At 58.4% G+C, this 57,671-nt stretch carries 50 protein-coding genes (2 of these 50 running past the window's edge); 43 read left to right on the forward strand and 7 right to left on the reverse strand.

The window, feature by feature from the left end:
• The 5 genes from cysQ to ACZ415_RS08750 form a co-directional block, all read left to right on the forward strand.
• Window positions 1-711 carry the 3' portion of a 3'(2'),5'-bisphosphate nucleotidase CysQ gene (gene cysQ, locus ACZ415_RS08730; RefSeq protein WP_344701923.1) on the forward strand. It extends 63 nt beyond the left edge of the window, so only the last 711 of its 774 coding nucleotides appear in the window; its start codon lies off the left edge, out of view; it ends in the stop codon at window positions 709-711.
• Window positions 712-835: 124 nt separating this feature from the next.
• Window positions 836-2,590 (forward strand): type I secretion system permease/ATPase, encoded by a 1,755-nt coding sequence (locus ACZ415_RS08735; RefSeq protein WP_344701925.1) that lies wholly within the window; start codon window positions 836-838, stop codon window positions 2,588-2,590.
• Between the two features lies 1 nt (window position 2,591).
• Window positions 2,592-3,992, forward strand: a complete 1,401-nt coding sequence (locus ACZ415_RS08740) for an HlyD family type I secretion periplasmic adaptor subunit (protein ID WP_344701927.1) — start codon at window positions 2,592-2,594, stop codon at window positions 3,990-3,992.
• On the forward strand, window positions 3,992-5,569 hold the full coding sequence (locus ACZ415_RS08745) for a TolC family outer membrane protein (RefSeq protein ID WP_344701929.1): 1,578 nt from the start codon (window positions 3,992-3,994) through the stop codon (window positions 5,567-5,569). The genes ACZ415_RS08740 and ACZ415_RS08745 overlap by 1 nt, the downstream gene beginning before the upstream one ends.
• Window positions 5,570-5,572: 3 nt before the next feature.
• Window positions 5,573-6,952 (forward strand): undecaprenyl-phosphate glucose phosphotransferase, encoded by a 1,380-nt coding sequence (locus ACZ415_RS08750; protein ID WP_344701931.1) that lies wholly within the window; start codon window positions 5,573-5,575, stop codon window positions 6,950-6,952.
• A gap of 20 nt (window positions 6,953-6,972) precedes the next feature.
• Here ACZ415_RS08750 and ACZ415_RS08755 read toward each other — a convergent pair whose 3' ends face one another.
• The gene (locus ACZ415_RS08755; protein ID WP_344701933.1) at window positions 6,973-7,863 is read right to left on the reverse strand and encodes a glycosyltransferase family 2 protein; all 891 of its coding nucleotides are present in this window, start codon (window positions 7,861-7,863) and stop codon (window positions 6,973-6,975) included.
• A gap of 310 nt (window positions 7,864-8,173) precedes the next feature.
• On the opposite strand from ACZ415_RS08755, the gene ACZ415_RS08760 reads away from it, so the two are divergent.
• The 18 genes from ACZ415_RS08760 (at window position 8,174) to ACZ415_RS08845 (ending at window position 32,481) form a co-directional block, all read left to right on the forward strand.
• Window positions 8,174-9,877, forward strand: a complete 1,704-nt coding sequence (locus tag ACZ415_RS08760; RefSeq protein ID WP_344701935.1) for a hypothetical protein — start codon at window positions 8,174-8,176, stop codon at window positions 9,875-9,877.
• Entirely contained in the window at window positions 9,877-10,704 is an 828-nt protein-coding gene (locus ACZ415_RS08765; RefSeq protein WP_344701937.1) for an ABC transporter permease, read from the forward strand. Before ACZ415_RS08760 ends, ACZ415_RS08765 begins: the two co-directional genes overlap by 1 nt.
• Complete coding sequence (locus ACZ415_RS08770; RefSeq protein WP_344701953.1) at window positions 10,694-12,139, forward strand: ABC transporter ATP-binding protein; 1,446 nt, start codon at window positions 10,694-10,696, stop codon at window positions 12,137-12,139. Before ACZ415_RS08765 ends, ACZ415_RS08770 begins: the two co-directional genes overlap by 11 nt.
• The gene (locus ACZ415_RS08775; protein ID WP_344701939.1) at window positions 12,136-13,011 is read left to right on the forward strand and encodes a class I SAM-dependent methyltransferase; all 876 of its coding nucleotides are present in this window, start codon (window positions 12,136-12,138) and stop codon (window positions 13,009-13,011) included. The genes ACZ415_RS08770 and ACZ415_RS08775 overlap by 4 nt, the downstream gene beginning before the upstream one ends.
• Window positions 13,012-14,136, forward strand: a complete 1,125-nt coding sequence (locus ACZ415_RS08780) for an acyltransferase family protein (protein ID WP_344701941.1) — start codon at window positions 13,012-13,014, stop codon at window positions 14,134-14,136. It begins immediately after the preceding gene.
• 164 nt (window positions 14,137-14,300) lie between these two features.
• A complete protein-coding gene (locus ACZ415_RS08785) occupies window positions 14,301-16,256 on the forward strand; it encodes a hypothetical protein (protein WP_344701943.1) in 1,956 nt (651 codons plus the stop codon).
• Window positions 16,257-16,359: 103 nt separating this feature from the next.
• Window positions 16,360-19,338, forward strand: coding sequence for a methyltransferase domain-containing protein (locus ACZ415_RS08790; protein WP_344701945.1), 2,979 nt, complete (start codon window positions 16,360-16,362; stop codon window positions 19,336-19,338).
• A 169-nt stretch (window positions 19,339-19,507) separates the two neighbouring features.
• Complete coding sequence (locus ACZ415_RS08795) at window positions 19,508-20,482, forward strand: Rpn family recombination-promoting nuclease/putative transposase (RefSeq protein WP_464387718.1); 975 nt, start codon at window positions 19,508-19,510, stop codon at window positions 20,480-20,482.
• Between the two features lie 210 nt (window positions 20,483-20,692).
• On the forward strand, window positions 20,693-20,995 hold the full coding sequence (locus ACZ415_RS08800; RefSeq protein ID WP_344701967.1) for a hypothetical protein: 303 nt from the start codon (window positions 20,693-20,695) through the stop codon (window positions 20,993-20,995).
• 211 nt (window positions 20,996-21,206) lie between these two features.
• Window positions 21,207-21,578: a hypothetical protein gene (locus ACZ415_RS08805; protein WP_344701966.1), complete on the forward strand. Its 372-nt coding sequence runs from the start codon at window positions 21,207-21,209 to the stop codon at window positions 21,576-21,578.
• Window positions 21,571-21,882, forward strand: coding sequence for a YkvA family protein (locus ACZ415_RS08810; RefSeq protein WP_344701965.1), 312 nt, complete (start codon window positions 21,571-21,573; stop codon window positions 21,880-21,882). The genes ACZ415_RS08805 and ACZ415_RS08810 overlap by 8 nt, the downstream gene beginning before the upstream one ends.
• Before the next feature lie 131 nt (window positions 21,883-22,013).
• Window positions 22,014-22,805 (forward strand): lysozyme family protein, encoded by a 792-nt coding sequence (locus tag ACZ415_RS08815; protein WP_344701964.1) that lies wholly within the window; start codon window positions 22,014-22,016, stop codon window positions 22,803-22,805.
• Window positions 22,806-22,965: 160 nt separating this feature from the next.
• The gene (locus ACZ415_RS08820; protein ID WP_344701961.1) at window positions 22,966-23,421 is read left to right on the forward strand and encodes a DUF2787 family protein; all 456 of its coding nucleotides are present in this window, start codon (window positions 22,966-22,968) and stop codon (window positions 23,419-23,421) included.
• Between the two features lie 188 nt (window positions 23,422-23,609).
• Window positions 23,610-24,320: a recombinase family protein gene (locus ACZ415_RS08825; RefSeq protein ID WP_344701959.1), complete on the forward strand. Its 711-nt coding sequence runs from the start codon at window positions 23,610-23,612 to the stop codon at window positions 24,318-24,320.
• A gap of 236 nt (window positions 24,321-24,556) precedes the next feature.
• On the forward strand, window positions 24,557-25,750 hold the full coding sequence (locus ACZ415_RS08830) for a tyrosine-type recombinase/integrase (RefSeq protein WP_344701956.1): 1,194 nt from the start codon (window positions 24,557-24,559) through the stop codon (window positions 25,748-25,750).
• A gap of 1,493 nt (window positions 25,751-27,243) precedes the next feature.
• Entirely contained in the window at window positions 27,244-28,815 is a 1,572-nt protein-coding gene (locus ACZ415_RS08835; protein ID WP_344703152.1) for a hypothetical protein, read from the forward strand.
• Window positions 28,816-28,927: 112 nt separating this feature from the next.
• Entirely contained in the window at window positions 28,928-31,024 is a 2,097-nt protein-coding gene (locus ACZ415_RS08840; protein ID WP_344703150.1) for a tetratricopeptide repeat protein, read from the forward strand.
• A gap of 38 nt (window positions 31,025-31,062) precedes the next feature.
• Entirely contained in the window at window positions 31,063-32,481 is a 1,419-nt protein-coding gene (locus ACZ415_RS08845; protein WP_464387719.1) for an IS1380 family transposase, read from the forward strand.
• 208 nt (window positions 32,482-32,689) lie between these two features.
• On the opposite strand, the gene ACZ415_RS08850 is transcribed toward ACZ415_RS08845, so the two are convergent.
• Window positions 32,690-32,968, reverse strand: coding sequence for a hypothetical protein (locus ACZ415_RS08850; protein ID WP_464387720.1), 279 nt, complete (start codon window positions 32,966-32,968; stop codon window positions 32,690-32,692).
• A gap of 177 nt (window positions 32,969-33,145) precedes the next feature.
• Here ACZ415_RS08850 and ACZ415_RS08855 point away from each other — a divergent pair, with 177 nt between their 5' ends.
• From ACZ415_RS08855 to ACZ415_RS08905, 11 genes are all read left to right on the forward strand, one after another.
• On the forward strand, window positions 33,146-34,192 hold the full coding sequence (locus tag ACZ415_RS08855) for an acylphosphatase (protein WP_464387783.1): 1,047 nt from the start codon (window positions 33,146-33,148) through the stop codon (window positions 34,190-34,192).
• A 10-nt stretch (window positions 34,193-34,202) separates the two neighbouring features.
• Window positions 34,203-34,790, forward strand: a complete 588-nt coding sequence (locus ACZ415_RS08860) for a hypothetical protein (RefSeq protein ID WP_344703141.1) — start codon at window positions 34,203-34,205, stop codon at window positions 34,788-34,790.
• Window positions 34,791-34,976: 186 nt separating this feature from the next.
• On the forward strand, window positions 34,977-35,939 hold the full coding sequence (locus ACZ415_RS08865; RefSeq protein WP_464387721.1) for an Rpn family recombination-promoting nuclease/putative transposase: 963 nt from the start codon (window positions 34,977-34,979) through the stop codon (window positions 35,937-35,939).
• A gap of 213 nt (window positions 35,940-36,152) precedes the next feature.
• The gene (locus ACZ415_RS08870) at window positions 36,153-36,524 is read left to right on the forward strand and encodes a hypothetical protein (RefSeq protein WP_344701749.1); all 372 of its coding nucleotides are present in this window, start codon (window positions 36,153-36,155) and stop codon (window positions 36,522-36,524) included.
• The gene (locus ACZ415_RS08875; protein WP_344701747.1) at window positions 36,517-36,828 is read left to right on the forward strand and encodes a YkvA family protein; all 312 of its coding nucleotides are present in this window, start codon (window positions 36,517-36,519) and stop codon (window positions 36,826-36,828) included. The genes ACZ415_RS08870 and ACZ415_RS08875 overlap by 8 nt, the downstream gene beginning before the upstream one ends.
• 131 nt (window positions 36,829-36,959) lie before the next feature.
• Window positions 36,960-37,751 (forward strand): lysozyme family protein, encoded by a 792-nt coding sequence (locus ACZ415_RS08880; protein WP_344701745.1) that lies wholly within the window; start codon window positions 36,960-36,962, stop codon window positions 37,749-37,751.
• Between the two features lie 160 nt (window positions 37,752-37,911).
• The gene (locus tag ACZ415_RS08885; RefSeq protein WP_344701743.1) at window positions 37,912-38,367 is read left to right on the forward strand and encodes a DUF2787 family protein; all 456 of its coding nucleotides are present in this window, start codon (window positions 37,912-37,914) and stop codon (window positions 38,365-38,367) included.
• 188 nt (window positions 38,368-38,555) lie between these two features.
• Window positions 38,556-39,233 (forward strand): recombinase family protein, encoded by a 678-nt coding sequence (locus ACZ415_RS08890; protein ID WP_344701741.1) that lies wholly within the window; start codon window positions 38,556-38,558, stop codon window positions 39,231-39,233.
• Between the two features lie 339 nt (window positions 39,234-39,572).
• Window positions 39,573-40,286: a hypothetical protein gene (locus ACZ415_RS08895; protein WP_344701739.1), complete on the forward strand. Its 714-nt coding sequence runs from the start codon at window positions 39,573-39,575 to the stop codon at window positions 40,284-40,286.
• Window positions 40,287-40,378: 92 nt separating this feature from the next.
• Window positions 40,379-42,049, forward strand: coding sequence for a hypothetical protein (locus ACZ415_RS08900; protein WP_344701737.1), 1,671 nt, complete (start codon window positions 40,379-40,381; stop codon window positions 42,047-42,049).
• A 143-nt stretch (window positions 42,050-42,192) separates the two neighbouring features.
• Complete coding sequence (locus tag ACZ415_RS08905; protein WP_344701735.1) at window positions 42,193-43,386, forward strand: tyrosine-type recombinase/integrase; 1,194 nt, start codon at window positions 42,193-42,195, stop codon at window positions 43,384-43,386.
• 72 nt (window positions 43,387-43,458) lie between these two features.
• Here ACZ415_RS08905 and ACZ415_RS08910 read toward each other — a convergent pair.
• Window positions 43,459-44,471, reverse strand: a protein-coding gene (locus tag ACZ415_RS08910; RefSeq protein WP_464387722.1) for an IS630 family transposase whose coding sequence is annotated in 2 segments (ribosomal slippage) — window positions 43,459-44,087 and window positions 44,087-44,471 — 1,014 coding nt in all. Because the reading frame shifts where the segments join, the coding sequence is not laid out codon by codon here.
• Window positions 44,472-46,093: 1,622 nt separating this feature from the next.
• On the opposite strand from ACZ415_RS08910, the gene ACZ415_RS08915 reads away from it, so the two are divergent.
• The gene (locus ACZ415_RS08915; protein ID WP_344702293.1) at window positions 46,094-47,251 is read left to right on the forward strand and encodes a hypothetical protein; all 1,158 of its coding nucleotides are present in this window, start codon (window positions 46,094-46,096) and stop codon (window positions 47,249-47,251) included.
• A gap of 168 nt (window positions 47,252-47,419) precedes the next feature.
• Here ACZ415_RS08915 and ACZ415_RS08920 read toward each other — a convergent pair whose 3' ends face one another.
• The gene (locus ACZ415_RS08920; RefSeq protein WP_344702291.1) at window positions 47,420-48,916 is read right to left on the reverse strand and encodes a hypothetical protein; all 1,497 of its coding nucleotides are present in this window, start codon (window positions 48,914-48,916) and stop codon (window positions 47,420-47,422) included.
• Window positions 48,917-49,215: 299 nt separating this feature from the next.
• Here ACZ415_RS08920 and ACZ415_RS08925 point away from each other — a divergent pair, with 299 nt between their 5' ends.
• The 7 genes from ACZ415_RS08925 to rfbC all read left to right on the forward strand — a co-directional run bounded on the left by ACZ415_RS08925 (window position 49,216) and on the right by rfbC (window position 55,246).
• Complete coding sequence (locus ACZ415_RS08925; RefSeq protein ID WP_344702289.1) at window positions 49,216-50,364, forward strand: site-specific integrase; 1,149 nt, start codon at window positions 49,216-49,218, stop codon at window positions 50,362-50,364.
• A gap of 71 nt (window positions 50,365-50,435) precedes the next feature.
• Window positions 50,436-51,197, forward strand: coding sequence for a SapC family protein (locus ACZ415_RS08930; RefSeq protein WP_344702287.1), 762 nt, complete (start codon window positions 50,436-50,438; stop codon window positions 51,195-51,197).
• 277 nt (window positions 51,198-51,474) lie between these two features.
• Window positions 51,475-51,633, forward strand: coding sequence for a hypothetical protein (locus tag ACZ415_RS08935; protein WP_344702285.1), 159 nt, complete (start codon window positions 51,475-51,477; stop codon window positions 51,631-51,633).
• A gap of 191 nt (window positions 51,634-51,824) precedes the next feature.
• On the forward strand, window positions 51,825-52,895 hold the full coding sequence (gene rfbB / locus ACZ415_RS08940) for a dTDP-glucose 4,6-dehydratase (protein ID WP_344702283.1): 1,071 nt from the start codon (window positions 51,825-51,827) through the stop codon (window positions 52,893-52,895).
• Entirely contained in the window at window positions 52,895-53,821 is a 927-nt protein-coding gene (rfbD, locus tag ACZ415_RS08945; protein ID WP_344702281.1) for a dTDP-4-dehydrorhamnose reductase, read from the forward strand. Before rfbB ends, rfbD begins: the two co-directional genes overlap by 1 nt.
• Entirely contained in the window at window positions 53,811-54,698 is an 888-nt protein-coding gene (gene rfbA / locus ACZ415_RS08950; protein ID WP_344702279.1) for a glucose-1-phosphate thymidylyltransferase RfbA, read from the forward strand. The genes rfbD and rfbA overlap by 11 nt, the downstream gene beginning before the upstream one ends.
• Entirely contained in the window at window positions 54,698-55,246 is a 549-nt protein-coding gene (gene rfbC, locus ACZ415_RS08955; protein ID WP_344702277.1) for a dTDP-4-dehydrorhamnose 3,5-epimerase, read from the forward strand. The genes rfbA and rfbC overlap by 1 nt, the downstream gene beginning before the upstream one ends.
• A gap of 4 nt (window positions 55,247-55,250) precedes the next feature.
• Here the strand turns inward: rfbC and rfaH are convergent, their stop codons facing one another.
• From rfaH to ACZ415_RS08970, 3 genes are all read right to left on the reverse strand, one after another.
• The gene (rfaH, locus tag ACZ415_RS08960; RefSeq protein WP_344702275.1) at window positions 55,251-55,799 is read right to left on the reverse strand and encodes a transcription/translation regulatory transformer protein RfaH; all 549 of its coding nucleotides are present in this window, start codon (window positions 55,797-55,799) and stop codon (window positions 55,251-55,253) included.
• Between the two features lie 95 nt (window positions 55,800-55,894).
• Window positions 55,895-56,422 carry a FlgO family outer membrane protein gene (locus tag ACZ415_RS08965; protein ID WP_344702273.1) on the reverse strand — a complete coding sequence of 176 codons (528 nt, stop codon included), beginning with the start codon at window positions 56,420-56,422 and terminating at the stop codon, window positions 55,895-55,897.
• Window positions 56,423-56,496: 74 nt separating this feature from the next.
• On the reverse strand, window positions 56,497-57,237 hold the full coding sequence (locus tag ACZ415_RS08970) for a hypothetical protein (RefSeq protein ID WP_344702272.1): 741 nt from the start codon (window positions 57,235-57,237) through the stop codon (window positions 56,497-56,499).
• Between the two features lie 158 nt (window positions 57,238-57,395).
• On the opposite strand from ACZ415_RS08970, the gene ACZ415_RS08975 reads away from it, so the two are divergent.
• Window positions 57,396-57,671: the beginning of an OmpA family protein gene (locus tag ACZ415_RS08975; RefSeq protein ID WP_344702270.1), read on the forward strand. 693 nt of this gene lie beyond the right edge of the window; only the first 276 of its 969 coding nucleotides appear in the window; its start codon is at window positions 57,396-57,398; its stop codon lies off the right edge, out of view.

Below are 57,671 nucleotides of genomic sequence, written 5' to 3' on the forward strand. Positions count from 1 at the left end.
GCCGTTATGGACATCTACGCCCGTGATTTCAGCGTCGAGGAAAAAGACGACAAAAGCCCTTTGACCGACGCGGACAAGGCCGCCCACGAGATCATCGTTCAGGGGCTTGCCGAGCTGCCTGACGGCATTCCCGTGCTTTCCGAAGAAGACGTCGACGGCTTTGCCGGGCCCGATGCCAAAGGCCATTACTGGCTGGTGGATCCGCTGGACGGCACCAAGGAATTCATCAAGCGCAACGGCGAGTTTACCGTCAACATCGCGCTGATCTCCCAGGGCCGGGTCGTGCTGGGTGTGGTGCTGGCCCCGGCGCTGCATACCGCGTACGTGGCAGCGCAAGGGCTTGGGGCCCACAAGGTAGAAGCCGACGGCACGCGCCACCGGCTGCACGCCGCAAAAAAGCCCGAGCCCGGCGGCCGCTGGCGCGTGGTGGGCAGCCGCTCTCACCCCAGCCCGGCGCTGGAGGCCTGGCTTGCCAGGCTGGGCGATCACGACATGCATGCCATGGGCAGCTCGTTGAAGCTGTGCCTGGTGGCCGAGGGCCGGGCCGATGTCTACCCGCGCCTGGGGCCAACCAGCCTGTGGGATACCGCAGCAGCCCAGGCCGTGGTGGAGCAAGCCGGGGGCAGCGTGGCACAGCTGGACGGCACCCCGCTCAACTATGCCACGCCGGCGCAAACGCTCAACCCGCACTTTGTGGTGTGGGGGCGCTAGCCGCCTGAAGGGGCATCAAGCCGCCGGCGGGGGCAAGTCGCTACCTTCGGTCAAGGTGCATCTGTTACACTTCGCCGGTTATTTTTCGCGCTTGATATTTTCCCTTCAACGGTGAATTCCCCCCATGGCAAAGCAACAGGAAGCCACGGACCTGCAGCGGGCGCTGAAAGCCTGCAAGGGTTCGTTTATTTCGGTGGGTTTTTTCAGCATGTTTGTCAACCTGCTGATGCTCGTCCCGCCGATGTACATGCTCCAGGTCTACGACCGCGTTCTCTCCACCCAGAGCGAAGACACGCTGTTGATGCTCACGCTGCTGGTGATTTTTTTGTTTGCCATCATGGGCGGGCTGGAGCTGGTGCGCTCGCGCATACTGGTGCGGGTGGGCAACCGGCTGGATACGATGGTCAACGAGCGCCTTTACAGTGCCATGTTTCGCAGAAGCCTGCTCTCCCCGGGCGGACAAAGCGCACAGCCGCTCAACGATTTGACCTCGCTGCGCCAGTTTCTTACCGGCAACAGCCTGTTTGCCTTTTTTGACGCCCCCTGGGTGCCGATCTATATCGGCGTGATGTTTCTTTTCCACCCCTGGCTTGGCATCTTTGCCATCGGGGCGGGTATTATTCTGGTCGCGCTTGCCATCGCCAACGAAAAGTCCACTCAGACGCTTTTATCCGAGGCCAACAGCGAGCATATTCAGGCGCAGAATCTGGCCAACTCCAACCTGCGCAATGCCGAGGTGCTCCACGCCATGGGCATGCTGCCCGGCATTATGGGGCGCTGGTCCAAGCGCCATCACGAGTTTCTGGCCAAGCAGTCCCGGGCCAGCGACCGCGCCGGCGCGCTGACCAATACCTCCAAGGTCATCCGCATGATGGCCCAGTCGCTGATTCTTGGTCTGGCTGCGCTGCTGGTACTCAAAGGCGAGCTCACCGGCGGCATGGTGATCGCCGGCTCCATCCTCATGGGCCGGGCGCTGGCGCCCATTGATCAGATGATCGGCGGCTGGAAGGGTTTTGTCAGCGCCCGCGGGGCCTATAAGCGCCTCAACGAGCTGTTAACCCAGATTCCCGATGAGCAGCGGCGCATGTCGCTGCCGCGCCCGGAAGGCTATCTCAGCGTGGAAAACGTCGCCGCCGCCCCGCCGGGATCGCGCATGGCGACCCTTCGCGGCATCAACTTTGCCGTGGATAAAGGCGAGCACGTGGGCATTATCGGCCCCAGTGCGGCCGGCAAGTCGACGCTTGCACGGGTGCTGCTGGGCATCTGGCCAAGCCAGGTGGGCGATGTGCGCCTGGACGGTGGCGATATTACCCAGTACAACCGCGACGAGCTGGGCCCGCACATTGGCTATCTGCCCCAGGATATCGAGCTGTTTGACGGCACCGTCAGCGAAAACATCGCCCGCTTTGGCAGCGTGGATCCGGAAAAAGTGGTGGCCGCTGCCAAAAAGGCCGGCGTCCACGAGATGATTTTGGCGCTGCCCAACGGCTACGACACTGTGATATCCGCCGGCAGCGGCGCGCTTTCCGGCGGCCAGCGCCAGCGCGTGGGCCTGGCCCGGGCGCTTTACGGTGACCCGGTGCTGATGGTGCTGGACGAGCCCAACGCCAACCTTGACGACGCCGGCGAGCGCGCGCTTGCCCAGGCCATTGCCCAGCTAAAACAAGACGGCACCACGCTGTTTGTCATCAGCCACCGCCAGAGCGTGCTCAAGCACATGGATAAGCTGCTGGTGATGAAAGACGGCCAGCTCAGCATGTTTGGCCCGCGCGACCAGGTGCTGGCCCAGTTCGCCAAAAAGCCGCGGGGCAAGGTGGGCCAGCAAAGCGCCGGCCGGCTGTCCGCGGTCAACGGCGGCCGCAGCGGCGAGGAGTCCTGAAATGAGCGAATCTGACATGAGCGAAAGCCACAGCAAGCGCAACATGCCGGCGCGCCAGGAAATTGACGTAACGCCCAGAGAGCCTGCCACCATTGAAGGCGAAACCCGCGCCCACCTGCCGGTAAGCGACAAGGGCTACCGGGGGTTGGGCTTTGCCGTTTTGCTGGTGGCGCTGGGCGGCTTTGTGCTCTGGGCCACAACCGCCACCCTTGCCGTTGCCGTGGTGGCCCCCGGGGACGTCTCGGTGAGCTCGTTTAAGCGTACGATCAAACACCTGGAAGGCGGCATCGTCGAAAAGCTGCCGGTGGCCGACGGCGACCACGTCGAAGCCGGCGACCCGCTGCTGATCCTCAGCGACACCCAGGTGCGCTCCCAGCGAGATATCGCCCGCTCCAAATACCTGATCAACCGTGCCATGGAAGTGCGCCTTTTGGCCGAGCAGCAGGGCGCTGAGAATCTCAAGATCCCCGACGAGCTGAAAAACGCCGACAGCCCCCGCATCCAGCAGATTCTAGCGGTGCAGCAGGGCCTGTTCCACGCCCGGCGGCAGTCCTATCTGAACACTCTGGCCTCGCTTGACGAACAGAACAAGCAGATGAAAGAGCAGATCGAAGGGCTCAAGCAGCGCATTAGCGTCAACAACCGCCGGATTACCTCGCTGCGCGGCGAGGCCGAAGATTTTCGCTCGCTGTACCGCGAAGGCCTGGGAGACAACCAGCGCCTGCGCGAGCTGGAGCGCCAGATACTGCAGTACGAGGGCAACAACGCCGAGTTTACCTCCAAGATTGCCCAGCTGCGCTCCCAGATCAGCGAAAACCGCGCCGAGCGCGAGATTCGCAAGCAGGAGTTCCAAAAGGAAGTGGGCGAGAAGCTGCGCGAAGCCCAGGCCCAGATTGCCCAGGCCGAAGAGCAGATCACCTCGCTTTCCGATCGGGTGGCGCGCACCGTCATCCGCTCACCGGTTTCCGGCACCGTGGTGGGTCGCAAGGTGCACTCTGAAGGAGCCGTGGTTCGCGCCGGCGAGCCGATCATGGAAGTCGTCCCCTCAAGCGACGGCTTTGTGGTGGAGGCCCGCGTACCCACCCGGGATATCGACAAAATCTATCCCGGCCAGTACGCCGAGATTCGCTTTTCGGCGTTCAACCAGAAAACCACCACGACCATCGCCGGCGAGGTGATCCACGTCAGCGCCGACAGCTTCAAAGACGAAGCCACCGGCCAGCGCTACTACAAAGCCCGGGTCGAGGTCAGTGAGAAGGGCAAAAAAGAGATGACCGACAAGATGCACCTGCTTTCGGGCATGCCGGCCGAGGTGATGATTCGCACCGGCGAGCGCACCTTTGCCAGCTATATCGCCAAGCCGATCAGCGATATGCTCTCGCGCGCCATGCAGGAGGACTGATGAAACCGCCGAGCCATCGCCTGACGTGCAACGCTGGAAAAACGCCGCGGATACTTGCCGCGGCGCTTGCCAGCGCCATCATAAGCGTGCCGCTCTACGCCCAGGGCACCGGCCTGCAAACGGGCGCGGATAGCGCATCCACAGGAAATCGCGCATCGGAGGAAAATCGCGTAGCGCCAAGCGGGCAGGCCGTAGCGGAGTTTACTGCCCTTGAGCAGGCCGCCGGCCAGGCGCCGGGCAAGCCCATACTGCCCTCGCTGCCGGGGCTTTTTGCCAAGGCCCTGAAGCACGACGCCAAGCTGGCCGAGCAGCGCTACAGCCTTGAGGCCACCCGGGAAGAAAAACCCATTGCCCGCTCGCAGCTGCTGCCCCAGCTCAGCGCCAGCGGCGGGTATCTATGGCAGGACACCACCAACGTGCAAACCGAGCGCGACGACGACCCGCGCACCACGTCTCGGCCCGGCGAGTACACCGAAGACTACTGGCGCGTGCAGCTGTCCCAGCCATTGTTCAGCCTGGAGCGCTGGCGCAAGCTGGACGTGGCCGACGCGCAGATCGACGCCGCCGAGCTTAAGCTGGCCGCCGCTGAGCGCGATTTGGCCCTGAGCGTCAGCGAAGCCTACGTGCAGGCGTATTTGGCCTCTCAGCGGCTGGGGCTTTTGGACTCTCAGCAGGAATCGCTCAAGCTGCAGCAGCGCCAGGCCAGCCGCGCCTACGAGCTGGGCGTGGGCAACCGAGTCGATTTGCTTGAGTCCCGCTCCCGGCTGGATCAGGCCATTGCCGATACCGTCGAGGCGCAAAACGAGCTGGACAACGCCTTGAGCGAGCTGGAGCGTTTGACCGGTGTGCGCCCGCAGATGCGCCGGCTGGCCCTGGGCGCGCTTGACGAGGTGGTGCTCAAGCGCCAGTGGGGCAAGCCCGGCGATTGGCTGAGCCGCACGGCCAATAACCTGGACGTGGTGCGTGCCCAGAAAGAGCAGCAGGTCACCGAGGCCGACACCACCACACGCCGCGCCGGCTATTACCCGGAGATGAACCTCAACCTGAGCTACAGCGACCGCGACAGCGAAGACGAGCTGCGCACCAGCGAAGACTACACCGCCCAGGTGGAAGTCAGCGTGCCGCTCTATCAGGGCGGGCGCACCAACGCCCGCGTGCGCCAGGGGGAAAAGCGCATTCGCGCCGGCCAGGCCGCCGTGGACAACCAGCGCAACCTGGCCGCCCAGCAGGTGCGCAAAAGCCTGCGCTCGCTCAACGGCGGCATTCGCCGGCTGGATGCCCTGCAGAAAGCCATCAACTCCAGCCAGCTGTTCCTAGACGCCGCCCAGCGCGGCGAGCAGCTCGGCCTGCGCGACCTGGTGGACGTGCTTGACGCCCGCGCCAGCCTCTACGACCAGCGCATCAAGTATGTCAACACCCTGGGCGACTACGTGCTGCAGCGGCTCAAGCTGCAGTCGGCCGTGGGGGATCTGTCGAGTGAAGACATGACCGATGTGATGGCGCTGCTTTTCTCCATGACTCGAACGGCGGATGCGCCGGAAAACACCGCGCAGCCCCGGCCGGCCAGCGCGGGCTAGCCCATGAGTGCCGCCCGAGCCGTACAAGGAAGCGACTGGCTGCGCCGCGCCATGCGCTGCTTTGACGCCGGCATTGCCCTGCTGGTGGCCATGGCAGCGCTGTGGCTGTTGCCCAGGCCGGGCATGGACGGGCACGACTATCTGTTTCTCAGCCTGATCGGCAGTCTGGTACTGCCCGCCGTGGGCGAGCTGCTGGGGCTTTATCAGCCCTGGCGCGGGCGCAGCCTGTACACCATGCTCGGCGTCTACATTGCCAGCTGGCTTGCGACCGTTACGCTGCTTAGCCTGCTTTTGGTCATGACCCACAGCACCCAGGATTTCTCTCGGCTGTGGATGGGCGTGACGGCGTGCGGCGTGCTGATAACCGGGATAGCCATGCGCGCCTGTTTATACAGCTACCTGCGCCGCCTTCGTGCCCGGGGCGGCAACGTCAAGCGTGTACTGCTGATTGGCCGCGAGCAAAACGTCGCCCGGCTGGAAAAACGCCTGGCCCATGTGGCCCATGCCGGCTATACGGTTCACGATGGCCTGGTAGACGACGGCAGCGACGCCTTTATTCAGCGCGTCCGGGCGCTGGCAGGGCAAAGCGCTTTCCACCGCGGGTTCGACGAAGTCTGGCTGGGCTATTCGCTCAGCGAAGGCGAAAAGATTCGCGTGATTGCCACCGCACTGATTGGTGTACCGGTCAGCGTGCGCTACTTCCCCGATCTAACCGATATTCGCCTGCTCAATCATCGTATGGCCCAAATTGTCGGGCTTTACTCGCTGGAGCTGAACTACAGCCCGCTGGACAGCACACCGCTCAGGCTGATTAAAAATCTGGAAGATCGGCTGCTGGGCGCGCTGCTGTTTATCGGCTTTTTGCCCGTTATGCTGCTGATCGCGACCGCGGTGCGCGTGCGGATGGGCGGGCCGGTGCTGTTCAAGCAGTATCGCCACGGCGTCGACGGCAAGCGATTCAAGATCTACAAGTTTCGTACCATGTCGTCGCACAGCGCGACGCATACCGCACAGGCCTGCCACGGCGATGCGCGCATTACCCCGCTTGGGCACTTTTTGCGCCGTACAAGCCTGGACGAACTGCCCCAGCTTTATAACGTGCTGCAGGGGCGCATGTCGCTTGTCGGCCCGCGCCCCCATGCCATGGATCACAACGAATACTACAAAGACGCAATCGAAGACTACATGCAGCGCCACCGGGTTAAGCCCGGCATGACCGGCTGGGCCCAGGTACACGGCTGGCGCGGCAGCACCCAGGCGCTTGGCGATATGAAAAAACGCGTGGAGTACGACCTGTACTACATCGACAACTGGTCGCTGGGGCTGGACATCAAGATACTGATGATGACCTTGGTCAAGGGGTTTGTGAATGGTCAGCCGTGAGCATGGCGGGATGTTAAAGCCTAGTGCCAATAGCCCCGATGCATGGAAAGCTGACGCTTGAGCCAGACTGGCAGTCGGCGCTCAGCGCGGCCCAGCCGATAGCCTGTGTATTTCAACAGCGTACGCAGCCATGCTTCAGGCAGCCGCCAGGGCGCGTAGCGCCAAAGGTAACGTATCTCACTGCGCACAAAGCGCGCGCCTTCGCCTTCCGGCTTGCCCAGCCTCTCCAGCAGCCAAGCCTCTCGGGCGTGCAGCACGCCGATGTCAAAATAGCGTTTGGCTTCCTGCGCCAGTGAATAGTTATGCGAATGATACACGCAGGCCTCGGCGCAGTAGGCCAGGTGCCAGCCGTGCTGTAAAAGCCGCGCGCCGGCAATCATGTCCTCACTTAAAATCGTTCCGTGAGGAAAGCCCCCCGCTTCAATCAGTGCTTGGCGGCGATAAGCGGCAAAGGAGTTGGATAAAAACGCCGTCTTGATCCCCAGCCGGGGAATATCGGTCGTGCTGACGCTGTACGAGTGGGCGGGGTAGTTGAATCCCCGCGCATGGGCAGCGATGGGGCTGGCGCCCTTATGGGGCAGCTGGCGGCCAAAGGCTGCGCCTACGGCGGAATCGCTAAAGGCGGCTACGAGCCGTTCAATCGCGTCGGTCTCGGCAAGCAGTGCATCCTGGGTGAGAAAGACGACGATATCTTCTTTCATCAGGTGCAGCATCTCATCACGGGTTTTGCCGTGGCTAAAATCGATCCGGTCAATCACTCGCACCCGTGCGCCGGCCCGGCGAGCGAGAGTAGCCGTAGCGTCGGTGGAAGACGAGTCCACCACGTATAGCGTCACATCACTTAGCAGTGGGGCTATACGCTCCAGCCACTCCGTCCAGCCGCTACCGGCGTTAAGCGTCGGTACGCACATCGCAGCCGAGAGGGAAGTAGGTTGCGAGGGTGATGAAGCCGTGATGGGTGAAGATCCAGTACAAAAATAGGCCAAGGCGCTCTCCAGAGGCCGATATGTGGGGATAGCCAGCATATTTTAAGCTGTAATGCAGCCTGAGTGTTGGGAGGAGTGCACGTATTATGGCATGATACGATGTTGATCTGAGAGGTCTGCCCGTTTCTGTACTTACGCATGATGACGATCAACGGAGCAAACCAAAGCGCCTCGTATACAATGTTATTACCTGACAACGCCTCCGGCTTTGGAGTAAAAGGATGCAATACAGCGCATGAACATCATCCGGAGAAAGGTGCGCACTTTTCTGCTGTTGCTGAAAGAGGGAGACTGGCAGGGCATTGCAGAGCGTTTGGTGCGCCGCCTGGGGCCTTTGATACCCGGAAAAGCTCTTGACCATCACCCTGTTATTGATGTTTCGCTCCCCGGAGTTGACATCATCTGTACACCGCACACGCGCTTTGTTGCTCAACGTGTTAGCGTATCATTGGTGGCTCTGGGTATCACACCGGTGCGTATTCTGGACACCCCACCGGCACGCTATGCTCGGCGGCTGCATATCGTCATATGCCCGCAAATGCCGATGAAGCTGCCGCACTGCTATATTGCTTTCCAGATGGAGCAGTCAGTCAGTTCTCGCTGGTTTAACGAAAGCTACCGCAAACGGCTGGAAGGCGCCGTCGCCATTATGGAATATTCGCTTTATAACGTTGCTTACCTTCAGGAGACGTTTAAGCTTTCACATCAGCAGATATTTTATACGCCCATCTCTAATCTGCCGGCAGGCTGCCTGGACAAAGGTCACCAGGGCGACGTCTCGTCGCTGGCTGATAATAACACTGCCAAGATGTACGATGTGGCCTTCTATGGCGATGCTAATACGCCAAGGCGTCAGGCTTTTCTCAATGCCTTGGAGAAACATTATTGTGTTTTGCGGATCAGTGAAATCTTCGGAGATGAGCTTTATATTCAGCTAGCCAAAGCCCGGCTCATCGTTAATGTTCATTACTACGAAGACGCGCTGCTGGAAACTACCCGGCTATACGAGTGCTTGTCGCTAGGGCATGCAGTAGTGTCGGAAAAGAGCGTTGATATGGAAGAGCATGCGACGCTGCTACCTTATGTCACGTTTACGCCCATTGGCGATATAGAAGCCATGGTGGCTGCGATAGGCAAGCGCCTGGAGACGCTGTCACCGAATTCCTTCCCGACGTTACCGAACGATATTGCCCATTTCCACTTTTATTTCACCCGGCTGATGGTGGCGCTGGATCAGGCGGATGCTTGTCAGCTGGATAATATCGCACCGCCGATTGACCCTGAAGCGCTGTCTCGGGGGGTTGGGCTCTCCTTGCCGGAAACTTATCAACGTCGCGCTGTTTTCCAGGCTGAATTTCCCGATTATCCGATATTCCCCGGCTTGCGACATGCTCAGGGTTGGCGTGGTTGTGCGCTAAGCTACCGCTATATGGCCCGGCAGGCACGTGCCTGCGGGCTTAATGCCATGGAAGTGCGCGAAGATGATGTCTGTATGGATGCTGCTGCCCGGCAGCGCTGGGCGAGGGCCTGCCGGCTATTTGATGAACGGCCCGAGCTGGACGTGCTGTCCGGTCTTATGGCTGATATTGCTGACGATGTTGCGATACTGGAAAACTTCGAATACGAGGGCGAGCACTATATTGTCATCAATCGCATGACAAGTACGGTATGCAATCGTTACGGCACCCGGGCTATGGGCGCGCTGGCGGATTGGCCTTTCGAGGACAACAACGCAGAACGCAACACCATTGATCGTTATCTGGAAAGGCTGGGGCTTTCAGTGCTGGTTCCTCTGCCATTTATTGTTCAGCATCGGGCCGATAGCCACTCCACCCTGTGGCATTTTCAGAATACAACCTATGACGCGCTGATTGAGGCCAGCGAAAAGCGCCTGATGAACTTGGCCCGCCAGTCGTCAATCAACCATAAGGGCGTTTGATGTCAGCTAATTTGCCCAGTACCACGCCGTTATTTATTGTTCGTGATGTATACCGGCATCGCTACCTGCTTAAAACGATGCTTTGGCGCGAGATACACGGTCGCTACAGAAGCTCATTACTGGGCGTATTATGGTCCTTTATTACTCCGTTATTAATGCTGACGGTATATACGTTTGTTTTTACAGTAGTATTTCAGGCACGCTGGAATATTGAAGCCGAGCACGGCAGAGCGACTTTTGCCCTGGTGCTGTTTGCCGGGCTCACTATTCACAGCCTGATGGCAGAAGTGCTTGGGCGTAGCCCGGGGCTTATGTACGAGCACGGTAACTACGTCAAACGGGTCGTATTTCCCTTGCAGGTATTGCCGCTGGTTCCGTGTCTGTCGGCGCTGTTTCATTTCTTTATCAGTGTGATTGTGCTGCTGATGGTTATGCTGCTGCTGGGCCATCCGCTGCACTTGACCATCCTATGGCTGCCGGTAGTGGTAGCGCCGCTGTTACCCCTGCTGGCAGGCATTGGCTGGCTGCTTTCGGCGCTGGGCGTCTATGTTCGTGATATCAGTCATGTGTCGGGCCTGTTGATCACGGTGCTGCTGTTTGTCTCCCCGGTGTTTTTCCCAGCTGACGCGCTAGGCGACACATTTCGCCAGCTGATGCTGGCAAATCCGCTGACTATCATCATTGAGCAGACACGTGCCGTGTTGCTTTGGGGGGAGCCCCCCAGCGTCTTGATGCTGGCAGGCTACAGCGTGGTTTCCTGCGCTGTCGCCTGGATTGGGTATGCCGTGTTCCAGAGAGCCAGAGGGGGGTTTGCCGATGTGCTCTGACGCGAGTGGAGTGCCGGAGAAGCGGGAAGATATTGCTATCCGCCTAGTTGGGGTCTCCAAGCATTACCGGCTTTACCCGTCAACGCAGGCCAGGCTGAAAGAGTGGGTCTGGCGTCCGCTCAAGCGCAGGCTGGGACGCGAAGCCTCGCCGTACTATCGTAATTTCACTGCGTTGGACAGCATTAGCGTTGAGCTGCCTAAAGGTCACACGACAGGGATTATCGGACGCAATGGTTCTGGCAAATCGACTTTGTTGCAGCTGATTTGTGGGACGCTGCAGCCAAGTGAAGGCAGGGTGGAAGTCAACGGTCGCATCGCTGCGCTGCTGGAGCTGGGTGCCGGATTCAACCCTGAGTTCACCGGGCGTGAGAATATCTTTATATATGCCGCCATTATGGGGTTATCACGCGCCCAGGCGGAAAAACGCTTTACCGATATTGTGGCCTTTGCCGATATTGGTGCCTTTATTGAACAGCCGGTCAAGGCCTACTCCAGCGGCATGCTGGTGCGCCTTGCCTTTGCCGTCATTGCCCATGTAGATGCTGATATTCTCATTATTGATGAAGCCCTGGCCGTTGGCGATGCTTTTTTTGTACAAAAATGCATGCGTTTTCTGCGGCGCTTTATGGAGCAGGGGACCGTGCTGTTTGTTAGCCACGATAGCGCCGCTGTTACCAGCCTGTGTGACCACGCCATTTGGCTGGATCAGGGAAGTCTGCGTATGCAAGGCAGTGCCAAGGCTTTGACGGAGCACTATCTGGCAGCTCGCTATGCCGAAGAAAATGCGTCAAAGGCTGCGCCTGTGCCGGCCGTCACTGCAGCGGCCGAAACTAATATACCGTCTCCTATGCCGGCACCGCTGGATTACCATGATGCGCGCAAGTCGTTGATCAATGCCAGCCCATGGCGTAACGATCTGGAAGTTTTTGCGTTCAAGGAATCTCAAAATAGCTTCGGGCAAGGCGGCGGAAGTATCAGCCATGTGGCACTGCGAGATGCGCAGGGCCAGCCGTTGCGTTGGGTTGTTGGCGGCGAGCCGGTATCGCTGCACGTTGTCTGTACCGCCCATCTCTCCATGGACGGCCCTATCGTTGGTTTTTTATTCAAGGATAGGCTGGGTCAGACGCTGTTTGGCGATAATACCTTTCTGACACACAGCGAGCTGAGTGTTGAAGCAGGCCAGAATTTTGAGGCCGAATTTACCTTCGTCATGCCCACTTTACCCCAGGGGCAATACAGCATTGCTCTGGCGCTGGCCGAAGGCTCACAGCAAGATCACGTCCAGCATCAATGGATACACGATGCTTTGTTGGTGGAGTCGCACTCCAGCTCCGAATCGACAGGGCTGGTCGGTATCCCTATGCATCATATTTCTCTACAAGCCTCCCATGCGCAGCCTGCGCCCCGGGCTACCGCCACGAGGAGTTCATCATGATAGCCCCACCTGTTGCTCTTGATTCTGCGCTGCTGTTTGCCCCGGAACGTATCGTCTGGCCGGCTAACTGGGCTGGTCATATACCTTTTGCTGCCTTGCTGATTGCCCGTCATAAGCCGCGTGTGCTGGTAGAGTTGGGAACGCATAACGGTTTTTCTTACAGCGCCTTTTGTCAGGCTGTTCAGGAAAACAGCCTGAATACTTACTGTCACGCCGTGGATACCTGGGAAGGAGATGAACACTCCGGTTATTATGGCGAGCACATCTATCAGGATATCAAACGCTGGCATGACGCTCGTTTTGCCGCTTTCTCCACGCTGCACCGCACCACTTTCGACGAGGCAGCGACGGCGTTTGCTCCTGCCAGCATAGATCTTTTGCACATTGACGGACTGCATACCTACGAGGCCGTACGACACGATTTTTATACGTGGCTTCCCAAGCTGTCTTCACGCGCGGTGGTTTTGTTTCATGATACTGAGATAAGACAAGCAGATTTCGGGGTCTGGCAGTTCTGGAAAGAGATATCAGTCGACTACCCCCACTTTTCTTTTACTCACTGCAACGGTCTGGGCGTACTGCTGGTTGGAGACCATCCGCCTGCTGAGGTAAAAGCCCTGTGCAAGGCATTTTCGCTGCATGGCCAGCACCTGCAGCAGCTATTTGCCCGCTTGGGCGGTAACGTTGAATGGCAAGCTCGTAGCCGCGAGCTTAAGCGTCAATTAGACCAGCAGCGCGAACACGATGAACGTGAGAAGAAAGTACTGCGCCAACAGCTGGATCATGCGTGTATGAATATACAAAAATTGCTGAACTCTAGAAGCTGGCGCATAACGCGTCCACTTCGCGCGCTCGGCCGCTGGGTTCCCTGAATGCCTCAACGGCAGCGTCTTCCCGGGTTGGATGCGGTCAGAGCCATTGCCATCATGCTTGTGGTCTTTGCCCACGGCGTATTGCTCGCAGCGCCGGCCATTTCCTTTCAGCTGCGCTCGCAGCTTTTGTATCTGGGGGGCTACTTCGGCGTCGAGCTTTTTTTTGCCCTGAGTGGCCTGCTGATTGTAGGCGGTCTTTTACGCCGGCTGGACAAACGGCCAACGCTCACCCGCGGTGATATGCTGGCCTTTTGGCAGCGTCGCTGGTGGCGCACGCTGCCCAACTATTTTGTCTTTTTATTACTTAATGCCACTTTGTTTGCTGCTTGGTTTAACGCCCCAGCGCCTGATGCAAGCTATGCTGTGTTTGCGCAAAATTTCGCTTGGCCGCACCCGCGCGCTATGCCCGAGGCCTGGAGTTTGGCGGTAGAAGAGTGGTTTTATTTGCTGCTGCCCTTGTTGTTGGCGGCAAGCCTGCTGATACGACCCGTTCCATGCCGGGCCGTACCGCTGCTGCTGGCGTGCTGGATAGTGGCCGCTACTGTGGCCCGCTTTACCGTTGCAGGCTGGGCTGAGCCCAGCTGGGACAGCGGGCTGAGAAAAATCGTGCTGCTGCGCCTTGATGCCATTGCCTGGGGTGGGCTGGTGGCGTGCTGGCTACACTACTGCCGGGCTCGCGCTCGGCGCACCGCCGCCCGGGCGCTGGATTTCGGGCTTTGTGTACTGGCCGGCTGCGCGCTGTGGCTAAGCGTTGGCGTAAGCCAAGGCTTTCAGCCCGTGCTGGCCTGGGCAGGTCTGTTTACGGCTACCGGCGCCGGCATTGCTCTTTGCCTGCCCGCCGCGGCTCTGTGGCAGCCGGGCCGCCTTGGCGCCTGGATTATCCGCCCCGTTACTTGGCTTAGCCGCATATCCTATTCGCTTTATCTAGTGCATTTTTCGTTTGCGCTACCGCTGATGCAGCGGGAGTCCCTTGCCGCTGCCATGCCCCTTGTATGGCGGCTGGCAGGCTACGCAGCGGTTAGCCTGCTGGGCGCCTGGGCGGCCTATCGGCTGGTGGAGCGGCCCACGCTTGCGCTGCGTGATCGTATACTCACCTCCCCAAGGCGAACCGCTGGCGGCGCTTGATTTTCTATGAGTATTGATGCACCTTTGCGCAGTGGAGCACGCCACGTGTTTCATTCCGGTTATGCAGCCTCGGCAAGGGCCTACCGAAAACAGGGGCTTAAACCGGAAATTTTAGACGCGTAAGCGTCAGCATATGCATATGTTGTGCAAAAGGAGAAGCCAGAATGGCAATTGAGTTTAACGCAGACTTTTACCTGCAGAGCAAATTCGACCAGCTGCAAAAAGCCGGCCAGCTGGAAGAGTTTGGCCTGACCGACGTTGCAAGCCTCAAAACCTTTTTTGAAGACAACGGCGTAGACGCCGAGCAGCACTACCTCGACTACGGCATGGCAGAAGGCCTGAACCCCAGCGCCGAATTTGACACCGGCGCCTACCTCACTGCCAAGCTGGCCGAGCTGCAAAACACTGAAAAGTACGGCGATACCTATGCCGACTTCACCGTGCAAGACGTTGTTGACGTTTTCCAAGCGTCTGACCTTACTGCGCTTGAGCACTTCAACACCTACGGTAAAGACGAAGGGCTCGAAGCAACACCGGTTGGCAGCACTGGCACACCTTCAGACCTCACTGAAGCTCTGGAGCAGTACGAAACTGCCATCGACGCACGCGACACAGCGTTCGACGAGTTCGTCGAAGCGGCTGAAGGCGCAAACCTGCCCAAGTACGCCGATGACGTGAAGGCAGACGACTACATCGCCGACTCCATCGAGGGTGCGGAAGATGCTCTGGCGGGTGCTAAAGCTGACCTGTCCGGTGATCGTGATGAGAATGTTGCCACGGCTGCTTCTTCTGCACTCACTCCTACATCTGGTAGTGCTGATACCGGGTTTGACGGCACTCAATTCAGTGCAGCGAATCAGCGTGACGCTGCTGATGGTTCCAACTTCGCCAAATTCTACAACGAAGACCTGATCGAAGACGGCCAGCGCCTGTCCGACGCACGTCTGGAAGACGTTGTTAATGAAGCGCAGACCGCTCTGAACAAGGATGGTGTGCGTTACAATGAAGACGGTGAGGTGCTTTTCGAGGCGACGTCTACAGAATCCTCTACTACGGGTATCGAGGTAGGCGACTTTGTCACCGGTAAATACGACAGCAACGGTGATGTTGTAGCTGGTTCTACCTTGTCATCTACCGATGTAGTAGCCGACAAAGACGTATACACCGCTCGTCAGCTGCAGTCCAAGATGAACGCAGCACAAAGCGATCTGGACGGCGACATCAACCGCAAGGGCAGCAACCTTGACCTGGGCGGCGAGCTCAACGCGGCGATTGCTTCGTTCCTGGAAGACAACAACGACGTTGCCGGCCTGGATACTGTTCGTAGCGACTACAACGATTGGGTTGAAGCGATCGAAAACGATGAGAGCGCTGCTACCATCGATGGCCTTGCCAGCACTTGGGCAGGCAACGTTGACTCTGCCATCGAGGGTGTATTCGAAGACGTCGATTCAGCAGGCACTGATCGTGGCGACGCGGACACGGACAACGTTATTGAAGGCGTATCAGACAGCATCGTGACGCTGCTGGATACCCTGGACGACCGCTTCGAGAAGCAGGAAACAGTAGCGAACGCAACAGACAACCTGGGTAACACGCCGACCGGTTTCGACTTCCTGCTGGCGACCGCCATGCAGGACGATCGTGACGGCCTGATTGCCAAGGAAGAAGCCGCTTCCGAGCTGGTTGACACCCTGGAAGGCCTGAAGGGCGATCACGAAGCCGCTGTCTCCGACGTCTCCGACGCCGCTGACGAGCTGGGCTACGAGGTGAAAGAAGCCGACGACGGCATCCTCTTCGGCGAGGCCGACACCGACGACCTGTTCACCTTCGATACCGAAGCGCTCGAAGACCTCGGCTTTGTCAGTGTGACGCTGAACGAGCTGGAAGCAGGCGACGCCCTCTTCTTCGGCACCGAGGTTGAGCAGGGCAACGACATCGAAGCCGGCGACAACAACGCGCTGGAGCTCTTCGTGACCACCAACAACGCCGACGACACGGTCCTGGAAGTGGAAAACTCCGCTTACGGCAGCGAAGAAAACGACACGCTCGCCGTGACCCTGACCGGTATCAGCGAAGACCAGGTCAGCTTCGACGACGGCGTTCTCGCCATTGCCTAAGACCCCGTGTCTTCTGCATGACTGAGGTCGCTCAGTAACGCCAGGCCCGCCTCTCTTGAGGCGGGCTTTTTTCTTGTTATCCCGTCACCTCTACCGGTTTTTTATGGCGACTTCCCGTTCCCTGCGCTCGCTGAGCGAGCGTCGTACCCGGCGCCTGATGCGCGTGCGTACCGACCTGCCCGGCGAGACCCGCGCCGATACGCTGTATTTCCAGGCTCTCACCGCCCTCAAGGCCGATGATCACGGCACGGCCGTACAACACCTGACCCGGGCCCTGCGTCACGATCCCCTCCACTCCGATGCGATGGAGGTCCAGGCCTACCTGCTGGGCATGCACGGCAAACGCCAAACGGCCATTCGCCTGCTGCAGAACGTCATCTTCCAGCGCCCCGACGAGTCGGGCATGTACCAGCAGCTCGCCGAGTGGCTGGCCGAGGAGGGCGATACCCGCGCGGCCGCCGCCGCCATGCAGCGCTGTGTGCAACTCTCGCCCAACGCCGAAGCCCCGCGCCGGTTTCTGGCGGGGCTGTTCGGCAAGCTGGGCCACGAGGACCATGCGGCCCACTGGGCGCAAAAGGCCGTCAGTGCCCAGGCCTTTACCGTCAGCGAGCCCACCGACGAGCCCCGCCTGACGATGATCCTCCTGCAGACCGCGGTGGCCGGCAACATCACCCTCAACGGCGCTCGGACCCTGTACCAGAACGGCCACGTCAACTGGCCCGCCATGCTCGACCGTCGGCACATCCGCGTCATTCGCCTGCAGGTGGACAGCCTCGATCGCCAGCCCGAACTCGTCCGCAAGCTGCCCAAGGCCGATGTGATCGTCAACGGCATGACCATTGCCGAGCGCTGCGAGACCGGCCTCAAACAGGCCGAACGCCTGGGCGAGCGCCTGTCGCTGCCGGTGATCAACCGCCCCGAGGCGGTGCGCGAGACCGACCGTATCAAGGTCCAGGCGCAGTTTGCTCAGCACGACGGCATGCTGGCTCCCCGCATCACCCTGTTCGAGGCACCCGACAGCCACCGCGTCGCGGCCTTTCGGCAGTGCGCCACCGACAACGGCTTTACCCCGCCGATCATCGTGCGCAATCCCGGCGTGGACGGCGCCCAATACACCCGACTGATCCCCTCGCTGGACGACCTCACCGACGACCAGCTGCCCGACGGCGATCTCTACCTGATACAGCACCACGACGTCTGGTTCACCGACGCGCGCATCCCCGACGCCCGGATTTACCCCAAGTTTCGCGTCGTGCTGGTGGGCGAGACCCTTTATCCGGCCCACCTGCGCTTTGCCCTGGACACCTACAACGTCCACAACGCCAACTCCCCCGTGGCCATGCAGGAGCACCCCTGGCTGCAGGATGAGAGCGAACGGTTTTTGGCCGATCCCGAAGGTTACCTCCCCGAGGGGCAGTGGGAGGCCATGCGTCAGGCGCTGCTCGACCAGCATCTCGACTTCACCGGGGCCGACTTTGCCGTCTCCACCGAGCCCGACACGCAAGGGCAGCTGGTGATCTTTGAAGCCAACCCCGGCATGCGCTCCTGGCTCACCGACCTGCCCGAAGACGATTCGGTCCAGCACGCCTGGCAACGGATTCTTACGGCCTTCCATGAACACTGCTGCCGCCGGGCCGACGTCAACGCCTGGGATTTTCAGCTGCCTTCGGGCAAGCCTGCCAGGGCTCCAGCACTGGCCGAGCTGCAGCACGCCCTGGATCGCCACTCGATACACAACGCCGCCGGTCAGGCCGCTCGGCTCGCCCGCGCCTATCCGCGCGATACCGCAATACGCCGCCAACACGGCGAAAGCCTCTCGCTGCTGGGCCAGGACCGACAGGCCCTGGCGATCCTCACCCCGCAGGCCCGCCAGCACCCCGGGTCCATTGACGCCCACACCGCGCTGGTCGACGCCTACCTGCGGGCGGGGCAGTGGCGCGACGCCCATCGCCACCTCAAGACGCTGAATAAATCCCAGCGCCAGAACCGGGCCATCCAGCGCCGGGAAGTGGCGATCATGCTGCAATCCGGCGTCGAACAGCCCGGGATACTCCAGCAGGCCCTGGCCATCACCGACCGGCTTCGCAAGAACAGCGCCCGGGACATCGAACTGCTGCGCTACCGCTCATCGCTGCAGGCCCGACTGGGAGACAGCGACACCGCGCTGGACGGCTTTGCCCGAGCCAGCGTATGGCTCACCGAGGCCCAGGAAAACGCCCCCGACGTCACCCTGGCCCCGACGAAAACGCAGCTGCTGATCGACTGGGCCGACGTTCTCGTGCGCACCAACATCCCCGGCAACCTCAGCCTGGCCTGCCACACCCTCTGGGAAGCCTGCCAGCAGCGCCCGTACTCCCGGCATACCGTCACCGCCTGGGAGCGCTTGAAAACCGTCCTGCCGCAAAGTCCCGACGCCGAGCACCGGAACCTGGTGGCCCTGCACGCCACCATGAACCGCATCTGGGACGGGTACAAAGGCGAAAAGCTCGACGTCAGCTTCGGCGACTTCGGCCTGCCGTATCAGAGTTTTGAGCCGCTGTGGCTGCCCGGCACCCGGCCCGCACACTATCGCCTCGACCGCTACGGCCTCGCCGAGCACCTGCCCGATAACGCACGCGCGCTCGACATCGGCTGCAACCACGGCTACCTGCTCATGGGACTCGCCGATCATCTGGCAGCGGGCGAAGGGTTCGACATCTCACAGGCCTGTGTGGACGTGGGCAACGCCGTGGCACAGCACCTGGGGCACGACCATATCCAGCTGACCCACCAGACATTCGACGACTTCATGGCGCAGTCACATGAAGGCTTTGATCTGGTGATCGCCTGCGCGGTACACCGCTGGATCGGCAAACCGCTCCCCGAGTTCGGCCAGGCGCTGCATGACCTCTGTGCCGACGGCGGCCTGGTCCTGCTGGAAAGCCAGGGCAGTCGTCAGATCGACGCCACCGAAGCAGGCTTCGCGGACAACGCCGAGGCCATCGCCAGCGCCGGGTTCGAGGTCATCAGGACCGGCGGCCTGTGCGACGACGGGGTCAACTACCGGGAATTTCAGGTATTGCGCAAGATCAAGCAGGGCTGACACGCGACTGCCTCAAGGGCCAGGGAAGGCCATTATGCCGCCCGAAAGCCCGCCGTGAAGGTTATCCTGCTCACCGCCGAGATAAACGGCCCAAATGCCCCGAGAAAGGGGCTTTTCCGTGGATATTGCCGTGATGTGATAGACTACCGGTCATTGCACAGGAGCACGCATGGCCACCAACCACCACGATACCGGGTACAAAGAGCTCTTTAGCCACCCTGAATTTGTCGAGCAGCTGATCGACGGCTTTGCGCCGAGCGAGATTGCCGCGCTGATGGATTTCTCTACGCTGGAGCAGCACAACGGTCACTACATTACGCCGCTCTACGAAGAAAAAATCGAGGACGTGGTCTGGTCCGTGAATGCCACGTGGGAGGGCATTACTCAGCGGGTCTACCTGTATATCCTGCTGGAGTTTCAGTCCAAAGTGGATTTACGCATGCCCCTGCGGATGATGCATTACGTCGCCAGCTTCCATGATCACCTGATCAAAAACGGCGTCACCACGGCCAGGAAGGGGTTCCCGCCGGTATTCCCCATCGTGCTCTATAACGGCAACCAACCCTGGACAGCGGCGGAAGATGTCTACGAGATGGTAAGCCCCAAGCCGCCGAGCTTCCTGCGCGCCTTTCAGCCGCATTTGCGCTATTATCTGGTAGAAGAACGTAGCTATAGCGATGAAGAACTGGCCGAACGCAATAGCCCGTTAAGCGGTGTGTTCGGGGTGGAAAACGCCAAGGTAGGCCATGAAGCGCTACAAAAGGCCGTTGATCGGATGCTGGCGAGTATCCGGGCGCACCCGCAAAAGGAACGCATGGACCGGATTATCACCGCGTGGTTCAAGCGCCATTTGAAATGGCTGGGTGCCAGGGTCAATGTGGATGAGCTGAGAAGTTTGATGGAGGATCGAGATATGTTGGCAGACAATCTGGAAAGCTGGGCCAAGCGCGAGCGTCAGGAAGGCGTTAATGAAGGCGTGCAGCAGGGTCGAATTGATACCCTGCGCAAGTTGATCATCTTAAAGTTCAACGAGGTACCGGTCTGGGCCGATCAGCGTTTGGAGCAAGCCAGTCAGGAAGAGCTGGATGCCTGGGTCGAAAATATCCTCAAGGCGGATAGCCTGGAAGCCGTGTTCAACGACTGATTGACCCTCTTTAAGCGATCTATATCGAGCCATGTCCCTTGAGTGGGGCATGGCTTTTTTGTATCCGTAGTGCCGTTTTCTGCGTTCCTGTGTTCCGTTAACTCTTTTGCTTCCAAGTGGTTGACTGTCACGCAAGATATTAGAAAACTTTGGAGTACCGGCGATGGGCCGTGTAGGGTAGGGGCGTCACATGAATAAGGAATGAAAATAATGGCGTATACACTTGATCTGAACGCACCGTTTACCGAGAGCGATGTCGCCGCTTTGCTTGGATCCGAAAACGACGACCAGGATTGGCAGTTGCGGGTTTCGACCCAGGGGGTTGCCTATCTGAGCAAAGACGTGGGAGCCGACAACCTGGATGACGTCTTGTTCCGCGTGGAAACATGGGATGAAGGCAGCGGTTATGTCGGGGAAGGTGCTGCCGATGATACCGAATGGGTTAAGCGTATTTACAATGTCTTGAGCAAAAACTGGCCTGAGCCCACCAGCTCGTACATCGATTTCTTCTAAGTTGACTTGTATTTTGTAAAAGATTTACGGCCATGCCCTTCGGGGCATGGCTCTTTTGTGTCCGTAGTGCCGTTTTCTGCGTTCCCATGTTCCGGCAGTGATCTTTCCTTGCTTGCCGCATTACCTGCCTCCCGCGCATGGCATCCCCGCCGTCTTAACCCCACCTGACAAGCACATATTATTCCTTTGACCACCCGTCGAAGGAGTTGATATGACCACGCTTGATTCCCCGTGCCGGCTAAGCATGCTGGTACTTCCCGCCCCGCTGCACGACTTTCTTATCCATCATTTAATGACGCTGCCTTTTGGCGATGATCCCAATACGGCTCACGACGTTTGGGCCAGCACCGGCACTCGACTGCATGTCCTGAACGCCGCTGACCGCTTCGACGATATTCCCGACATGGATCGCGTCAAGCGCTTCCAGCTGATCCACCTCCCGGAGATATTGATCAACACGCCCGACCAGCACGTATTGCTGCTATCCGTGACCCAGGACGACGGCGGCGGTACCTACCTGCTATTCCCCCGGGATTCGCACTGCCCGACCTTGAAGGCGCTGGGACGGCAGGCCCATGACTAAGCGCTATAGCAAGCACTTCTCGCAAAAGGGCTTCTGGCGAAAGATCTATTACCTGCCCACCACGTACAAGGAGCTGAGCTACCGAGCCAAATTGCTCTACTACCTGCTCAGGAGTCCCGGCGTACCCGTCGCATTGAAAGCCAGCGTCGTGGGAGCTCTGGGCTATTTGATCTGCCCGTTGGACGCCATTCCCGACACGATTCCCATTGTGGGGTACGTGGATGACGTCGGCGTGATTACCGCCACGCTGGGCCTGCTGGAGCCCTACATCACCACGGACATGCGCCATAAAGCTGCCCGCTGAGGCATAAAACGATCGCTACCGATCCCACCTTTGATTTTCTCTTCCATGCTCGCAACGCCCCGGAAATAAGCTCTTTCTGGCAGATCCTTTCCGGCAGTACTGCGGGCCACCACTACGCAAGGAGTTATCTCATGGCCAAGACCAAGACAAAAGCCCCCGCATCCCCCAGGACGGATACGACCAACGCCGCTGAGCTACAGGCGTCCGGTACGGTCGAGGTTGATACGTCCGGCACAACGGAAGCCGACACGCTTTCTGCTATTCGTATTCTCAAGCAGGCCGATACGCCGAAGCTCAGTCCCCGAGGCAAGGGCCACCTGACCTATGAAATGGGCATCACTCGTGATCAAGCCGATGCGCTATTGAAAGCGGATATCGCCAAGGAGGAAGCCACGCTGGCCGATGCGATCTGGTGCCGAGTTACCGTCAATCAGTCCAGCGGCTATTTCAGCAACGAATGGATTTCGCTGGCTCAGGTGATCGAGCTCGTTGACCAGCAGGTCATCCCGTTCAAGGCGATTATCTTTCGAGACCTGTTCGAGCGGAAAGGAGCCAATAATCATGGCTTTCTGGGTGCCGCGCTCAAGGCGGAAGGGCTACTGGTGGCCGATGACAAGCAGCCGCTTATTCTCAGTCCTGCAAGCCGCCGGGAAACTATCTGGAAGGCGATGCAAACCGCGATTAAGGAAGGCCATGACCTTACCGATCACGTCGCTAAAGAACAGGCCCGCAAGGATGCCATTAAGCAGCAACGCCTGGCCGAGCAGAAGAAGCGCCGGGAAGCCTATCTGGCTCAGGTGGAAGATGCCGACACGTCTCACGCATTCGAGTCGCAGCCTATCGCCAAAGGTGTGACTGAAACGAACCTGGAAAAGGCAGCAGAAAGCCCCGAAAACGCATCCGCCAGCACTGACGAAGGGTAATGCTTTCCTGACCTGTAACGGTCGGGATTTTTCATCACACTAAACGTTCGTTTAGCGAAATGCAGGATTCGGCATAGCTCACTTTGGGGCTATGCCGTTTTTGTTTATGCCATCCACGATCAGCCGCTAATAGCTGGTCCCGTTTATAAAGGAGACTGCCATGTCTTTCACGCCCACCATTCAAACCACCGATAACGCTTTACCGTTGCCGCCGGCATTGATCGAACTTTTGCTCAGGGAGATTCAAACGGCTTATTGCCAATCACCGCCGGAACCTGAAGGCGCTCAGGTATTGGCCATGACGATTGTATTCCGTGATCCCAACTATGATCCACTGGCCGGTGGTTATCATCCCGTGGAAATACGATTGGGCCATGTGGAAAGGAATAGCTTTCGACTGGGATATATTACTGACTTCAGCTATACCCCCGTGGATGGTCGCCACGTTCTGCTAACCGAGATCGACTTCGAGTTCAGCGTTGAGCTATGCAAGATGCGCCATTTACCGCCCATTGCTCTTTCCAGAGTCGGAGACTTCTTCGATCTTTATATCAGCAACTTTCTCAGCTATTACGCCAACGGTGTTTATGACGTGGATGTGGTCTGGGAAACCTGATCCATACTCTAACGACTTTAGCTCATTGACTTAATACAACGTCCATCTTCCATGCGGTGCCTCCGGGTGCCGTATGGCGAATTGTTTTCTTCTCGGGATAGCCACCATAAAGGCGCTTTTTATGCGCCTTGATTGATTGCGTAAAGATATCCTTTGATTCGATAAATAACTTATGAAAAGGAGGCACTATGCCTGTTTCCATGCCCCGGCGGTTTGTTGCGTATTACCGCGTGAGTACTCAGCAGCAGTCCCGATCAGGATTGGGTCTCACGGCTCAGCGCCAAGCCGTTCAGGAATATCTGGCCCAATACGGGGGAGAGATCATCGCCGAGTTTCAGGAAATTGAGTCCGGTAAGAACGCCAATCGCCCCCAGTTCCACCAAGCCGCCGACTATGCCGAGCTGGCCCATGCGACATTGCTCGTCGCCAAGCTGGATCGACTCAGCCGTGACCTTCACTTCATCACCGGGCTGCAGCGCCGTGGTATCCGTTTCACGCTGTGCGACCTGCCCGACGTGGATCAGCTTACCATCCATGTGCTGGCGGCAATGGCCCAGCACGAAGCCAATATGATAAGCCAGCGTACCCGGTTGGCTCTGAACGCGGCCCGAAAGCGCGGCAAGGTGCTTGGTAACCCCCGGCTGAACGATATCCGCCACCAGGACACCGGTAAGGCGAATCAGCAGCGCACCCAGCGCCAAAGTGACTGGAAACTGCGAATGCAGCGCCTAATACAGCATCTGGAAGAGCAGGAAGGCATCGAAAGGGGCAGCGATGTGGCCCGCATCCTGAATCAACGCGGCTTAACGACTTACCAGGGGAGGCCATTCACCAGCGCCACGATCAGTCGGCTCAGGCGTTCCTCGGATGGCAAAAGTTTTCCAAAACTACCGGACTAGCGGACTAGCGGACTAGCGGACATCCCGATCCAGGGCGCTGATGCCGGGGCGATGGGGGAGCTAACCCGTCGAATCCGTCTTTGCCGTCGAGGCGTCATATCCCGTGATGTTCTGAAACGTCACGATCTTGCCTATTGAGCCACCTGCGGGTGGCCTATCTCCCTCAAAAGTCCCCCAGATTGGTCCCAAAACGGGCCGATCCGGAGACGTCATGCCTGAAGTAACCAAGGAGCTGAATGATGCCGAAAACAGCCTTGAGTCAATCCGTGATCAAAACGCTTCGCTGCCCCGACGGCAAGCGCAAGATCGAGTACTGTGATACCCAGTTCCCCGGCTTCCTGATGGAGCTGCGGGCCACGAATCCTCACGTGGGGACGCTGTATCTTCGCTACAAGAACGAACGCGGCAAGACGCAGTATGCCAAGCTGGGCACGACCGCCGAGTTAACGATCCCGCAAGGCCGCAAGAAGGCGAAGCAGCTGAAGGCCCGCATCATGCTGGGGGAAGATCCTCGCGCCGAGACGAAGAAACGCAAGGCCACGCCCGAGTTCGCCCGCTTCGTGGAGGAACGTTATCTGCCCTACGTGAAGGTGCGCAAACGCTCCTGGGAAACCGACGTCTCCTTCCTGAAAAACTACCTGTTGCCGGTGTTTGGCGACAGCCCGTTGGATCATATTACGCGGCGGCAGGTCGTGACGTTCCACCAGGCCCTCCGGGAAAAGGGGCTGGCCCCGTCCAGCTGTGATCGTCAGTTAATGCTGCTGAGCTATATCTTCAACCTGGCCATTCAGTGGGATGTCGCCGAGCATAATCCGGTAAAAGGCGTCAAGCATTTCAATGCCGATAACAAGAAGGAGCGCTATTTGACGCAGGATGAGCTAAATCGCCTGCTGCACGTGCTGAATACAGACCATAACCGCGTCGTGTGCCAAGTGATCCTGTTGCTTTTATCCACTGGAGCCCGGCTGGGGGAAGCCCTGAAGGCCCGCTGGCACGACATTGATATCCCGGCCCGGCAGTGGCGTATTCCCGCTGCTAATGCGAAGGGCAAGAAAACGCGGCTGATCCCCCTGAACGATGTTGCCGTCAAGCTGCTGGATGATATTTGGCAGCAGTGTGGCGGCCATGAGCATCTCTTCATCAGTCAACAAACGGGCAAGCCCCTGACGACGATTACATGGGTATGGCACCGCCTACGCCAGCAGGCAGGACTCCCGGAGTTCCGTATCCATGACTGCCGCCACCAGTATGCCTCGATGCTGGTCAATAGTGGTCGTACGCTCTACGAAGTCCAGAAGATCCTCGGGCACTCCTGCCCCAAGGTCACGTTGCGCTATGCCCATCTATCGCAGAAGACGCTCCAGCAAGCGTCCAACGCTGCTTCCACGGCACTGGAGCAGATAGCCTTTACGCCGGTCGATGCTCCTTGATAACGGGCTTTCAGCATCCTCTGCCAGACGGTAGGGGGTGTTTTTTTGATGTTTCATCCTTCCAATATCGTCGTTCATTCGCAAAAATAAGCCTATTGGTCTCTATCTCCTTTTAAATGCCATAAACGGGGCAATAGCGCGCATTATGAGTCAGGTATCACGGTGATCCTGGTCAGAGCCGGGGGAGCTATACGTCGGATATGTCGGGTACGTCGGGTGTAATGAGAGCCTTCATGTGATCATGGAAAGGCCGGTGCAGTTATCGTCGGATATGTCGGGTACGTCGGGTGTAATGAGAGCCTTAAAGTGATCCAGTGGCTGTCGCCTCACCCCCTTTCACTGGGATGGGGGCCAGAGACCATCAATCAGCTGATGCCCGTCTGACCCGTCACGAGTCCGATATTATGATGGGAAGAAATAAAGGGGAGCAAAAGGCATTGGAAGGCGTATTTTGCGATCATTTCTTTATTCGTATGCATAATAAAAGGATGAGGTATCACGGATCATGGCAGTATTTTTTATCATCATTCATTGAAATATATGCGTTAGCCAGAATAATGAAAGGGTAGTCAAGACCGAAGGGATAAAAGATTAGTTATCCCTCGCGTAGCGAAGTTGGTGGATAGTTGATTTTTTATCCTATATTTAATCAATCATATATCACAGATCATCATTCATGCATTCTGTATTCAACCTTTAATTATTACCCATTATCCAGTATTGGTGATTATCACTCTATCTATTAATGGCTATCCTGAGTATATTTTTTATTCCTCTTATTATATAGCGTTAGCCAGAATAGTAAGAATGGTCATGACCGCAGGGAAAGAAGATAATGTATCCCCGCGTAGCGGTATTATGTCCTTTATTATCCTGTAAGAATGATGCGTCAAGTATAGAGACATTTCCAGTGCTTGAGTATAAGGATTGAAGAGTGACCCGACGTACCCGACGTACTCGACGTGAGCTGACGGATACGGTCTCTGATGCTCGGTATATCCTGATAGGTGATCCCAAAAGATAGCCGGAAAGCCCTGAAAATTGCCCTTTGAGTCGTGACGTTGGTTTTATTAATCACGGCATTTCTGCACTCAAATATTGAGCCTTCCGAGCATTTCGCCGTCATCGCCATCCAGCTATCATCAGTGAAAGAGATTGGCAGCGTAAGAGTGCTGTAAAATCCATGCCGGTATGTCGAAGTGTCGGAGCTAACGCATGTGGCCTCGAATATCCATAAACACGCCGTTTATGAACGTAGGCGTTCGGTACGTTACCGGTCGTTCGGTGGGGAAAGGTGTTGGGGCATTTTACCGGATGATCAAAGAGACCACTTTTTTGAAATCGTGAGTTTCGGTCATGGGTCGGTTACTCGCAAGGCACTCCGGCAGCGTTTAAAAAGGATTGGGAAAACGTGGACTTATGGAAGGTTTTGAAGACTCTCACACTCAGACCTCACTGAAGCGCTGACCAACCTGGCAACCGCCGAAGCCGGCGTGACCGCTGCGCTGGCCTCTGCCGCTGAAACCGTGAACGCGGGCGAAGAAACGCCGCTGGAAGGCGATGCCCTCGACACCTTCGTTGAGCAGTTCGACGAAGATCAGCTGAAGCAGGAAATCACCGAAGCCGAAGACGCGATCGCGGCGGCGGAAGCCGACATCAACAGCGAAACCGCTGAACTGCTGGCGTCACGTGCCGTTGAGTTTGGCGATGCCACTGAAGTGGATGGCGCATTTGAAGGCAATCTGAGCACTCAGGCTACCGCAGTAGTCGACGGCCTCGACTCCACCGATTTCGCCGACGCTGTTGATTCCAACGGTGAGGATGGTGCTGCTAACCAGGAATTTGACCTGGGCATCAAGGGTACTGACAACCTGACCGACGCCAACATCGCCAAGGCGGTTACTGAAGCCCAGAAAGCGGTTAACGCTGACAAGGCGCAGTACGTAGTTACTACTGCCGATGGTGATGTCGACGGTGCTGCCCTTGCCGATGGCGCTCAGGTTGATGCAGCAGCAACGGATACCTTCACCGCCAAGGGCCTCCAGATCGCAGCGGCTAACGCCGAGTCTGCCCTGAACGCCGACGTTAGCGCCAACGGTACCAACGTTGAGCTGCTGACCGAGCTGCGTACCGCCATCTCCGACTTCGTCGACAACGGTGGTGCTCTGAGCACGGAAGTTGCCGGTGATGGTGTCGGTGTCGATCTGTCCAGCTTTGATGCCGCTGATGGTGCTGAAACTAACACAGCTACTACCATCGGCGATCTGCTTACCGCCGCTAACTTCGTGCTGGCCAAAGAAGACGAAGCTCAAGCAAGCGATGCTGCAGCACTGCTTGACCTGTTCGGCGAGTACGACGCTGACACCGAAGAGTACGAAGGCACTTACGCTCTGGGCGATGGCACTGACGTCGCCGGTATCCAGTCCGTGATCGACAAGCTGGAAAGCCGCGATGAGCTGGCCGAGAAGTCCGAGGATGCCGACAACGCATTCGAGGGCACTGAAACCGGTGGTCTGCTGGCCGCTGCCGAAGCCCTGCAAGCCGCCCGTGACGGTCAGAAATCAGACGTTGCTGATGCCGAAGAAGCCAAGACCGAAGCAGATAGCAACCTGGCCGACCTGAACGCAGCTCAGGACGACTTCAACGCGGCTACCGCTGACCTGGAAGAAGCCCAGCAGTACTTCGAGGACAATGACCTCGAACTGCCGGTCTCTCTCGACGGTGGCGTAACGGCGACTGCCGAGAACGATCTGTTCCTGTTCAACGGCGAAGAATCCACCGTAGGCGGCTTCGGTCTGGAAGGCGACGATCAGCTGTTTATCGGCACCGACTTCACGCTGGCTGCCATCGATGCCTCCGTCGACCTGGCCGCTGACCGTGAAGGCGATGCTGGCGTGCTGGAAGTCTTCGCCCAGCAGGACGGCAACAACGTTGTGCTGTCCTTCGAGGACGAAACCTTCGCCGGCAACGCCGAGAACCTGGCCGACATCACCCAGGTCACCCTGACGGGCGTGAATGCCGACGACCTGAGCCTGAACGCTGATGGTTTCATCACCATCGCCTAAGACTGACGGTCGATTAAGCCACGCGGTAAGTGGCTTGTAGCATCAAAGCCCCCGGCCTCGGCTGGGGGCTTTTTTCATGGATAGGTGCCGTTTTCGTTATCAGGAAGGTTATATGGCCAAATTACCCGTCACACGTCCGTCCCGCACCGGACTCCCCACCGAACAGCAGGCCGACGCGCTGTACCAGCAGGCACTGGCCGCACTCAAGCAGAAACAGCACGCCCAGGCGATCAGCCATTTGACCGCCGCCTTGCGCGCCGAACCGCTCCACATCAACGCGCTGATGCTTCAGGCGCGGGTGCTTGCCGAGTTCGATAAATACGACAGCGCCATCGAGCTGATGCAGCTGGCCGTGACCCAGCAGCCCGATGAACCCGAGGCATGTTTTCTGCTCGCCCGATGGCTTACCCGGGTCGGTCGTCAACGCATGGCCACCGCCATGATGCACCGCGCCGTACAGCTGCGCCCCAACCACGACGCCCCGCGCCGCTATCTGGCTGCCCTCTACGGCAACATGGGCCATGACGAGCAAAGCCAGTACTGGGCCAAAAAGGCCATTCGCAGCAAGGCGTTTTCCGTGCGCGAGGCCAAAGTGGAAACCAAGCTCACCGTGCTCGCCCTATTCACCCAGGCCAGCGGCTCGCTGGGCATCAACCGCAAGACCTTCGGCATCCAGACCACGGAAGGCCACAACAACCTCGCCGGTCTGCTGGACAGCGACCATATCACCGTGATCCGCTTCCACGTCGATACCCTCGACCAGCAGCCGGAGCTACTGCGCAAACTGCCTGCGGCGGATGTGATATACAACTCCATCACCGACCCCGAGCGCTGCGAGCATGCGCTGCATCTGGCGCAGAAGGTATGCGACCGTATCGACCTGCCGGTGATCAACGAACCCAGGGCTGTGCTCGCCGCCAGCCGGGAGGGGAACTACCAGCGCTTCAAGGACAACCCTGACGTCATCCTGCCCAAGAGCGTCAAGGTCGAAAACACCCAGGCATCGGCCCGCGCCATCGTCGAGCAGGCCATCAAAGACCACGGCTTCGAGCTGCCGGTGATCATCCGCCTCGCTGGTTACCAGGGCGGCAAGTTCATGCACAAGGTCGATGACCTGGACAGCCACGACTTCACCGAGCTGGATGAAAAACTTGCCAAGGAGCCGCAGACGGCCTACGTGATTCAGTATCACGACGTCAGCTACATCGACGAGCGGCTGCCCGAGACCCGCCTATACCCCAAGTTCCGCGCCTTTATGGTGGGGAATACCCTCTACCCGGCGCATATTTATACGGCGGACCATTACAACGTCCACCATAAGCTGGCCGACCCGTTCATGCATGATAATCGGTGGTTGCTCGACGAAGAGCGTGACTTCTGCGAGAACCCTGTCGAGCATCTGGGAAAGGCACAGTGGCAAGCGCTGGAAGCCGCCATGCGAGACATGGGCATGGGGTATAACGGCGTGGACTTTGCCCCGTCCACCGACCCGGCGCACAAGGGTGAACTGGTGGTGTTCGAGATCAACCCGGCCATGCGTAACTGGGTCAATCAGCTGCCCGAAGGGGATCACGTACAGCAGGCGTGGAACCGTATTACTCAGGCGGCCCATCAGTATTTTGTGGAAACCGGCGACGTGGATCCCTGGGCGTATGTCCTGCCGAAGGGGCAAGCGCCTCAGTTTGTCATTCCGACAGACGTGGAGTGCCACCCCAAACAAGCACTACCGCATCACGGTGCTGCCAACCAGGCATGGCTGGCGGAACGTCTGGGTGACGCCAACGACTTCAGTGACTCAGCGTTCTTCGATACGCGCCATTACATCGATGAAGCGCTGCTGGAGCATACGGCCCGCGAGCAGGGTATTCAGGTGACACGTCATCCCGGCCGGATGCTGACGTTGACCCAGGGCCAGCAGCAAACCCTGTTTTATATCAACGCCCCGCGTATTCCGTTGGCCACGCATCTTCTGGACGGTGACAAAGCCGTTCTCAAGGCGCTGTTCACGCGGCAAGGGCTCCCCACCCCCACCGGTCGTGCCTTTAACGACATCGATGCCGCGTATCGCTACTTTGCGGCCTGTACGGTGCCCCAGGTCGTCAAGCCCATCAACGGCTTTGCCTCGCGGGGCGTATCCGTTCACGTTAGCTCTCCCGATGCTTTCCGGGCTGCCTGGCAAAAACCCGGCTTATTCATGAGGCTGGCTTGAAAATAAAGATGGCGAGGGGTTTCTCTTGTAGAATCAGGATGTTCCAGCCAGAACTTGATTCAAGAGGACCTCTCGCCATGGGTGAAAGATTATCGTCGTGGACGCCTTCCTGCAATGGTTCTGTTCGGGCCGAGCTAAGCGGCCACCGCACCACCAGCGACAGCGGCGCCTTGCTGCTGCGTGAAGCCCTCGACAACAGCGGTGTTATCCAGGCGCTGGAAGAAAGCCTGGTCGACCGGCGTGATCCACTGCGTATTCGTCATTCCCTGGCCAGCCAGCTGCGAACCGTCGTGTTGCAGCGCGCCATGGGGTGGATCGACCTGGACGATACCGACACGCTGCGTCACGATCCGCTCTGGCAGCTGGCGTGCAGCGATGCACGCGGAATGACGCCTCTGGCACAGGACCGTCCGTCGCAGGCGACGCTGTCGCGGCTGCTGGCGTGCCTTGGGAGTCATGACAACATCGATACCGTGCATGAAGGCCTGTTGCGCCTGGCGATCTGGCGCCTGGCATCGCTGAACCACGGCGAGCAGCCCGATAACCTGACGCTGGACATCGACGGCCTGCCGATCGAGGTCCATGGTCGTCAGGGCGGGTCGGCCTTTCACGGGCTGTACGGCACACGCATTTATTCGCCGCTGGTGGCCTCGCTGGCCGAAACCGGTGACATGGTCGGCGGCCTGCTGCGCGAGGGTAACGCGGGCCCTGCCGAGAACGCCGATACCTGGATCCCTCACCTGGTACGGCGCCTCAATGAAGGCACCGGTGCGACAGTGACAGTGCGTATCGATGCCGGGTTTACCGGCAACGATACGCTGCTGGCCATGGAAGAGCGTGATATCGCGTACCTGGGCCGGCTGCGCAGCAACAACACCCTTCAGACGCTGGCGGCGCCGTATCTCAAGCGGCCGCCCGGCCGACCCCCGGACCAGCCCCGGGAATGGTGCCATGACCTTGAATACCGGGCCGACAGCTGGCCCGCGCCACGGCGCGTCGTGCTGGTGGTTCAGGAACGCCCCGATGACCTGTTGCTCCACGCTTTTTTCCTGGTGACCAACCTGAGTCGGTACCACTGGCCGCCGGAAAAGGTGTTATCGCTGTACCGCAAGCGCGGCAGCGCCGAGGCGCACATGGGCGAGGTCAAGTCGGCGCTGGATGTCCACCTCTCGTCGACGGATCGCGGCGCCTCTACCGAGCAGAACGTGATGGATCGCAACGAGGCGAGTCTTCTGCTGAGCCTTTACGCCTATCAGGTGCTGCATGGTCTGCGTTGCGTGCTGGAACGGCAAACCCGACAGGGCTGGAGCCTGATCCGGATGCGAGAGCAGGTCCTCAAGGTGGCCGCCACCCTGATCCTCCACGCCCGACGTATCACGGTCCACCTCGGCGCCGCAGCCGATAAATGGTGGCCGACTCTGCTGAAAGGGCTACCAAAACTGACGGCGTTGCGCTGACGCCTCAGCGGTCGCATAAGCAAGAGAGTGAGACGCCGGTCCTGTCGATGACCGGCGGTTCCGGCTGGCCGGATGACCGACGACAAGGCAGGGAAGGGGCTGAATAACGGCGATAACAGCCGGACAGAGCGTCACCGGAAGACGATGCCGTCTCGAAATCGGCGTTCGGCGACGAGCTACCGGCTCCCCGGGGCTTCAGGATGCCCAATCAGCGTTCCGGTGAATAAGCCGGGAAAAAGCCACTCAGATTGGCAAGACCGTCCTGATCGAAGACATGATCCAGGGCGAAGAAATCCGGGTGTATTTCATTGGCGGTGAGTATGTGGCGGCCACAGCCCGCGTTTCTGCTTTCGTGATCGGGGATGGCCAGCAGACGATCGATGAGCTGATACAGGCGAAAAATATCGAGCGTGCCTACAATCCTGCCACGGCAAAGGCCTTGATTCAGGAGACGCCCGCGTTGGTGCGTCACGGCAGAAGTCGTCATGATATTCCCGCATCCGGTGAATGGGTGACGCTGGGCGACTCTCATATGGCGAATCAGGGGGCAGAGTATATTGCGCTAAGTCCTGGACAGCTGTCACCGGCCTTGATAGACGCCTGCCGGCAGGCCGCAAACCTGTTCCCCAGCGCCGTATGCGGTGTGGATGTGTTTGTGGAAGACATGACCGACCAGCAGCGCTTTTGGATGACCGAAATCAACGCGTCCACGCCGGCTATCAGTGCCCAGTTTCATTTTCCCCGGTATGGCGTCCCCACCGAAGTCGCCAGCCGCTTGATCGAGCATGCTTTCCACCATCAGGCCATGCCGGTTAACCCCGAGCCGGGCTGTCTGACACCGGCACCGCGTTGCGTTCCGTTATCCGATACGTTGACGATAGAAGATCGTCTCCAACAGCTGGCTGGCGAACGTAACTGGCCCTTTCATCGCCTGAAGCCCGATACGCTATTGCTGGGTGATCCTGCGGCCCTGATCTGGACACAGGGCCTGACGTCACGCACGCCGCTGGAAAGCCGACAGGTGCAGCGTGATAGTGCTTGGCTGGGCGAACGACTCAAACACGCGGATATTGCCCGCAAGGCCCCCAAAAAAGGGCAGGAAGTCACACTGCTACTTGGCAACCAGCACGTACTGGCCGCGTACGTCGAACATGCGTCACAGCGTATTGACGTTACCGAGCACCTTCATCAGGGCATCGTCGACATCGGCGCACGAGCCATGCACGCGCTATACCGTCCGGGCCACGCCACCGTAGTGCTGGTGGTCAGGGATGTACGCCAAAGCCCCGAGACGCAAGCCTGGGGCATCAAATCCCTTGAAATACAGCCTGATCTGTCCCGGTTTTACCGGGGGATTGATCAACCCCGCGACGTGATGGCGGCCCTGCTGGATATCTGGACACCGCTGCCGGCGCAAACGCTGACGCCCGAGAGTCGCTGGCTTCACATTACCGGTCACGTTCAAGGCGTGGGGTATCGGCAATGGCTGGCACAGCAAGCAACATGTCACGCCCTGAAGGCGCATATCCGCAACCTGCCCGATGGCGGAGTGGATGCCGTGGTGCATGGCCAGCCGGAAGCCATTGACCATCTGGTCACGCAATGTCGGCAGGGGCCGGAATCCGCACGTGTGGCCGATGTGCAGGTAGATGCATGGGACGGTGACGTTCCACAAGGCATCAAGATCCTGGATACCCCCGTGACGGCTTAGGGGAAAGCTCATGGCGAACACACGCTGGAAATCAGTGGCGCTGGACACGTTGCCGGAGCTGGCGACGTGGCAACAGGAAACCACCACCCAGGCACTGTTGGTGGACAGCGCCAGGGGGGATATCACGCGCTTCCTGTCGGATGTGGAAAGAATCGTGGGGCAGGACTTGCCCGACGGGTATCAGCGGGAAAAAGCCAGCCCGCCCTTGAAGGCATTGGCCCAACGGGGATACCGCAACCATGAACTGGCCCGCGCCTTCGGGTACGCCTGGCTCAGCGGCAGCGACACGCTTTACTTCCCGGATAAAGGGCTGAACCTCGTCGAGAACGGCTGGGTGATATACGGCGTCCCGTTGGTGGTCGTCAGCACCATCGCACTGACCGGGATGCAGGTATGGGTCCACATCAACCCCCGTGTGGGCGGCTATTTTTTCTACAGCTATGCACCGCTGATGCTGCCGGCAGCTCCGTTGTACTGGGTACTGCACAAGGGGCTCAAAGCGCTCTTGCAACGCCTCTATCGCCGGCCGGATGACGAAGACCAACACCATCCTCAGCGAGAGGCGGCCCAGGCGGCGCTGGTGTCCCATTCAGAGTAAAAGGTAGCGAGAGGGACAGAGCTGCGATGTCAAAGGCCAAGGAAGGCCATTATTCCGCTCGGAAGCCCGCCGTGAAGGTTATCCTGCTCACCGCCGGGATAAGCGGCCTAAACGCCCCGAGAAAGGGGCTTTTCCGTGGGTGTTGCCGTGATGTGCTAGACTAGAAGTTATTGCACAGGAGCACGCATGGCCACCAACCACCACGATACCGGGTACAAAGAGCTCTTTAGCCACCCTGAATTTGTCGAGCAGCTGATCGAGGGCTTTGCACCGAGCGAGATTGCCGCGTTGATGGACTTCTCCACGCTGGAGCAGCACAACGGCCACTACATTACGCCGCTCTACGAAGAAAAGATCGAGGACGTGGTCTGGTCCGTGAATGCCACGTGGGAAGGCATTACCCAGCGGGTCTACCTGTATATCCTGTTGGAGTTTCAGTCCAAAGTGGATTTACGCATGCCGCTGCGGATGATGCACTACGTCGCCAGCTTCCATGACCATCTGATCAAAAACGGCGTCACCACGGCCAAGAAAGGGTTCCCGCCGGTATTCCCGATCGTGCTTTATAATGGCAACCAGCCCTGGACAGCGGCGGAAGATGTCTACGAGATGGTAAGCCCCAAGCCGCCGAGCTTCCTGCGCGCCTTTCAGCCGCATTTGCGCTATTATCTGGTAGAAGAACGTAGCTATAGCGATGAAGAACTGGCCGAACGCAATAGCCCGTTAAGCGGTGTGTTCGGGGTGGAAAACGCCAAGGTAGGCCATGAAGCGCTACAAAAGGCCGTTGATCGGATGCTGGCGAGTATCCGGGCGCACCCGCAAAAGGAACGCATGGACCGGATTATCACCGCGTGGTTCAAGCGCCATTTGAAATGGCTGGGTGCCAGGGTCAATGTGGATGAGCTGAGAAGTTTGATGGAGGATCGAGATATGTTGGCAGACAATCTGGAAAGCTGGGCCAAGCGAGAGCAAGCCGAAGGCGAAACGCGCGGCATGGCGATTAGCCTGCGCAGCCTGATCACCTTGAAGTTTAATGGCGTGCCAGACTGGGCCGAGCAGCGTATTTCCGCCGCCAGTAATGATCAGCTCAAAAAATGGATAGAAAACATTTTGACAGCGGATAGCCTGGAAGCCGTGTTCAACGACTGATTGACCCTCTTTAAGCGATCTATAACGAGCCATGTCCCTTGAGTGGGGCATGGCTTTTTTGCATCAGTAGGGCCGTTTTTCTGCGTTCCTATGTTCCGGCAGTGATCTTCCCATGCCTGCCGTATTACCTCCCCCGCGCATGGCATCCCCGCCGTCTTAACCCCGCTTCACAAGCACATATTATTCCTTTGACCACCCGTTGAAGGAGTTGATATGACCACGCTTGATTCCCCGTGCCGGCTAAGCATGCTGGTACTTTCCCCCACGCTGCACGACTTTCTTATCCATCACTTAATGACGCTGCCTTTCGGCGATGATCCCAATACGGCTCACGACGTTTGGGCCAGCACCGGCACTCGACTGCATGTCCTGAACGCCGCTGATCGCTTCGACGATATTCCCGGCATGGATCGCGTCAAGCGCTTCCAGCTGATCCACCTGCCGGAGATATTGATCAACACGCCCGACCAGCACGTATTGCTGCTATCCGTGACCCAGGACGATGGCGGCGGTACCTACCTGCTATTCCCCAGGGATTCGCACTGCCCGACTTTGAAGGCGCTGGGACGACAGGCCCATGACTAAGCGCTATAGCAAGCACTTCTCGCAAAAGGGCTTCTGGCGAAAGATCTACCACCTGCCTACCACGTACAAGGAGCTGAGCTACCGAGCCAAATTGCTCTACTACCTGCTCAAGAGTCCCGTCGTACCCGTCGCATTGAAAGCCAGCGTCGTGGGAGCGCTGGGCTATTTGATCTGCCCGTTGGACGCTATTCCCGACACGATTCCCATCGTCGGCTACGTGGATGACGTCGGTGTGATTACCGCCACGCTGGGCCTGCTGGAGCCCTACATCACCACGGACATGCGCCATAAAGCTGCCCGCTGAGGCATAAAACGATCGCTACCGATCCCACCTTTGATTTTCTCTTCCATGCTCGCAACGCCCCGGAAATAAGCTCTTTCTGGCAGATCCTTTCCGGCAGTGCTGCGGGCCATCACTACGCAAGGATTTATCTCATGGCCAAGACCAAGGTAAAAGCCCCCGCATCCCCCAGGACGGATACGACCAACGCCGCTGAGCTACAGGCGTCCGGTACGGTCGAGGTTGATACGTCCGCCACAACGGAAGCCGATACGCTTTCTGCTATCCGTATTCTCAAGCAGGCCGATACGCCCAAGCTCAGTCCCCGAGGCAAAGGTCACCTGACCTATGAAGTTGGCGTCACCCGTGATCAAGCCGATGCGTTATTGAAAGCGGATATCGCCAAGGAGGAAGCCACGTTGGCTGAGGCGATCTGGTGCCGAGTTACCGTGAACCAGTCCAGCGGCTATTTCAGCAATGAATGGATTTCGCTGGCTCAGGTGATCGAGATCGTTGACCAGCAGATGGTGCCGTTCAAGGCGATTATCTTTCGAGACCTGTTCGAGCGGAAGGGGGCCAACAACCATGGCTTTCTGGGTGCCGCGCTCAAGGCCGAAGGGCTGCTGGTGGCCGATGACAAGCAGCCTTTGATATTGAGCCCCGCCAGTCGGAGGGAAGCTATCTGGAAGGCGATGCAAACCGCTATCAAGGAAGGCCATGACCTCACCGATCACGTCGCCAAGGAAAAAGCCCGCAAGGATGCCATCAAACAGCAACGCCTGGCCGAGCAGAAGAAGCGCCGGGAAGCCAATCTGGCTCAGGTGGAAGATGCCGACACGACTACGGTATCCGGGAGTCAGCATACCGCCAAAGGTGTGACTGAAACGCCCCTGGAAAAGGCAGCAGAAAGCCCCGAAAACGCATCCGCCAGCACTCACGAAGGGTAATGCTTTCCTGACCCGTAACGGCCGGGATTTTTCATCACACTAAACGTTCGTTTAGCGAAATGCAGGATTCGGCATAGCTCACTTTGGGGCTATGCCGTTTTTGTTTATGCCATCCACGATCAGCCACTAATAGCTGGTCCCGTTTATCAAGGAGACTGTCATGTCTTTCACGCCCACCATTCAAACCACCGATAACGCTTTACCGTTGCCGCCGGCATTGATCGAACTTTTACTCAGGGAGATTCAAACGGCGTATCACCAGTCACCGCCGGAACCTGAAGGGGCTCAGGTATTGGCCATGACGATTGTATTCCGTGATCCCCACTATGATCCACTGGCCGGTGGTTATCATCCTGTGGAAATACGATTGGGCCATGTGGAAAAGAATAGCTTTCGACTGGGGTATATTACTGACTTCAGCTATACCCCCGTGGATGGTCGCCACGTTCTGCTAACCGAGGTCGACTTCGAGTTCAGCGTTGAGCTATGCAAGATGCGCCACTTACCGCCCATTGCTCTTTCCAGAGTCGGAGACTTCTTCGATCTTTATATCAACAACTTTCTCAGCTATTACGCCAACGGTGTTTATGACGTGGATGTCGTCTGGGAAACCTGATCCATACCCTAACGACTTTAGCTCATTGACTTAATGCAACGTCCATCTTCCATGCGGTGCCTTCGGGTGCCGTATGGCAAATTGTTTTCTTCTCGGGATAGCCACCATAAAGGCGCTTTTTATGCGCCTTGATTGATTGCGTAAAGATATCCTTTGATTCGATAAATAACTGACGAAAAGGAGGCACTATGCCTGTTTCCATGCCCCGGCGGTTTGTTGCGTATTACCGCGTTAGCACTCAGCAGCAGTCCCGATCAGGATTGGGTCTCACGGCTCAGCGCCAGGCCGTCCAGGAATATCTGGCCCAATACGGGGGAGAGGTCATCGCCGAGTTTCAGGAAATTGAATCCGGCAAGAACGCCAATCGCCCCCAGTTCCACCAAGCCGCCGACTATGCCGAGTTGGCTCATGCGACATTGCTCGTCGCCAAGCTGGATCGACTCAGCCGTGACCTTCACTTTATCACCGGGCTGCAGCGCCGTGGTATCCGCTTCACGCTGTGCGATCTGCCCGACGTGGATCAGCTTACCATCCATGTGTTGGCGGCAATGGCCCAGCACGAAGCCAATATGATTAGCCAACGTACCCGACTGGCTCTGAACGCGGCCCGAGAGCGCGGCAAGGTGCTTGGTAACCCCCGGCTGAACGATATTCGCCACCAGGACACCGGTAAGGCGAATCAGCAGCGCACTCTGCGCCAAAGTGACTGGAAGCTGCGGATGCAGCGCCTAATACAGCATCTGGAAGAGCAGGAAGGCATCGAGAGGGGCAGCGACGTGGCCCGCATCCTGAATCAGCGCGGCTTGACCACCTACCAGGGCAGACTGTTCACCAGCGCTACTATAAGTCGGCTCAGGCGAGGGTGAAGTGGTGTCGGACCGGTGCTGTAGTGCCTTAGAAAGCGTAAAATCAATAGAATATAGCTATAGGTGCTTTTTCATAACCCTTTGTTATGCGGTATTTTTAATAGCCTATTTCAATATTAGATAGTTTAAAAGTACCCTTTATAAACTGAATGTCGCCGCGCACCTGCATTTTTTCCAGTATTTAGGTGAGTTTGCTTTCTTGCGGCGAGTCCATGAGGCTTGCTTCCGCAGGCCAAGCAAAGCACGCCATGAAAGTCGTGGTGTGAGGAGGCGTATTTACTGAAGTCGACTCGCGGCCCTGCAAAGTGATCCATCATCGAATATGTAAGGTAGGTTTTTATGTTAGCACTAAGTAAAGTTGTTCAGTTATCAGTTCTGTTCTGGCTGGTGAGGCCATTTCGCCAACAGCCTTCAGCGTTAAAGCAAGCTCGCATTGCCGCCAATGACCCGTCGTACCAGACGCATCTGTCAATCAGGCTGGACGAGCAGAGCGGCCAGCCGTTGCTTTGTTACTATGACGAGAACTGGGCCTGTGTATTTGCTCAGCCTTTTTACCCCCAGGATGGTGCCCATGCGCTCTCCGATTGGCTGCGCTTTTGCCTGACAGCCCAGCTAGGTACATCGAACGCCATGTGCCAGACCCAGTGGCTCATTGGCGCGGTCGAGAAGGCCCGTACCCATCAGCGGCATACCGTGCCCGCCTATGGCGTTTCTTCCTATCACGGCAATGGCGTTGCCATGCTGCTTCCCGACGGCCCCTGGTGCGTGACGCCCGAGCAAGGTTGGCATCGTCCTGCGTGCCTGCTGACGCCGTTTTATGCCCCGGAGTGCCTGTCTCACGACCGGGTTATCGATCCGCTGGCTGGCTTGCTCACGGAAACACAGCCCTATGCCGAGGAAGCCTTGCGCATCCTTCCGCTGCTGCCCCTGGAACATCCGACGCATCCTGAGCTGATGCGCTGGTTGGTGGCCTGTAGCTACGCTGCCGGTGAGTCACCCTCGTTTTGGTGCTCGCGAGCCCGTGAAGTGTTAACGGCATCGATGCGTCGCTAAACCGCCACGCTCTTTCTATTTCTCTTTTATGGCGGCATGCCCTTCGGCGTGCTCAAGGGGATGTCGTCTCTCACTTTTAGCAGGTAATAAAAATGACTCATAAATCTCATGGCAAGCCGGTAGTACAGCCAAAGCCCAAGCGTCGTCCATCGCAAAAAGAAGAGCTCAATACGGCGCTTCCCGAGCTGCTGGAGCAGGACTATACCATCGTGAACGATCAGGCGGCTCGCCAGCTGTATGCCCGGCAAGCCGATGGTCGCGCCTTCCCGCTGGATCAGCTGGCCTTTTGCGAGACGTTGGCTCTCCAACTGGATGATCAGGGGATTGACGCCACGCCGGATAAGGTGCGGCAGTGGTGCCACGACAATGCGTTCAAGCTGAAGCCCAAGGCGCTAATGACCCGCGTTATGCGACGTATCCAGGGGTCTCCGCACGTCGGGCGTGTGATCATCGATCTGGGCAATGCCGCTGGACAATATGCGGTGCTGACGCCGGATGAAGGCGTGCAGCTCACAACGACTTGCCCTGATGAACGTGTGGTCATGGTGCCTTTTGATCGGCAGCTCGCGCTACCGACGCCCACGAACATGGATACCCATGATGCGGTGAGCGAGCTCATTGGGTTGATGCCGCAGCTGGAAGAAGGAGAAGCGTTGCTCTTTATCGCCTGGCTCACCTATAACCTGACCCATGAGCGCGACCCTCGTCTGATGCGGGTGTTTCTTGTGCTGCTGGGGCCACAGGGGAGCGGTAAGACCTCGTTTTGCCAGCACATTATTCAGCGCTTTCTGGACCCCAGTGCGATCGGGGTGCAGCGGATGCCGGATAGCTTTGACGATATTGCGGTTAGCTCGCTGGCATGCGACGTACCGATATTCGACAACATATCGCGTATCTCTTCGCGCCTAAGCGACAGCTTCTGTCAGGTCGCTACCGGCAGCGCTATGGTCAATCGCAAGCTGTTTACGAATCGGGATTCCGTGGTCACGCAGCTGCAAAGCACGCTGGTATTCAATGGCCTCAAGCAGCCGTTTGTGAAACACGACTTGATCAGCCGCTCGCTCTATCTGCATTTCAATCCGCTAACGCCGGATCAGCGCCAGTCGGAATCCGAGATGACCGCATGGCTGGATGATAACGAATCACGCATTATGGGGAGTTTGCTGCGGCTCTGCGTGGATATCATGCGGGAATGGCCTGACGCCAGGCCACACATCAATGAACGGGCGGTGGATTTCTGCCGCTGGCTGGCCGCCTTTGACCGGGTGCAGGCACAAGACGATGGCGAGCCGGATGCCCAGGACGATACCGATGATGCTCCCCATGGCGCTGATCAACCCCATGCCGACGACGTAGTGGATACGGATACGGGCGAAGTCGTTAACAGTGACTCATCCGTCGAACCCGACTCATCCGTCGAGCAGGCATACGCCGATAATTTACGCCACGCCTATGCGACGACGTTACAAAGCGACCCCGTGGCTTACCTGGTTGATCAGCTACTGCAAGTCAGGCATGGGCACTGGGAAGGCACACCCACGCAGCTGCTGGAAGCGCTGGACGAGCTTGCGCCAGAGGTGGCCCGTTATGTCTCTCCCCAGGCACTCCCGCACAACGCCGTCTCTCTGGGAAAACGGCTGCAGCAGGGAAGCGACCTTTACGAAATGCTTCAGCGGGCCGGTATTCACGTTGTTCGCCAACGCACGCAAAAGCGCTATGTGACGCTCACCTACCATGCTCAGCTGCTCCACGCCTCGGCATAGCGCCTTACCCGTGATGTGCTGAAACGTCACGATCTTACCTACTGGGCCACCTGCGGGTGGCCTATCTCCCTCAAAAGTACCCCAGATTGGTCCAAAAAAGGGCCGATCCGGAGACGTCATGCCTAAAGTAACCAAGGAGCTGAATGATGCCGAAAATAGCCTTGAGTCAATCCGTGATCAAAACGCTTCGCTGCCCCGACGGCAAGCGCAAGATCGAGTACTGTGATACCCAATTCCCCGGCTTCCTGATGGAGCTGCGGGCCACCAATCCCCACGTGGGCACCCTGTATCTTCGCTACAAGAACGAACGCGGCAAGACGCAGTATGCCAAGCTGGGCACGACCGCTGAGTTAACGATCCCGCAAGGCCGCAAGAAGGCGAAGCAGCTGAAGGCCCGTATCATGCTGGGGGAAGATCCACGCGCCGAGACGAAGAAGCGCAAGGCCACGCCCGAGTTCGCCCGCTTCGTGGAGGAACGTTATCTGCCCTACGTGAAGGTGCGCAAACGCTCCTGGGAAACCGACGTCTCCTTCCTGAAAAACTACCTGCTGCCGGTGTTTGGCGACAGCCCGTTGGATCAAATTACGCGGCGGCAGGTCGTGACGTTCCACCAGGCCCTCCGGGAAAAGGGGCTGGCCCCGTCCAGCTGTGATCGCCAGTTAATGCTGCTGAGCTATATCTTCAACCTGGCCATTCAGTGGGATGTCGCCGAGCATAATCCGGTAAAAGGCGTTAAGCATTTCAATGCCGACAACAAGAAGGAGCGCTACTTGACGCAGGATGAGCTGAATCGCCTGCTGCATGTGCTGAATACAGACCATAATCGCGTCGTTTGCCAAGTGATCCTGTTGCTGTTATCCACTGGAGCCCGGCTGGGAGAAGCCCTGAAGGCCCGCTGGCACGACATTGATATCCCGGCCCGACAGTGGCGTATTCCCGCTGCTAACGCCAAGGGCAAGAAAACGCGGCTGATCCCCCTGAACGATGTTGCCGTCAAGCTGCTGGACGATATTTGGCAGCAATGTGGCGGCCATGAGCATCTCTTCATCAGTCAACAAACGGGCAAGCCCCTGACGACGATTACGTGGGTATGGCACCGCCTACGCCAGCAAGCAGGACTCCCGGAGTTTCGCATCCATGACTGCCGCCACCAGTATGCCTCGATGCTGGTCAATAGTGGTCGTACGCTCTACGAAGTCCAGAAGATCCTCGGGCACTCCTGCCCCAAGGTCACGTTGCGCTATGCCCATCTATCGCAGAAGACGCTCCAGCAAGCGTCCAACGCTGCTTCAACAGCACTGGAGCAGATAGCCTTTACCCCGGTCGATGCTCCTTGATAACGGGTTTTCAGCATCCTCTGCCAGACGGTAGGGGATGTTTTTTTGATGTTTCATCCTCCCAATAAGTGCTTATTCAAAATTAATCGCGTATTCAGTGCCATAACCACCAAGTAGGCGGTGTACCTCATCACAGAGGCGATCAAAAGAGAGATAGGCTCCCAGCGGCAACCATGCATACTTCATTTGCCGCCACAGTATCTCAATCAAGTTCAGCTCTGGTGAGTAAGCCGATAGGTAAACCAGGTGCACGCGATGCGACATCCACTCAAGTATCTTCCGCCTGAAGGCCTTGGAGCGATGCATGCTGGCGTTATCAAGCACCACGACAGCAAAGGTATCGGGATCTTTCTGCGCCACAAACTGATCGAACGCCTCGATAACAATTTGCGTGGTGACCGACTCAGTCGTCGTGTGATAAACCAATTTCCCCGCTCGGCTGAGGAATCCCAGCACGTTCAGCCTTCGGCTATGTGAGTAGGCCGTTATCTCACATGGTTCGCCGACAGGGCTCCAGGCGTAAGGGACTGACGACGACTGTGAAAAGCCTGATTCATCAAAATAGTAGAGCTCATGGTCACCGAGATCTTCCCATTGCTGAAGTACCTTGATGAGGCCTTGGGTGTTGCGGAAATCCGTTTCGTTGCGCCGTTCCTTCAGCGAATGCCGGATCCGTTTGAAGCTGAAACCGTTTTTTTTAGCGCTCTACGAAGCGTGATCAGGCTAACAATTTTCCCCGTTTCTTCCTGAAAGCGGGCATGCAAGGAGCGAAGCTGATGGGGTTGCTCAGCGACCAGCTCCTGTAGCCGCTGATGGTCCGCATCATCTAGGGCCGGTGTGCGTCCACTCCGTGGCTTGTCGATCAACCCGTCGAGGCCCGACACTTCCCACTTCTTGAGCCATATGGATACGGCATCACGGCGAACCTGCAGTATCTCACTGATTTGGTTGATTGTATGACCCTGATCACTCAGCAAAATAGCATGGGCACGACGGCGCAGAGCGCACTTCTCACCATGGTGATAAGCAGAAAGCAGCGTGTGCAGTTCAGATTCAGATAGTGATTCGACGAAGCGCCTTGCCATTATTCTGTCCGCTTTTTGTCAGAAATTTGGGCACCCATTATGCACGAATATTTTGGATCAGGCACTTATCAGCGTTCATTCGAAAAAATAAAACTATTGGTCTCCATCTCCTTTTAAATGCCATGAACGGGGCAATAACGCGCATTATGAGTCAGGTATCACGGTGATCCTGGTCAGAGCCGGGAGAGCTATACGTCGGATATGTCGGGTACGTCGGGTGTAAGGATAGCCTTCACGTGATCATGGAAAGGCCGGTGCAGTTATCGTCGGGTATGTCGGGTACGTCGGGTGTAAGGAGAGCCTTAAAGTGATCCATTGGCTGTCGCCTCACCCCCTTTCACTGGGATGGGGGCCAGAGACCATCAATCAGCTGATGCCCGTCTGACCTGTTACGAGTCCGATATTATGATGGGAAGAAATAAAGGGGAGCAAAAGGCATTGGAAGGCGTATTTTGCGATCATTTCTTTATTCGTATGCATAATAAAAGGATGAGGTATCACGGATCATGTAAGTGTTTTTTATCATCACTAATTGAAGTATATGCGTTAGCCAGAATCATAAAAGGATAGTCAAGACCGAAGGGATAAAGATTGATTATCCCTCGCGTAGCGAAGTTGGTGGATAGTTGATCTTTTTTTATCCTATATTTAATCATTATCCATTATCCATTATCCATTGCTCATTAATCATCATTCTGTATTCAACCATTAATTATTACCCGTTATCCAGTATTATTAATTACCACCCTATTTATTAATGGCTATCCTGAGTATATTTTTCATTCCTCTTATTATATAGCGTTAGCCAGAATAGTAAGAATAGTCATGACCGCAGGGAAAGAAGATAATGTATCCCCGCGTAGCGGTATTATGTCCTTTATTATTCTGTAAGAATGATGCGTCAAGTATAGAGACATTTCCAGTGGTTGAGTATAAGGATTGAAGAGTGACCCGACGTACCCGACGTACCCGACGTGAGCTGATGGATACGGTCTCTGATGCTCGACATATCCTGATAGATGATCCCAAAAGATAGCCGGAAAGCCCTGAAAATTGCCCTTTGAGTCGTGACGTTGGTTTTATTAATCACGGCATTTCTGCACTCAAATATTGAGCCTTCCGAGCATTTCGCCGTCATCGCAATCCAGCTATCATCAGTGAAAGAGATTGGCAGCGTAAGAGTGCTGTAAAATCCATGCCGGTATGTCGAAGTGTCGGAGCTAACGCATGTGGCCTCGAATATCCATAAACACGCCGTTTATGAACGTAGGCGTTCGGTACGTTACCGGTCGTTCGGTGGGGAAAGGTGTTGGGGCATTTTACCGGATGATCAAAGAGACCACTTTTTTGAAATCGTGAGTTTCGGTCATAGGTCGGTTACTCGCAAGGCACTCCGGCAGGGTTTAAAAAGGATTGGGAAAACGTGGACTTATGGAAAGTTTTGAAGACTCTCACACTCAGACCTCACTGAAGCTCTGGAGACATACCAGTCTGCCGTTGCTGACAAGTCTGACTTCCTCAGCGATGCCGCTGAAGAAGATGCAGTTGCAGCGTCACTGACGGCTAATGCTGCCGACGTAGCTAACCCGACAGATGGCGAGATCGAAACGGCCATCGACGATGTGCTGGAAGGTGCTTCTGGTGCCGCTAAGGGCGTCGAAGATGCTATGGCTAAGGGCTCAGCGGCTACAAGCTACGCGTTCAAGAGCGCATCTGAGTCTGTTCGCGAGTCGATGATTTCTGATCAGCGTTCTGACTACGAGAAAGAAATCGCTGATCTCACCGCAACGGTAGACAAGACCAAAGGTCTGTTGAGCAAGGTTAATGCGCTGCAAAACGCCGAAACTGCGCTGGAAAACGCAGCTGAAGCGGTCGATGCTGCAGAAGCAGAGAACCTCGGTGAAATGGCCAAATTTGGTAAGGTTAATGGCGATGTAACCGTAACTTCTGACTACCAGGACAAAACTGATTTTGTCGTCAAAACTAATGGCGGTGCTACGACTTACATCAAAGTAAACAGCGACGGCGATCTGGTCATCACCGCCGATGGCAAAGGTCTGGAAGGCATCGACGCGCTTTTCGCTACTGCCAAAGCTGAGTACAACACCAACGTTACTCAGGATAATGCGGTAGACAAGATCAACAGTGCGGCGGAAGCTGTAATGAACGCGGAAGCTGATTCAACCGACGCTTCTACCAACATCACCGCACCTGCTGTGACCGACGGCGAAGCAGCAGACGTCGATCTGTCTAACGTTATCAATACCAAAGCCCCGGATTCACTGGCTTTGATCACAGAGCAAGAGGCGCTGGTCAGCTTCAACGAGGCGGTTGCCGACTACACCGCTGCCAAAGCGCTGAACGACGGTCTCGACGCTAAAGACCAGGCCATCACTGACGCTGATGAAGCGATCTCTGAGCTGGGCTACGAGCTGACCGACGGTACTGCAGGCACCGACGACAACGATCTGTTCCTGTACGAAAGCGGCAGCGACGAAACCATCACTGGCTTCGGTAGCGACGGTGAAGATCGTCTCTTCATCGGCACCGACTTCACCTTCAACGAAGGCGACGTCGACACTGATGGCGATGATTCCGCTCTGGAAGTGTTCTTCACTCAAGACGGCAACGACGTCACTATAACGCTGGAAACAGCGGACTTTGGCTCCAACGCTGCTACTCAGGAAGTCGACGAAATCACCCTGGCTGGTGTTAATGTTGATGACCTGCAGTTTGACGGTGGCTACATCGTAGGCGGCACTGCTGCCGACATCGCCTAAGACCCCGTGTCTTTTGGCTAGCTGAGTTCGCTCAGTGACCCTAGGCCCGCCTCATTTGAGGCGGGCTTTTTTGTGTTTGGGCACACGCAAAAACCCCCAGCCGAAGCCGGGGGTTATCACTCGATAAGGGAGCGCGAGCTCTCCTCAACGTGGATCGCTCAGAGGAGCTTAGGCAATGTCAGCGGCAGCAGTAGAGCTGAGGAAGCCGCCTTCGAAGTTCACGTCGTCAGCGGAAACGCCGGTCAGCGTGATCTGGGTAACGTCTTCGGTAGTGGTCGCGTTGCCTGCGAAGGCTTGGCCTTCAACAAACAGCTCCAGGTTACCGGCTGACTCCTGGTAGAACACTTCCAGCGCGTTGGCATCGCCGACACGGTTGTTGATGCTCTCGTTGGCGCCCAGCTCAACCAGCGTGTAGTCGTTGCCGACGTACAGGCGGTCGTCGCCTTGCAGACCGAAGTTGGTGATCGCGGAATCCTGGCCTTCAACGGTCAGGAATACGTCGTCGTCGCTGGTCGCGGCGGCGGTTGTACCGTCCAGATCAACCACGTCAAAGCCGGCTTCGTCCAGCGCGTCAGAAGCAGTCTTGATCGCTTCGTCCTTGCCGTCCAGGCCGTCTTTCAGGTCACGCGCGTTTTCAAAGCGCTCGATAGCCTTGTTCAGCGTTTCGAGGGTGTCCTCGGCTTCGACTACGCCAGTGCTGAGGTCAGCGCCGGCCTTGAAGTTAGCAGTCAGATCGCCGTCAGCCTCCACCAGTGTGTTGCTAGACACGCCTTCGTCGATGATGACGTCGGTGATGTCCTGATCGCTGAGATTGGTCGGATCAGTCTTTTCTTTTGTACCAGCGGCTTTCAGAACAATATTGCCGTCACTGTTCAGCGAGGTGCTACTGATCTCGAAGTATTCTTCTGAGCCGGCCGCGCCCTTCTCGATATACTGCTTAGTGGTCGTGCCGTCGCTATCAAGCCCTTCAACCAGCTGACCGTCGATAACCGAATCATCACTTGCAGTGAATACCAGCTCGCTCTCGATGTTCAGCACTTCGTTAGCGGCCACGTTGTAGGCGTTCAGCGAGTTGTCCTTCGCCACACCCGCGTTGAAGGCCGCTTGCAGGTCGGCTACCAGCGCGTCGATGTTGGTCACGTCATCCGCGTTGATGCCGTCAGCAGCTTTGACCTTGCCTTTTTCGTCGATGACGACAACATCTTTGGCAGAACCAGTGCTGTCTTCGACCAGCGTGACAGAGTTACCAGCTGTCTTGGCAGCATCCGCTGCACCAGTAAGCTCGTCGAGGCTGTCGTAAGCAGTGGCCAGCTTCAGCGGACCATTCAGGTCGCTGCCGGAAGCAGGAATCTTGCCAGAGCCAGTAGTCACTTCGCCTGCCGCTTCAGCAAAAGCGTCGTTGGCCGTTTCCAGCGTTGCCTTGTACGCCTGCTGTGCGGAAGACAGGGTGCTGGACGCTTTCGCCAGACCGTCAACCTGTGCCACTGCATCCTTGGCGTTGGACACGTCTTTCTCGGCTTCGGTTACTGCTTCTTCGATAGCCGCGTTCTGAACAGCGTCGGAGCGCTTGCCGAAGTTGCTCACGTCGACCAGCTGACCAAGGCCAGACGCGTTGCTTGCCGCAGCGGTGTACTCGTCACCGATAGCGGTTTCAACAGCACCCACGTCAGAATCAGCGTCGATGTTCTGGTTGTCCTGAAGCGTCTCGTTGCTGCGAGCGTTTTCCAGGTAGGTTTCCTTGCCGTCACGAGCGGCCAGCAGCGCGTTCAGGCCTTCAGTGAGGTCACTGGTTATCTTTTCTCAACGTTCTGTTTTAGAATGATTTTTTACACGCATCAACCGCACAACCCATCGACAACCTTTATCGCAAGCTGTAACCGTGGCTAAAGACCCCGTTGGAGATGGCGGCATTTTCTGTTGGGCAATGCTTCTCTGAAGGAACCACCCATCAGAGGAAGCTCGCCATGACTGTTACCCTTCTGACTGAATCCGTCGTGCAGGCACTGGTCTGCCCAGCTGACCGTCAGCACTGGGCGGTGCTTGATACGTTGTTTTGCGGGCTTTATGTCGATGTTCAGCGTAGTGGCCGCATGGCATACCGTTTGCGCTATCGTGCCCGGGGGCGTACGCGCTACCTCACTTTGGGAGACGCTCGCATCATGACGCTAGAAGAGGCGCGCACCGAGGCTCGAGAGGCCCTGCGCAAGGTGCGAGTCGGGATGGACCCGCGGGCGGTATTGCTGCCGGGTGCCGGCCCTACGATAGAGGCGTTCTTTACGGAGTATTACCTGCCTTATGTGCAAACTTATAAGCGCAGCTGGAAAACGGATGAAACGCTTCTTCGTCTGCATGTATTGACATGCTTTGGGCCTCGGGGCATGGGAGAACTGAACGGAGCCGATATTGCACGCCTGGTAGGTGCTATGCAGACCCGTGGCTATGCACCGGCGACCATTAACCGGGTGCTGGCGATTCTGGGCTATGGCTATCGCCTGGCGCTGCGTTGGAAAATTCAGGGCATCAGCGATAACCCGGTGCGCTATATTCGCTGTCTCAAGGAAGACAATCGTATTGAGCGCTATCTGAACCAAAAGCAAATCTCGCGTTTACTGATCAGTGTTCGCCAGAGTGATAACCCGTGTCTCGCTGATATCGTATCGTTTTTGCTCTATACCGGGGCGCGCAAAAGTGAGGTGCTCAATGCCCGCTGGCAGGATATTGATTGGACCCATCAGCATTGGCGCATACCGCACACCAAGGCCGGGCGCATCAGGCACGTCCCGTTATCGACCGGAGCGCTGACGCTTCTCGCTCAGCGTCAGGTGACGTATCCGTCCCAGGACAACTGGATCTTCACGAATCCGGCGACCGGCAAGCCCTTTGTCACCGTTTACTACAGCTGGCGTAAGGCCAGAAAGCAGGCCGGGTTGCCGGACCTTCGCCTGCATGATCTGCGCCATAGCTTTGCCAGTTTTCTGGTCAACGCCGGGCGTAGTTTATATGAAGTCCAGATACTGTTGGGCCATGCCAATGCGCGCACAACCAGTCGCTATGCGCACCTAAGTCCCGAGCGACTTCGAGAGGCAGTGGATGTGATCCCATCACTGCAGTAAAGCTATCACCGCCGGTCCCAGGGTGGGCCGGCATATGACACACCGGACATCATTCAATAAAAGGCGTCTTTATGCCCACACCGCTCGTACTAAGCCCCCGGGAATGCCAGAGCAAGACCTGGCATCCACCTCAGGATCTCGCCTTTGCTCAACATCGCTCGTTAATCCCGCTCCATGCCGGGGAGCTGGCCAAGGCCGCGGCCGCCATGCCGTTGGCCGCCGTCAAGGAAGGCCGCGAATGGCGGCTGATGGGCGTGTGCGGCCTGGAAAACGGCTACAACCTCTTTATCCGAGAAGGCAAATGGCTGGGCCACTATCGGCCCGAGTGGCTTTCTAGCTGGCCGTTCGAGATCGTCAGCGTGGGCGAGAAGGGACTGGTGGCCTTTGACCGAGACAGCGGCATGCTGGCCGGTGAGGGAGAGGGTGAGCCCTTCTTCGATGCCGAGGGCCAGATGCTTGATGCCGTGGCGAGCCGCGTGGAAGCGCTCAAGGCGATCCACCGCAAGCAGCAGACCACCCAAAAGGCGCTGGACGCCCTGGCGAGTGCCGGGATACTAGCGCCCTGGCCAGAGACGCTGCGCGACCCGCTGGGCCTCTCCATCGACGGCCTGTATAGGGTCGACGAGCATGCGCTTGCTCAGCTCGACGATGAGAGCTTCCTGACCCTGCGCCGCGCCCAGGCGCTGCCCATCGCCTACGCCATCAACCTCTCCATCCCCCAGACCCATCTGCTGGCTCGCCTGGCACGGCTCAACCCCGCCAGCGCAGCAGCGCCGGAGAACCTGGACGAGTTCTTCGGCGATGACGACGAGTTGAGTTTTGATTTTGACTGAGCCATTCGTCTCGCGTCAGGTACTGGCGTAGCAGGCTCGAGAAAAATAACGTTTAAAGGAATGAATCATGCAGGCCATCGATGCATCAAACGCGGACTATCCGCACATTCTTCCTTCACCACGGCGGCGCATCCGGCGTGACCGGCAGCTGTCATCAGCTCGTGGCCAGTAGTGAGCATTCGCTGCTGGTGGACTGCGGGCTGTTTCAGGGCGAAGATGCCGCCGAGGACAGCTTTGCCCAGTTTGAAGTGAATTTGATATCTGCACCGTGCGTGCGTTGGAAAGCACCATCGAACAGGCCCTTGAAAACCGCGGCACGGTCATCGCCCCTGCGTTCAGCATCGGCCGTATTCGGGCGCTGCTGTACGAGTTTGAAGGTATTGTTCGTTGCTATACAGCCGACGGCGGAAAGAAGGGCGCGGCCGCCCGGCGATAGCCATTGCCGCTAGTGGCATGGACGCCGGCGGCCGAGTGGTCAACTGTTTGCGCGCACGCCGGGCGACCCGCGCCATAAAGCGCCGGGTAATGCTATGCTGCGCGCCTGATTTTTGTACCGGCGGCGGCTCATGGCCGAAACAGCGTCTCGGCGGCAAGGTGAGCGGCCAACCACAGAAAGGAGCCTGACAGGTGAAAATACTGGTAACCGGCGGGGCGGGGTTTATCGGCTCGGCGGTCGTGCGCCATTTGCTCAACGATACCGCGCATTCGGTGGTCAACGTCGATGCGCTGACCTACGCGGGCAACCTGGAGTCGCTGGCCGAGGTGGCCGACAGCCCGCGCTACGCTTTCGAGCACGCCGATATTACCGACGCGCCGGCCATGGCCCGCGTGCTTGGCAAGCATCAGCCGGACGTGATCATGCATCTGGCGGCGGAGTCTCACGTGGACCGCTCCATCGACGGGCCGGCGGCGTTCATGCACACCAACATCATGGGCACCTATACGCTGCTGGAAGCGTCGCGCGCCTACTGGCAGGGCCTGCAGCAGAGCGCGCCGGAAAAAGCTGCCGGGTTTCGTTTTCACCACGTCTCCACCGACGAAGTCTATGGCGATCTGGAAGACCCGGACGCGCTGTTTACTGAAGAGACATCCTACGCGCCCAGCTCGCCGTATTCCGCGAGCAAGGCAAGTTCGGACCATCTGGTGCGTGCCTGGCAGCGTACCTTTGGGCTGCCGGCGGTGCTGAGCAACTGCTCGAACAACTACGGGCCGTACCACTTTCCCGAGAAGCTGATTCCGCTGATGATGCTCAACGCCCTGGCGGGCAAGCCGCTGCCGGTGTACGGCAACGGCCAGCAGGTGCGCGACTGGCTGTACGTGGAAGACCATGCCCGTGCGCTGGTACGCGTAGCCCTTGAGGGCCAAAACGGCGAGACCTACAACATCGGCGGCCACAACGAGAAAACCAACCTTGAAGTGGTGCACGCCCTGTGCGATCTGCTCGACGAGCTGAAACCGGAAAACGCGCCGAACGGGGCCTCGTATCGGGAGCTGATCACCTTTGTGGCCGACCGCCCGGGCCATGATTTGCGCTACGCCATTGATGCCTCGAAAATCGAGCGCGAGCTTGGCTGGCGCCCGGCGGAAACCTTTGCAACCGGCCTGCGCAAGACCGTGCAGTGGTACCTGAATAACCGCGAATGGTGGCAGCGCGTGCAGGACGGCCGCTACCAGGGCCAGCGGCTGGGGGTGTTGTAATGGCAGATGCCAACGCTGAAGCAGCCACCGTTCTGCTTACCGGCGCCAGCGGCCAGGCCGGTTTTGAGCTGTGCCGGGCGCTGGCGCCGCTGGGCCGGGTGCTGGCCCCTGCACGCGCCGAGCTGGACCTGGCCGACGCCGCCGCAGTGGACGCCTGGCTTGAGCGCCACACGCCGGACCTGATCGTCAACGCGGCGGCCTACACGGCGGTGGACAAGGCCGAAGACGAGCCCGCCCTTGCCCGGCGGCTGAACGCCGAGCTTCCTGCACAGCTGGCCGCGTACTGCGCGCGCCACGGCAAGTGGCTGGTGCATTATTCCTCAGACTACGTCTACAGCGGCGCAGGCAATACGCCCTGGGCCGAAGACGCCGCCACTGCGCCGGTGAATAGCTACGGCGAGACCAAGCGCGACGGCGATGCGGCGGTGGTGCAAAGCGGCAGCGCGCATCTGGTGTTTCGCACCAGCTGGGTATACAGCGCCCCGGGCAAGAATTTCGTTAACACCATGCTGCGCCTGGGGGCGGAGCGCGAGTCGCTTGCCGTGGTGGCCGACCAGATCGGTGCGCCCACGCCGGCAAGGCTGATTGCACAGGTCACCGCGCTTGCGCTGGCCCCTTGGCCGCGTACCGGGCAGGCAGCGATTCCGCGCGGGGTGTATCATCTGGCCCCGCGCGGCGAGGCCAGCTGGTGGGATGTGGCCCGGGCGACGTTTGTTGAGGCGGCGAGGCTTGGCATGCCGCTTGCCATCACGCCCGAGGCGGTAGCGCCGATTGCCACGGAAGACTACCCGACCCCCGCCAGGCGGCCGCGCAACTCGCGCCTTAACGTCAAAAAGCTGGAACACGCCCTGAGCATTACGCTGCCGGACTGGCGCGCTCAGCTGGCGCTCACTCTTCAGGAAACAAGGTCGTACCATGCAGCGTAAAGGCATTATTCTGGCCGGCGGCAGCGGCACCCGCCTGCACCCGATTACCCTTGGGGTTTCCAAGCAGCTGCTGCCCATCTACGACAAGCCGATGATCTATTACCCCATCTCGGTGCTGATGCTGGCGGGCATCCGCGAGATTTTGATTATCTCCACGCCGGAAGATTTGCCCCAGTACCAGAACCTGCTGGGCAGCGGCGAGGCCTTCGGCGTGCGCTTTGAGTACGCCGTGCAGCCAAGCCCGGACGGTCTGGCCCAGGCATTTTTGATCGGCGAAGCGTTTATCGGCGACTCACCGGTGTGTCTGGTACTGGGCGATAACATCTTTCACGGCCAGCACTTTTCCGACCAGCTCAGGCGAGCGGCGGAGCAGCCCGGCGGGGCGACGGTGTTTGGCTATCGGGTCAACGACCCGGAGCGCTTCGGCGTGGTGGAGTTTGACGCCGAAGGGCGCGCGATTTCCATCGAGGAAAAGCCCGAGGTGGCAAAATCGCCCTATGCGGTGACCGGGCTTTATTTCTACGACAGCGACGTGGTGGAGATTGCCCGGAGCGTTACGCCGTCCGCGCGCGGCGAGCTTGAAATTACCAGCATCAACAACGCCTACCTTGAGCGCGGCGCGCTGACCGTAGAGCGGCTGGGCCGGGGGTTTGCCTGGCTGGATACCGGCACCCACGACAGCCTGCTGGAGGCCAGCCAGTACGTGCAAACCATTGAGCACCGCCAGGGGCTAAAGGTTGCCTGCCTGGAAGAAATCGCCTGGCTGCAGGGCTGGCTAAGCGATGCCGAGCTTGAAAGTGCGGCACAGAAGCTGAAAAAAACCGGCTACGGCCAGTACCTGAAACGCCGCTTGCAGGCCGCACGGGAGGGGATGTAATGCACGCAGAAAAAACCGCACTGCCCGAGGTGGTCATCCTTGCGCCGAAGGTGTTTGGCGATGCCCGCGGCTTTTTCATGGAAAGCTTCAACCAGCGCGCCTTCGAGGCGGCCACCGGCTGCATTCGGACGTTTGTGCAGGATAACCACTCGCGCTCGCGCCGGGGCGTGCTGCGCGGCATTCACTACCAGCTCGAACAGACCCAGGGCAAGCTGGTGCGCGTGACCCACGGGGCGGTGTGGGACGTGGCCGTGGACCTGCGCCGTTCGTCCCCGCGCTTTGGCCGGTGGGTCGGCGTTGAGCTTTCCGCTGAGAACAACCGCCAGCTGTGGGTGCCGGAAGGCTTTGGCCACGGCTTTGTGGTGCTCTCCGAGACGGCGGATTTTCTCTACAAGACCACCGACTACTACCATCCCGAATCCGAGCGCAGCATCCGCTTTGATGACCCCGAGCTTGGGATTGACTGGCCCGACCCCGGCGTGGCGCTTGCGCTTTCAGACAAGGACCAGGCCGGCAGTGCGTTTGCCGGCGCTGAGGTATTCGCTTAACGCCTCAGTCTGTTAAATGGTCGCTGGGCATTTCCACCGGGCGCGGCTGCTGGAGCATGTTGAGTAAAACCACGGCGCGTTCGGTGCCCTTGGCATACTGAAAAACGGCGCTGATGCCCTTGAACGGCCCGTCGGCAATGCGGACGCAGTCGCCGGCGGAAAAGCGGGTGTGAGCGCCTTCCCGGCGGTGAGGGCAGCGCTGCAGCGATGCGACCAGCGCATCGGGTACGGCGGCGGGAACGTGGCCGAAGCTGACAATGCGCAGCACGCCCCGCGTTGAGCGAATCGGCCGCCAGTTGCTGTTGATTGTGTCCAGCTGGATAAACAGATAAAACGGAAATAGCGGCTCGCACACCCAGGTAAGCTTGCCTTGCCGGCGCCGCTTGCGCTCCAGCACCGGATGAAAGACCTGAAAGTGCTGATTGGCAAGCTGCTCTGCCGCGCGGAACGACTCGCCGGCCTTGCACTGGACGACATACCAGGCGGCGTGGTGCGCGTCGAGAGACGGTGGCGTAGTGATGGCGCATCCTCCCTTCAAATGCGTGATTGACATCCTCCTCTCCCTCACTAACGCGACTCAGGAAGAGGTTTTACGCGCTATTGGGCTAGCGGTGCCTGTCGCGCCGTGCTCTTTAGCATCGCAAGGCATCACCACCCGCTTTCTCCCAGCAGGGCGCGGGCGTTGTTATCAAGCGGCAGCCGAAAATCTGCGCTGCCCAGCACGCGCGCATCGGTGGCGCGTACGATCCGGGCGCTGACGTAGACGTAGTCCTGGCCCTGGGCGTAGGTGCCCATCAGAATCGAGCGGGCGTTATAGCGTTCGCTGAGCCGCTTGACCTGGCGGGACAGTATCAACTCGCCCACCTTTTCTTCGATGAACAGGCTATCGCGCATCTTGACCTCGCGCACGTTGAGGCCACGACGGGCCAGCGCCGAGGCGATCAGCTCTGCGCTGATGCGCCCGAAGGTGGACGAGCGCGTCAAGTCGTCAATATCCACAAAGGTGGCAGCGATCATCGGGCCGCTGTTTTTCAGCGCGGCATTGCCTGCCGTCATGCGTTCGGCGGCCTGGTGGGCCAGTTCCGTGAGGCCAGGGCCCGGTGCCGGGGAGGCGGACATCGTCGCCGGCCCCAGGGTTTTGCAGCCGCCCAGCAGGACGACGGCGGCGGCGAGCACGAGCCCCGGCCACCGGCGCGGGCGTGGCGAGAGCAGCGGGTAACACAGACAAACAAGACGCGAGAACATGGGCACTACCAGGCATCGGTGACGGGAATGGCCGGGGTCGGCGGGGTTTGGGGGGCGACGCGGTGCGGCGCATAGTGGCGGCGATCGCCCGAGTTGATGTAGTAAATGTTGGACGAGGAGTAAAGAATGCGCTCGTCTTCTACGGCCTGTACGGTAATGATGACTTCTTCGTTGCCGGTGTAGGTCCAGCTGCCGCTGACGATATCGGCGCCGACGGCGGCAGGAATCAGCCCCAGCGCCGGCTCGCTCCACTGGTTATAGGGCAGGGTGGCAACGGCAACGCCGCCGGCCAGAGCGGTGTAGGCGCCTACCGGCGGGCGGGTGAAGCCGCGATCGCGGTGGTGTATGACCTCCACGCGAAACGTAAGCGTGACGCTGTTGGCCGTGGGGGCGGTGGTTACGCTTGCCCCGCGGGCGACCAGCCGGCTGGCCAGCAGGTCTTTGAAACCGCGGCGGAATTCGCCGCCAAAGGCGCTGTTGGCCGTTTCAGCACTGCCGCGCAGATACAGATCGCGCAGGCGCAAGCGCTGGCTGGTGACAATGCCGCCGGCCTCGTGGCCGGCGAGCACGTCCCAGTGGTGGGCGGCCTGCATGCGCTGCTGCTCGCTATAGGGGTAGGTGGTTGCCACCGGCACCTGGGCGGTGTTGGCGTAAAAGCAGCCGCCCAGGGGCAGGGTCAGCGCGGCAAGCGCCAGCGGCTGCGCAAGCCGACGGGCTGGGCCGGCCCCGCAAAGAAACAATGACATCGGCACAGGCGGGTTCCTTTTCGCGATAAAAACGACGGGTGGTAGAGTTTGCCACGTCCGATAAGCATCGGCCATGTGACACAACACTTGAGCGGGCCCGGTGTAACGACGCCTTTTATACCATTTTGCTATGCACCTTGCGGTGCCTGAAAACGACCATGCTTGAAGATCATCGTACCGGGTTGAAGCACGACACTCTGCTAAAGGCGCAGCACGACGACGAAAGCGACAGCGCCTGGATGGTGAGCTACATCGACATCATGACGCTGCTGGTGGCGCTGTTTGTGATCATCATCGTCGTTGCCGAGGCGACAGACCCCGGCTGGCTGACGCGCTCGGCGCCGCCGCCCGCGCCGGCCAGCGCCGCGCCCGGGCCGGTCAAACTGGGGATACCGCTGCCCGAAGCGCTGGCGGCCCGCCGCGCACCCGCGCAC

The sequence above is a fragment of the Halomonas cibimaris genome (assembly GCF_055379665.1).

Coding starts and splice junctions, on each gene's coding strand:
- ACZ415_RS08735 (WP_344701925.1), top strand. CDS start 836: ATGGCAAAGCAACAGGAAGCCACGGACCTGCAGCGGGCGCTGAAAGCC.
- ACZ415_RS08740 (WP_344701927.1), top strand. CDS start 2,592: ATGAGCGAATCTGACATGAGCGAAAGCCACAGCAAGCGCAACATGCCG.
- ACZ415_RS08745 (WP_344701929.1), top strand. CDS start 3,992: ATGAAACCGCCGAGCCATCGCCTGACGTGCAACGCTGGAAAAACGCCG.
- ACZ415_RS08750 (WP_344701931.1), top strand. CDS start 5,573: ATGAGTGCCGCCCGAGCCGTACAAGGAAGCGACTGGCTGCGCCGCGCC.
- ACZ415_RS08755 (WP_344701933.1), bottom strand. CDS start 7,863: ATGTGCGTACCGACGCTTAACGCCGGTAGCGGCTGGACGGAGTGGCTG.
- ACZ415_RS08760 (WP_344701935.1), top strand. CDS start 8,174: ATGAACATCATCCGGAGAAAGGTGCGCACTTTTCTGCTGTTGCTGAAA.
- ACZ415_RS08765 (WP_344701937.1), top strand. CDS start 9,877: ATGTCAGCTAATTTGCCCAGTACCACGCCGTTATTTATTGTTCGTGAT.
- ACZ415_RS08770 (WP_344701953.1), top strand. CDS start 10,694: ATGTGCTCTGACGCGAGTGGAGTGCCGGAGAAGCGGGAAGATATTGCT.
- ACZ415_RS08775 (WP_344701939.1), top strand. CDS start 12,136: ATGATAGCCCCACCTGTTGCTCTTGATTCTGCGCTGCTGTTTGCCCCG.
- ACZ415_RS08780 (WP_344701941.1), top strand. CDS start 13,012: ATGCCTCAACGGCAGCGTCTTCCCGGGTTGGATGCGGTCAGAGCCATT.
- ACZ415_RS08785 (WP_344701943.1), top strand. CDS start 14,301: ATGGCAATTGAGTTTAACGCAGACTTTTACCTGCAGAGCAAATTCGAC.
- ACZ415_RS08790 (WP_344701945.1), top strand. CDS start 16,360: ATGGCGACTTCCCGTTCCCTGCGCTCGCTGAGCGAGCGTCGTACCCGG.
- ACZ415_RS08795 (WP_464387718.1), top strand. CDS start 19,508: ATGGCCACCAACCACCACGATACCGGGTACAAAGAGCTCTTTAGCCAC.
- ACZ415_RS08800 (WP_344701967.1), top strand. CDS start 20,693: ATGGCGTATACACTTGATCTGAACGCACCGTTTACCGAGAGCGATGTC.
- ACZ415_RS08805 (WP_344701966.1), top strand. CDS start 21,207: ATGACCACGCTTGATTCCCCGTGCCGGCTAAGCATGCTGGTACTTCCC.
- ACZ415_RS08810 (WP_344701965.1), top strand. CDS start 21,571: ATGACTAAGCGCTATAGCAAGCACTTCTCGCAAAAGGGCTTCTGGCGA.
- ACZ415_RS08815 (WP_344701964.1), top strand. CDS start 22,014: ATGGCCAAGACCAAGACAAAAGCCCCCGCATCCCCCAGGACGGATACG.
- ACZ415_RS08820 (WP_344701961.1), top strand. CDS start 22,966: ATGTCTTTCACGCCCACCATTCAAACCACCGATAACGCTTTACCGTTG.
- ACZ415_RS08825 (WP_344701959.1), top strand. CDS start 23,610: ATGCCTGTTTCCATGCCCCGGCGGTTTGTTGCGTATTACCGCGTGAGT.
- ACZ415_RS08830 (WP_344701956.1), top strand. CDS start 24,557: ATGATGCCGAAAACAGCCTTGAGTCAATCCGTGATCAAAACGCTTCGC.
- ACZ415_RS08840 (WP_344703150.1), top strand. CDS start 28,928: ATGGCCAAATTACCCGTCACACGTCCGTCCCGCACCGGACTCCCCACC.
- ACZ415_RS08845 (WP_464387719.1), top strand. CDS start 31,063: ATGTTCCAGCCAGAACTTGATTCAAGAGGACCTCTCGCCATGGGTGAA.
- ACZ415_RS08850 (WP_464387720.1), bottom strand. CDS start 32,968: ATGACGACTTCTGCCGTGACGCACCAACGCGGGCGTCTCCTGAATCAA.
- ACZ415_RS08855 (WP_464387783.1), top strand. CDS start 33,146: ATGACCGACCAGCAGCGCTTTTGGATGACCGAAATCAACGCGTCCACG.
- ACZ415_RS08860 (WP_344703141.1), top strand. CDS start 34,203: ATGGCGAACACACGCTGGAAATCAGTGGCGCTGGACACGTTGCCGGAG.
- ACZ415_RS08865 (WP_464387721.1), top strand. CDS start 34,977: ATGGCCACCAACCACCACGATACCGGGTACAAAGAGCTCTTTAGCCAC.
- ACZ415_RS08870 (WP_344701749.1), top strand. CDS start 36,153: ATGACCACGCTTGATTCCCCGTGCCGGCTAAGCATGCTGGTACTTTCC.
- ACZ415_RS08875 (WP_344701747.1), top strand. CDS start 36,517: ATGACTAAGCGCTATAGCAAGCACTTCTCGCAAAAGGGCTTCTGGCGA.
- ACZ415_RS08880 (WP_344701745.1), top strand. CDS start 36,960: ATGGCCAAGACCAAGGTAAAAGCCCCCGCATCCCCCAGGACGGATACG.
- ACZ415_RS08885 (WP_344701743.1), top strand. CDS start 37,912: ATGTCTTTCACGCCCACCATTCAAACCACCGATAACGCTTTACCGTTG.
- ACZ415_RS08890 (WP_344701741.1), top strand. CDS start 38,556: ATGCCTGTTTCCATGCCCCGGCGGTTTGTTGCGTATTACCGCGTTAGC.
- ACZ415_RS08895 (WP_344701739.1), top strand. CDS start 39,573: ATGTTAGCACTAAGTAAAGTTGTTCAGTTATCAGTTCTGTTCTGGCTG.
- ACZ415_RS08900 (WP_344701737.1), top strand. CDS start 40,379: ATGACTCATAAATCTCATGGCAAGCCGGTAGTACAGCCAAAGCCCAAG.
- ACZ415_RS08905 (WP_344701735.1), top strand. CDS start 42,193: ATGATGCCGAAAATAGCCTTGAGTCAATCCGTGATCAAAACGCTTCGC.
- ACZ415_RS08925 (WP_344702289.1), top strand. CDS start 49,216: ATGACTGTTACCCTTCTGACTGAATCCGTCGTGCAGGCACTGGTCTGC.
- ACZ415_RS08930 (WP_344702287.1), top strand. CDS start 50,436: ATGCCCACACCGCTCGTACTAAGCCCCCGGGAATGCCAGAGCAAGACC.
- rfbD (WP_344702281.1), top strand. CDS start 52,895: ATGGCAGATGCCAACGCTGAAGCAGCCACCGTTCTGCTTACCGGCGCC.
- rfbA (WP_344702279.1), top strand. CDS start 53,811: ATGCAGCGTAAAGGCATTATTCTGGCCGGCGGCAGCGGCACCCGCCTG.
- rfbC (WP_344702277.1), top strand. CDS start 54,698: ATGCACGCAGAAAAAACCGCACTGCCCGAGGTGGTCATCCTTGCGCCG.
- rfaH (WP_344702275.1), bottom strand. CDS start 55,799: ATGTCAATCACGCATTTGAAGGGAGGATGCGCCATCACTACGCCACCG.
- ACZ415_RS08970 (WP_344702272.1), bottom strand. CDS start 57,237: ATGTCATTGTTTCTTTGCGGGGCCGGCCCAGCCCGTCGGCTTGCGCAG.